Source organism: Glycomyces mayteni (assembly GCF_042428885.1).
Taxonomy (GTDB): Bacteria; Actinomycetota; Actinomycetes; order Mycobacteriales; family Micromonosporaceae; genus Glycomyces; species Glycomyces mayteni.
This window is the reverse complement of the sequence record NZ_JBHMBP010000001.1, coordinates 55267-110462: the sequence shown is the minus strand read 5'-3', so window position 1 is coordinate 110462 and position 55196 is coordinate 55267. Positions and strand designations below refer to the sequence as shown.

Genomic DNA, 55196 nt, shown 5'->3' with positions numbered 1-55196 from the left:
AGAATGGGGTGTGGCAGACACTGAGTAGTTTTTACCTTCGAGTCGCCCATTCCGGGCGAGTTCCCGCTCGCTGGTGAGGCCCGCACGTCGGGGCCGCAGAATGGGGAGTCAGTGAGCCCAATGAGGAGCCGCGCGGCAGCGCGGCAGGACCGGTCGGCAGGCGGACCGGGCCACAGTAGAGAAACCGTTAACGAGGCATTATGGTTGTATTCATAATCCGGCGCACCCTGATGATGATCCCGGTGCTGCTGGGGGCGACTATCCTGTGCTTTGCCCTGGTCGACTTGTCGAACGACCCGGTACAGGACAGGGTCTTCGAGATCGAGCAGTCCACAGGCGAGCCGGTACCCCAGACCACCATCGACGCGCTCGAAGCGTCCTGGTACTACGACCGCTCGGTTCCCGAGCGGTACTGGATCTGGCTCACCGGGCTCGGCGACACCAACGACGACATCGGCCTGCTCCAGGGCAAGTGGGGCCCCTCCATCGAGGGCTCGGCCATGGACATCGGCAATGAGATCTCCAGCAGGTTCTGGATCACGCTCCGGCTGGTCCTGTTCGCCACCATCGCGTCGGTCGGCATCGCCATTCTCGCGGGTGTCGTCAGCGCCGTCAAACAGTATTCGAGGACGGACTACACGCTGACGTTCCTCGGCTTCCTGTTCCTCGCCATGCCCATCTTCTGGCTCGGCTCCCTCTTCAAGGAGGGCGCCGTCCAGCTCAACAAGATCCTGGGCTCCACGGTCTTCCAGACCTACGGCTCGGGCACCACCGGCTACCAGGGCAACGGCTGGCAGGTCTTCGTCGACTCGCTGCCGTTCCTCATCGTGCCCACCCTGGTGCTCATGCTCGGCGGCTACGCGGCCATCTCCCGCTACCAGCGCGCCAGCATGCTCGAAGTGATGAACTCCGACTACGTGCGCCTCGCCCGGGCCAAGGGCGTCCGCAACGGCACCGTCATGCGGCGCCACGCCCTGCGGACCGCCCTCATCCCGGTCGCGACCTTCGCGCCCCTGGCCCTCTCCGGCGCCATGGGCGGCGCGATGGTCACCGAGTCCATCTTCGGGTGGAGGGGCCTGGGCGTGTACTCGCTCGACGCGATCAACGCGGGCGACACCTTCGCCGTCATGGCCTACGTGCTCATCTCCGGCGTCGTCGTCCTGATCGGCGTCCTGATCTCCGACATCCTGTACGGCGTGCTCGACCCGAGGATCCGCTATGAGTAACACCGCTTCCCCGCGCCTCGACGCCGAGGCCATCAGCACCAAGGAGCGCGGCCAGTGGGAGATGGTCGGCCGCCGCTTCTTCCGGCACCGCGCCGCCGTCATCAGCCTGGTGATCTTCCTGGTCATCGTGCTGTTCGCGTACATCGGCCCGTTCCTGTGGAAGTGGGACTACAAGATCCACTCGGAGATCCCCTCGTGGGCCGCCCCGAGCCTTGAGCACCCGTTCGGCACCGACAAGGCCGGCCGCGACATGCTCGGCGCGATGATGCAGGCGACCAAGCAGTCCCTGAACGTCGCCCTCGTCGTCGCGATCGGCTCCACGGTCATCGGCGCGCTCTACGGCGCCGTCGCCGGGTTCTACCGCGGCTGGATCGACTCGGTGCTCATGCGCTTCCTCGACATCATGTTCGTGATCCCGTTCCTGGTGATCACGGGCGCGCTCGCCGGGGCCATCGACACCTCCGTGCGCTGGTACCACATGGCCATCATCCTCGCCGTGTTCGGCTGGACCTCCATCGCGCGCGCCGTGCGCGCCGAGGTCCTGTCCCTGCGCGAGAAGGAGTTCATCGAGGCCGCGCGCTCGGCGGGCGGCTCCGACTGGCACATCATCACCAAGCACCTGATCCCGAACACGATGAGCGTCATCATCGTGTCCGTGACGCTCCAGATCGCCTTCGCCATCCTGTCCGAGACGACCCTGTCGTTCCTCGGCCTGGGCATCCAGAGCCCCGACACGTCGCTGGGCCTGCTCATCGACGCGGCGGGCGCGTCGGCGTTCAACGAGCACTGGTACCTGTTCTACATCCCGGGTGTCATGATCATCCTGATCGCGCTGACCATCAACTTCATCGGCGACGGCCTGCGCGACGCGATGGACCCGCGACAGACGATGGTGAGGCGATAAGCATGGCGAACATCTCGGTCTCCACCAGCGACAAGGGCCGCTCCACGGGCACCAAGGGCGACACCGTCCTGTCCGTGCAGGACCTCAAGGTCGGCTTCCCGACCGACGACGGCCTCGTCCAGGCCGTGCGCGGCGTCTCCTACGAGCTCCGCCGCGGCCAGAGCCTCGGCATCGTGGGCGAGTCGGGCTCGGGCAAGTCGGTGACCTCCATGGCGATCATGGGCCTGCTGCCCAAGACCGCCGAGATCACCGGCTCGGCCAAGCTCGAAGGCGAGGAGCTCCTCGGCCTCGGCGACGCCGAACTGTCCCGCATCCGCGGCAAGAAGATCTCCATGATCTTCCAGGACCCCCTCACGAGCCTCAACCCGGTCTACACGGTCGGCTTCCAGCTCGCCGAGGCGATCCGCACCCACTACTCGGACATCTCCAAGGCCGAGGCCCGGGTCCGCTGCATCGACCTGCTCGACTCGGTCGGCATCCCGAACCCGCAGCAGCGGGTCGACGCCTACCCGCACGAGCTGTCGGGCGGCATGCGCCAGCGCGTCGTCATCGCCATCGCGATGGCGAACAACCCGGACGTCATCATCGCCGACGAGCCGACCACGGCCCTCGACGTGACCGTCCAGGCGCAGGTCCTCGAAGCCCTGGAGAAGGCCCGCGAAGAGGTCAACGCCGCGCTGATCCTCATCACGCACGACCTGGGCGTCATCGCCGGGCACACCGACGAGGTCCTGGTGATGTACGCCGGGCGCCCCGTCGAGCACGGCTCGGTCGACGAGATCTTCTACCAGCCGCGCATGCCGTACACGCTGGGCCTCATCGGCTCGCTCCCGCGCATGGACGAGAGCCGCGACCAGCGCCTCACGCCCATCCACGGGACGCCGCCGTCGATGCTCAACCTGGCGCCGGGCTGCCCGTTCCGGGCCCGCTGCCCCATGCACCAGGACATCTGCGCGGAGGTCGAACCCGACCTGCTGCCCATCAACGGCTCGGGCCACGTGGCCGCCTGCCACTTCTCGGACCAGCTCGAAGGCAAGGCCCCCGACGACGTGTTCGCGCCCGTCGCCACGGACCTGTCCGTCGAGGCCGAGGTGGAGGCCATGGACGCCGAAGGCGCCGCGGCCGCCGACGAGGAGGACAAGTGAACGCCATGCTCGACACTCCGCAGACCGCGGCCAACCCGGTCATCGCCGGGAAGAACCTGGTCAAGGAGTTCCCCGTGCGCTCCAAGGGGATTCTGCGGCGCAAGGTGGGCGCGGTCCACGCCGTCTCCGGGGTGAACCTGGAGATCGGCGCGAACGAGACGCTCGCTCTGGTCGGCGAGTCCGGCTGCGGCAAGTCCACGACGGCGCGGCTGATGATGAACCTCATCGCGCCGACGTCGGGCGAGGTCCTCTACGAGGGCCGGGACCTGACGAAGCTGTCGCGCAACCAGATGCGCCCGGTCCGCCGGGACATCCAGCTGGTCTTCCAGGACCCGATGGCCTCGCTGGACCCGCGCATGACGGTCTTCGAGATCATCGCCGAGCCGCTGCGCGTGCACGGCGTGTTCAAGAACGGCGGCCGCGACCGGGTGAACAGCCTGATCGAGATCGTCGGCCTGAACCCCGAGCATCGCAACCGGTACCCGCACGAGTTCTCGGGCGGGCAGCGCCAGCGCATCGGCATCGCCCGCGCTCTGGCGCTCCAGCCGCGCGTGCTGATGCTGGACGAGCCGGTGTCGGCTCTGGACGTGTCGATTCAGGCGGGTGTCATCAACCTGCTTGAGGACCTCCAGGACGAGCTGGGCCTGTCTTACCTGTTCGTGTCGCACGACCTTTCGGTGGTGCGGCACATCGCGGACAAGGTCGCGGTCATGTACCTGGGCAAGATCGTGGAGGAGGGGACCACCGACCAGCTCTTCGCCGGTCCGGCCCACCCGTACACGCAGGCCCTCATGTCGGCGATCCCGCTTCCGGACCCGCGCAAGGAGCGGACCCGCGAGCGGATCGTCCTCCAGGGCGACGTCCCGAGCCCGTCGAACCCGCCTTCGGGCTGCCGGTTCCGCACGCGCTGCCCGCTGTTCAAGACGCTTCCTGAGAGCGATCAGCGCAAGTGCATCGAGGTGGAGCCGCTCCTGCGGTCCGACCACGACGGCTTGACCCGCGCGGCGTGCCACTACGCGAAGAAGAAGCAGCTCGTCTAGGCGAGGCTGTTCGGATCGGCCGTCCCACCTGCTGGTGGGGCGGCCTTTCTCGTTTGCGGGGGCCTGGGATCGGCTGGGAGACTTCGGGCATGAGTGATGCTGTTGAGACTGTCGAAGCGCTGCTTGACGAGTTGGGCGAGGCGTGGCCGACTCCCGAGGCGATCGGGGCGGCGCGGGAGGCGATGATCGCCCGCATTCCCGGGTGGACCCTGCCTGCGGCCTATGGCCTTGCGGTGGAGGCGGAAGCGGGGTCGGGGTCGGGGGCGGAGGCGGGTTCCTGCTTCGAGTTCTCCCGGGTGAACGCCGGTGTGCATCCGCTTCCGGCGGTGGTGATGGCTACCGTGCTCGGGCACCCGGGGGGTTCCGCCTCGTACCCGGTGGACCTGGAGCTGCTTGATCTCGCCATCCGGCTGCTGGCTCCGGCCGAGGTGTGCACGGCTTACGAGCACCCGAACTTGGCGGCTTGGCGGGAGGTCCGGGAGGCGATCGTCTCTGGGGCCGCGGGGCGCATGGTCTTCGTCGGCGACGGTGAAGCGGCCTCGGACGATCCTGCGGTGAACGCCTTGCGCGCCTTGATCTGAGAAAGCCGAAACGGCCGGGTGGTCTCCCACCCGGCCGTTTGTGTGCCTGCTGTTAGTGCAGGTAGTAGTCGTTCATGCAGCCGACGTGGGCGAAGCCCCAGGTGTCGTCGATGTCGACCGCCACCCAGATGTCGGAGAACTGCGCGCAGGTGGTGTGCTTGCCGCCCGTGGTGAGCGGGATGCACCAGGCTCCGTCGGCCCAGGTGTCGGCCGGGATCGTGCCGAGGACCGCGGAGTCCGCGTAGGGGATCTCCCGGACTTTGGTGTCGTCCATGAACTTGACGGCGCAGGAGACGCTTTCGGTTGCCGTGTCCGGTGCGATCCGGTCGGTCTCGGGCTGCTCGGCCATCGCGGGGGCCGCCCATCCTGCGCCGATCATGAGCGCCATCGCCGAAGCCGCAAGAACTCTTCGCATTTGTCCACCTTCTGGTGAGTAGTGCCAGGGTTGCCGATTCATGCTGGCAGCTCTGGCGACTCCGGAGTGGACTTAAGTCGCGAATGTCGGAAACCTGATAGTTCAGAGGGCCTTGGCGAGAGCGGTGAAATCGGCGGGGGACAGGTCGAACACCGGAGACTCGACATCGAGCTTCGAGTCCCGGAGGTGGAACCCGTCCGACTCCGCGCACGCGCTGACCTCGACACAGTTGTTGTCGTTGCCGCCACCACCGCTAAGGCTGCTCTTCCGCCAGGAGCGGCGAACTTCAACGCAGTTGTTGTCGTTGCCAGTGCCGCTGCGGGTGCTCTTACGCCAGCCAGTTACGCCAGTATGCATCGCGGTACTCCTTGTATCGGATCGAGCCGGGCCACATCCCGTGGCGCCAACCATCGTAAACCGCGATCCGAACCGCATCCTGGAAGACCCAGCTCGAATGAAGGAGTTCCGTGTACACGACTTCCGGACCTGCTTGCGGGAACTTTTTGGGGTCTCGGGCTTTGAAGAGGCTGAAGGTACTCACCGGGTTGAGGTGAGGGCGAGCGAGCACTCGGATGTCCCAGCCGGGAGTCTCGCAACAGGCGGTCAGAAGATCGAGTTGCTCGATCTGGAGCTTGCGTGGTGCCTTGCTCAAGAAGAAGAAGGCGGGTTCGCCTACGAGGTACTGGACCGTGGGCTCGTCCTTGCGGCCAACGAGGATCTCCTTCCGCTCCGCCCTGAATTCCAGGCCTGATTGCCTTCGCTCGGCGGTGTCGTTGATGTCTGCCTCGGCCACGATGTGCTCGTAGTAGCTGCGGGACTGGGTCAACGCTGGAAACATCGTTGGCGCCCACTCGAAGATCTCGCCCATGTACTGCTCGCAGAGCGAGAGGTACAGCGCATTGAATCGCCCGTCCGCCTCGATCAGCGGGTCTTTCCGCTTGAGCGGTGCGAGGACTCGCAGGTAAGCGGCGACATCTGGCGGGATTTCCAGCACACGGATGAGGTCGCTGAGGACGCTCGCCGGAACCCGCGACCGTTGGCGTTCGTAGTCCCGGATCGTGTCCTTGGACCTGTAGACGCCGTCGCCGACCGTCTGTTGGGTGAGCCCCCGCATCGTGCGGTACTTGAGCAGCATCATGCGCTTGAACCAATCGATCTGGCTCTCGCTTTGCTGTTCCTCACCCTGCCCGCTCTTGCTACGCCTGCCGGCCATCGATGCCTCCCACAAACCGCTGTACCTGGTGGACATCCACTATCCCATGAGCACTAACGAAAGCAATGGCAGCGATTCCGTGTAGTTCATTGCGGGAGAACAGAAGGGGGGAAAATCCACTATCGTTTTTCCACGCTTGCCAGGTTGTCAGGCGTGATCCGACACCGAAAACTCCCCTCACCGACTGTCCAGCGCCGTAAAGAGTCGGGAATCCGACAGTCCTTTCGGGTGACACGACAGCGGCCCGGACCGCAATCGGTCCGGCCCGTCTGTGTCGGAGTCGGTGTCGGTTGGGCTGTGTCGATGTCGGTCGGGTCTCGGTCAGTCCTGGTCGAGTTCGAATTCGAGACCGGTCATCTTGCGGGGCACCACATGTCCGCTCTGCTCCCAGCTCTCCGCGCCGCTCTGCTCGACCAGCGCGACCGGGCTCTGAAGCTGGTAAGTGGCCCCCTTCGGCGGGAACTCCGTGAGCTTCCCGATCAGTTGCGACGGGTCTTTGGTGGTGAGCACCAGCGGTTCTTGCTCGGGGTTGCCGGCCTCGTCGGTGTCCGTGATGGTGATGGTCAGGTTGACGTCCATCACGTGCCGGTACTGCGGCGGGAACCACGACAACGGGCTTAGGTCGGTCGGTTGCGGGCTCGTGGTCTCGATGGTGACCTTGCCCAGGCCGTTGGTGCCCGCCTCGGTCGAGGACAGCTTGAGCGAGGCCGCCGGGCCGGTCAGGTCGCCGGCGGTGGGGTCGGCGAAGGTGAGTTCGCCTTCCATCGGGCCGGTCTCGTAGGCGCCTTCGAGCCAATCCCCTCCGGCGTCCCCGTTCTCGAAGCTGGCGGAGCCGCCGATCGGCATCGACTCGTCTTCGCTGTACTGCTCCGGGGTGGCTTGGGCACTGCCCGCCGATCCGGAGATGACCGCGCTCGCGGCGAGGGCGACTGCGGCCAGCCTCGGCGCGAAGGTGTGTTTGAAGGTCTTGGTGGTCGTGGACTTCGTCATGCGTACTTCCCCCGATTTCGCATGGAAACACGGCCTCGACCGGGCGAAACGCACCGGCCGGGCCGTTGGACGCACCGACCCTAACCATTCGCACAGACGCACCGAGTGGAAACCGCCGATCTGGGAGGGGAGGCGGCCTGCGGGTCCGATCCGGTGCAGGTCTTTTGGCAGCGACAAAGAGGTGGAGGGGTGGTCGGGGCCGGGACTTGGGCCATGGGGTCTGATGGGGGACCTGGGCGGGGCCGGGGATGGGCTGAGGTCCGCGGCGGGTGGCGGGTGGCGGGTGGCGGGAGCGGGGCGAGGCCGGACATGGGCTGAGGCCCGGACTGGGCCTCGGGGCCCGCCGGGTCAGCCCGGTCTGGTTCTGAATCGCTCTCGGGCTCTGGCGATGGCGGCCTGCATCTTCTTCTGCGCGTACCAGAGTGCGAGGTCGGTCAGCTCTGTCTTATGGCGTGGCGACCATTCGCCCGAATCATGACCATTTGGAAGGTCCTTGCACGGGTCGGCTTCCCAATCCTCATCGGTACTGCCATTGAGGTGAACGATGCTTGCCTTGCCGGGCCCGGTCTTGGTGACTTCCCACTTGCCGGTGTGTATGCGGCCGTGGTGGAACCGGCAGAGGAGGATCAGGTTGTCTGCGTCCGTTTTGCCACCATCTGCCCAGTGGATGATGTGGTGGGCCTCGGTCCAGCTGACCGGGGCTCGGCAACCGGACCAGGCGCAGCCGCCCTGCTGCTCAAGTTCGAGCTTGTGGCGGAGGGCCGTGTTGGGGAGGCGCTTCTCCCGGCCCAGTTCGAGGGCCTCGCCGGTCTCGTAGTCGAAGACCGAGGGGAGGAGCCCCGCCTCGCAGGCGAGGTGCCGGGCCCTGGAGATCGAGACCGGGCGGCCGTCGAGGATCGGGAGCCGACCCGTCGCCGCCCCGGTCAGGGTCTCGATGTCGCAGATCAGGTTCAGGGTGGCGGTGTGCCCGTGCCGCCGAGGCGAGTCAGGGGAGGTCCCGTAGGCCGCCACCATCTGGTGCAGGGCCTCGGCGTTCCGGCCCGAGACCCGGGGGAGCAGGCCGTCATCGTCGGCCTGGTCCTGGCGGGGCGGGGGAACCGCAGTGCGGAGTGTGTTGCTCAGGAGCTTCCCCGTGTCACCGGTGAGGCGGCCTTCCAGGTCCCACATGCCATCAGGGCGCTCGTTGACTTCCAGCCAGGCAAGGGTCTGCTGGCTCAGCTCATCGAGCATGGACTCCTGGTCGAAGAGCTCCGCGCAGATCCGGTCGAAGTGCTCGGCCAGTTCGGAGCGGACCGCATGGGTGCAGTACTCCCGGATCAGCTCCTCGGGAGTGCGGCACATGGTGGAGGAGTAAGGGGACTCCACCGGGGAGGCGTAGGGGGCCCGGCAGTGAACAGCCAGGCCTTCCCGCTCGATGCGCCGCATGGCATATGCGATGGCGTCGAGACTTGCAGACCCAGAGGTGGCCGCCTCCGCCAAGTGCTTGAACTTGGGGGCGAGCCTGGCGATGGAGGCCATCTGCCCGGCGCTGGAGGAGTTGAAGGAGTAGGTCTCCATGATCCAGTCGCGGATGCCCGAGAACCCGTCCCTGGTCTTGTGGAGACCGGCCGAGGTGTAGGCGATGACCGCCCGGAGTGCCGCGGCCTCAAGAGCGCGGGCCTGAGAAGCAAGGGATTCGATATCGGAGTGGAGAAGGGAGGCTTCGCGGTCTCGGTCGATAACTGCTGCGGACATCGGGGCTTCCCCCTCTCGAACTCTCTAGGCTCGTATCCTCTTGTGGCTTCTGTTGCGGTAGTTCAATAGTGACAGGTTGTGGGGCTGGTGTCATCACCCATTCGAGTGAAAGTTAGTACTAAGTAGACTTAAAAGATCCGCCCCACCTCAACCCCCGCCCTCCCCAAAGCCCAAGTGCGACAAAGATTCCCGCCCACTCCTCTGTCGCCGCCGATTGAACCTTATGGACACTCAACCGCACACACGACCCACGAAACTTCAGGAAAATCCTGTCTTGTGTCGGGATGCTGACACTTCGCCGTCTCCGCAGGTAGGAGCGGTATACCCGTAAACCCAAGCCCCCGCTGCACCCCCCGAAACCGATAGCGTGGCAGCATACGGGCCCGAGTGGTGGAATCTGGTAGACACAGTCGGCTTAAAACCGGCCGTCGGGAGACTTGCGGGTTCAAGTCCCGTCTCGGGCACCGGGCACAGCCCTCATCTTGTCGGCCAACGGGATCGGACGGTATGGGACCGTCCGGTCCCGGAGTGTCGTTCCTCGCATTCGAGAGCAACCCACACCTTCCGCCCGAACGGGTGAGCCCACCCCTGTCCTACGGAACTGCTCACGCTCTGCAACCGCATGACCCCTGACCTGCTCAACTAACACTGTGAACGGCTCGTTTCACGCTCGGGGCCAAATGCATCGGCAGGTTGACTGCACAGGGCCGCCGTGCTATCCAGGGAGGCGAGCGCTGATACCATTCTGTCGAGCAAGCCGGTGGGGGCTAATGCCTTCCCTTCTGCTGCAACGACTTTGTCACTTCCCGGTATCGCGGAAGCCGATAGGCCAGTGTCGTGAGGATGGCGATGCCCGAAACACCTCGGTCCACAACTCATACTTTTCAACCCTCCGGGCCAGCGCCCCAAGGCTTCTCCGGCGAAGACGCCGGCGCCCCGGTGGAACTCAAACCCCGATTGATGCGCATCGCGCTGCTGCCCCTGGCGGCGGCGGCGTTCCTCGGCGCAGGCGCGGCGGTCGTGTTCGCGGCCACCGACGCCTCGGACCGTCCCTCGTGGATGGTCCCGGCGGTGCTCGGCTCGGCCCTCGTGCTGATCGCGGTGGTCGCGTACTTCGCGTCCTCCGCGGCCTCGAAGGCCGAGGCCGACCTCAGCCGCCAGGTCCAGACCGTGCGGCGCTCCACGGTGGAGACCCACTACAAGGTCTGGCAGATCCTGGACGACCTCCAGCGCGAGCTCCCGCAGGAGCAGCGCTGGTCGGTCCCCCTCCCCAACCCCGGCGCCAGCGCGGCCTCCACCGAGGAGGCCCTGCGCCTCCTCGCCTCCGAGGCCCGCCACCTGCGCGCCGCGGCCGAAGCCGTTGCGGCCCGCGGCGTCCGCCCCACACCGCCGCAACAGCAACATCAGCAGCCGCAGCTCCCGGCGAAGGTGCCGCAGCAGATGGTCACGTCGGGTCCGATCGACGCGGTCGACGTGCACTCGCGCGTGGGCATCTTCGTGAACCTGGCCCGCCGCCTGCAATCCCTGGTGCACAGGGAGATCGAGCAGCTGGACGAGCTGGAGAACCAGGTCGAGGACCCGGACCTGCTCAAGGGCCTGTTCTCGGTCGACCACCTGGCGACGCGGATTCGCCGCCACGCCGAGAACCTGGCGGTCCTCGGCGGGGCGACCTCGCACCGGCAGTGGTCGCGTCCGGTCAACGTCTACGAGGCGCTGCGGTCCGCGGTCGCCGAGGTGGAGCAGTACGCCCGCGTGAAGCTGGTGCGCCCCATCGAGGGCACGCTGAAGGGCCACGCGGTCGCGGACATCATCCACCTGGTCGCGGAGCTGGTGGAGAACGCGACGACGTTCTCGGCCCCGGGCACGCAAGTGCTCATCCGGGTCCAGCGGGTGCGGACGGGTCTGGCGGTCGAGGTCGAGGACCGCGGGCTGGGCATGGAGAACCACGAGCGGAACCGGTACAACACGATGCTGGCGACGCCGGACCGGGTGGACCTGGACGAGCTGCTCGCGGACGGCCGCATCGGCCTGTACGTGGTCTCGTCGCTGGCCCGCCGGCACACGCTGACGGTCCAGTTGCAGTCGAACATCTTCGGCGGCACGCAGGCGGTCCTGGTGGTCCCCGAGGAGCTCCTCGGCGACGACACGCCGCCGGCGCCGAAGGCGGCCCCCCGGGAGCTTCCGGCCGCGCCGCAGTCGATGCCGGTGCGCCAGCCCGGTTCGCAGACGCCGCCGCAGCTGCCGTCGGTGCAGCTGCGCCCCCTGCCGTCGGCGGGGGCGACGCCGCGGAGCATGCCGCAGCCGCGCGTGGACGCGGCTCCCGCGTACACGCCGGTGAGCGTCGCGGTGGACACGGGCGCCCTGCCCGTGACCGCGGAGATGCAGGCGGTCGAGGCGCCGTCGTTCGACACGCCTTCGTACGACACCCCGTCGTACGAGACGCCCTCGTACGACGCGCCTCCGAACGGGTACGGCCCCGACGGCCGCCCGGCGCTCCCCAAGCGCACCAAGCAGTCGCACCTGGCCCCGCAGCTGCGGGAGGACCCGGCGCTGGGCAGGCGGGGGTCCGAGGCGGGGCACGACCCCGGGCTCATGGCGGCGTTCCAGCAGGGCCAGCAGCGCGCGGACGGGAGTCCGCAGATCCCCAACGATTCCGTTTCTTCTCCGTACAGGAATGAGGAGTTCTAATGGCAGGCGACGAGGCAGGCGCCCACACGGATCTGAGCTGGCTGCTGGCGGGCCTCATCAGGAAGGTCCCGCACACGCGCAGCGCACTGCTGCTGTCCTCGGACGGCATCAAGAAGGCGTACCACGGCATGGGCACGGACCAGGCCGACCAGCTCTCGGCGATCGCGTCGGGGATGTTCTCGCTGGCGCGCAGCGCGGGGGCCCAGTTCGGGTCCGCGGGCGGGGTGCGGCAGGTGGTCGCGGAGCTGGACGACACGCTGCTGTTCGTGTCGACCGCGGGGCAGGGCGCGGTCCTGGCCGTGGCGGCCGGGCGGGAGGCGGACGCGGGGGTGCTCGGGTACGAGATGTCGATCCTCGTCAAGAGCGTGCGCCCGTACCTGGAGACACCCGTGCGGAGACCGAGCGGCGAAATGGTGAGCTGATGGGCGATTTCGAGCACCGGCCACTGCTCGACGAGGACGCGGGCCCGCTGGTCCGGCCGTACACCGTCAGCAACGGGCGCACCGCACCCACGGCGAAGCTGGACCTGCTGTCGCTGGTCCGCGCCACCGGCCAGCTGCGTCCCTCGCAGTTGGAGGCCGAGCACGCCGAGGCGCTGATCCTGTGCCGGGAGCCCATCTCGGTCGCGGAGGTCTCGGCCCACCTGCGGCTGCCCGCCATGGTCATCAAGGTCCTGCTGTCCGATCTCGTGGACTGCGGGGCCGTGACCGCCCACGCCCCCGACCCCGCCGTCGATCCCACTGACAGAACCGTATTGGAGGCACTCCTCAATGGCCTACAACGGCGACTCTGACCGAGCGCCCGCACAACAACCAGTCCTGCCCACCGCCATCAAGCTGCTCGTCGCCGGGGGCTTCGGGGTCGGCAAGACCACCTTCGTAGGAGCGGTCTCGGAGATCGAGCCGCTGAGCACCGAGGAGACCATCACCACGGCCTCGATCGGGACGGACGACCTCACGGGCGTCGGGGACAAGACGACCACCACGGTCGCCTTGGACTTCGGCCGGATCACGCTCGACCCGCAGCACATCCTGTACCTGTTCGGCACCCCCGGGCAGGACCGGTTCTGGTTCATGTGGAACGAGCTGTCGGACGGCGCGTTCGGCGCGGTCGTGCTCGCGGACACGCGCCGCCTGGAGGACTGCTTCCCGGCCCTCGACTTCTTCGAGCGGCGGGGGACGCGGTTCATCGTGGCGGTGAACGAGTTCGAGTCCGGGTTCCACTACGAGCCGGACGAAGTCAGGGCCGCTCTGGACCTCAAACCGAATATCCCGATCGTCTGCTGCGACGCACGCGATCCACGTTCCGCAACCTTGGTGCTGGTCACTCTGACGAAGCACCTGATGTCGGCCGCTGCTACCAGCGCCCGGTAAAGGAGCCTGCAATGTCCATGTCCGAGAACGAGTTCCGTCTCACGATCACGCCCGACGACCCCGGCGCAAAAGAACGGGTCGAACGCCTGCGCAAACTCGGGATCGGCGATCTGCCGGACCCCGAGTTCGATTCGCTCGCCAAGGAGCTCACCGAGCTCACGGGCGCGCCCTACGCGATGGTGAACTTCATCGACGAGGACCGCCAGTACTTCGCGGGGCTCGCGGCCCCGGAAGCGGACGCCGGGAACCAGGCGATCGCGGGCGCGGGGGAGGCGGTCGAGGTGGGCCGCGAGATGGACCGCGACCACGGGTACTGCCCGCACGTGGTGGTCCGCGGCAAGGCGCTCGTGCTCGGCGACGTGTGCGACTACCCGCGGTTCGCGGGGAACCCGGTGGTCGACAAGATCGGCATCCGCTCCTACCTGGGGGCGCCGCTCATCGACGACGACGGGAACACCCTGGGGACGGTGTGCGTGGTCGACACCGAGACGCACGACTGGGGCCGTCCGGGCCTGGACATCATCAAGGGCATGGCCGCCAAGGTGATGGACCGCATCCGGGAGCGCAACGAGGCCGAGCGCGACCCGTACGGGAGCGACAACCCCCTTCAGGGCTGACACGCGGAGAGGAGGCGGCCGAAGCCGCCTCCTCTTGCTGTTCGCCGTCCGGCCGATCCCTCCGGAGGGTGAACGCTAACTCACTTTGACCGCTCCGGCCGCGATGCGCTCGGACCACTGGCCCTTGGTCCGTCCCATGGCGGCCTCGGCCAATCGCAGCCGCTGCACGTCGGAAGTGCCTGCCGGGGCGTAGATGTGGTAGGCGTCCCGCAGGAACCGCTCGACGGGCCGCTCGGTGGTGAGGCCGATGCCCGCGTGGATCTCCATGGCCTCGCGCGCCGAGTCGAGTGCGGACTCGACGTTGACGAGCTTGGCGTTCATCAGCTCGATGTCGCAGGCCTGTCCCTGGTCGAGCAGGTGCGCGGCGTGGTAGGCGGTGATGCGGGCGGTCATGAGCCGCGAGGTGATCTGCCCGATCTTCTGCTTGATGTTGTCGAGTTCGGCGATGGGCTTGCCGTACAGCTCCCGTTCCGTCGCGTAGGAGACGGTCTCCTCCAGGATGGCCTGGTGGATGCCGAGCGCGACGGCGGTGAGGTTGGCGCGCCCGTAGAGGATCGACGAGGAGTAGGCGACGGCGAGGCCGTCCCCCTCGTCGCCGAGCCGGTTGGCGGCGGGGACGCGGCAGTTCTCGAAGAGCAGCTCCCCGAAGGAGAACCCGTGGAGGCCCATCGTGGACTGCTGCGGCGCGACCGCGAACCCGGGCCGGTCGGCCTCCACCAGGAAGGCCGTCAGCCCCTTGGGTCCCAGGCCGGTGCGCACGACCACGCCGTGGAGGTCGCCGACATGGCTGTTGCCGACGAACACCTTGTGGCCGTTGAGGATGTAGTCGTCGCCGTCGCGGACGGCCTTGGCGCGCATGCCGAGGACGTGGCCGCCGGAGGCGGTCTCGGTGACGGCGATGGTGGGGAGGCAGGACCCGTCGGCGACCCTGGGGAGCCAGGTCTTCTTCTGCACGTCGGATCCGAAGTGGAGGATCTTGGCGACTCCCAGCTGGGAGGCCTGCACCATCGCGCCCATGGCGCCGGAGACGCGGGCGAGCTCCTCGATGATGATGGTCTTCGCCAAGTGGCCCATGCCCATGCCGCCGTATTCGACGGGCACGGTGACGCCGAGCCATCCCTGCGCGGCGATGCGCCTGGACAGCTCGGTGTGGACGGTCTTCTTGGATTCCATTTCGGGGATGTGCGGGCGAACCTCGCTTTCGGCGAAGGCCCGCACCCGGGCTCTGAGGGTGTCATGCTCTTCGGTTGTGAAGTAACCGGTCGTCAACGGGTAACCCCCCTGTGGGCGTGTCGCTCGTCGATGTCCGCACGTTGGTGCGGTGGTCCCCACCAAGTGACAAGCTGTATATGCGAAATGTTCTCGCAGTGACTGTAGCAACGCGAGTCGCATGGGGCAAGGGTCAGCAATGTGGACGTAAGCCGGTTACGTGACGGTAACGAGTCGTTGGGGCGCAAGGAAACCAAATAATCCCAAATCCCGGGAGTGAGGGTGTGCGGACGGTGACCGTGTGCTACGTTGCCGGGCCTTCGCCGAGCCGTTATGCTGCGTTGACTCGCGGGCAATCGTCCCATGATTGGATCTGGGGCAACCGCCATGCCCATCGACCCCATCCCGTACGGAGAGCCATGTTCAACTTCAAACGCCGCGCCGTCGCGGCGGCAGGAGTGCTCGCCCTCGCGGCGACCACGCTCGCGGTCGGCGCCTGGTCCCTCGGGCCCGGCCACGGCAACGGCCACGGCCGCCAGGTCGACCTCCAGCTCCTGGCGATCAACGACTTCCACGGCAACATCGAGGCCGCCTCCAGCCTGACCTGGCCCGGCCACACCGACCCCGTCGGCGGCGCCGAGTACCTCGCCACCCACCTGGAAGAGGCCCGCGAAGGCGAGCGCTACTCCACCACCGTGGCCGCCGGCGACCTCATCGGCGCCAGCCCCTTCATGTCCGCCGTCTTCGACGACGAGCCCACCATCGAGTCCCTCAACGCCATGGGCGTCGAGGTCTCCTCCGTCGGCAACCACGAGTTCGACGCCGGGATCGACGAGCTCGACCGCATCATCGAGGGCGACGACGACTTCGAGGGCGCCGACTTCCCCTACCTCGGCGCGAACGTCGTCGACGAGACCACCGGCAAGCCCGTGCTCGACCCGTACTGGATCAAGAACTTCGGCGGCGGCGTCAAGGTCGGCTTCATCGGCATGACCCTCGAAGGCACCGGCGACATCGTCTCCAAGTCCGGCATCGAGGGCCTCGTCTTCAAGGACGAGACCGAGACCGCCAACAAGTACGCGCGCGAACTCAAGCGCAAGGGCGTCAACGCGATCGTGGTCCTCCTCCACGAGGGCGGCGTGCCCGTCGCCGAGGACACCGGCCACGACTGCGAGTCCGCCGACGGCACCGCCACCGGCATGTCCGGCCCGATCGTCGACATCGCCGAGACCATGACCCCGCTCGTCGACGTCATCGTCTCCGGCCACACCCACCAGGAGTACGTCTGCTCCGTGGACGACCCGAACGGCAACCCCCGCCTGGTCACCTCCGCGTCCAACTACGGCCGCGTGTTCACCGAGATCGACGCGACCTACGACAAGCGCACCAAGGACATCGTCCGGTCCACCGTCGTCGGCTCCAACACCGTCGTCACCCGCGACGTCGACGCCGACGAGGACCAGACCGCCATCCTCGACCACTACGGCCCCCTCGCCGCCGAGGCCGGCAACCGCGTCGTCGGCTACATCGCCGAGGACATCAAGCGCGGCGCCACCAGGGCCGAGGAGTTCCCGCTCGGCAGCCTCATCGCCGACGCGCAGCTGTGGAACACCGCCGGAGCCGACACCGGCGGCGCCGAGATCGCGTTCATGAACCCCGGCGGCGTCAGAGCCGACCTCCTCTACTCCCAGGGGACGCCGGGCGAGGCCACCTACGGCGAGGTGTTCACCGTGCAGCCGTTCGCGAACTACGTGGTGACCCTCGACCTGACGGGCGCGCAGATCCTCGAAGCGCTCCGCCAGCAGCTCCCCAGCGACGGCCGCTCCACGACCCTGGTCCTCCAGGTCTCCGAGGGCTTCACCTACACCTGGGACAAGACCGAGACCGGCACCGACCAGATCGTCGCCGACTCGCTCGCCCTCAACGGCGAGCCGATCGTCGCCGACCAGGTCTACCGCGTCACCGTCAACTCCTTCCTCGCCGACGGCGGCGACTCCTTCGCCGCGTTCGCCGAGGGCGAGAACCGCCTCTTCGGCGAGCTCGACGTCGACGCGTTCGAGGACTACATCGCCGAATACGGCACCCAGGCCGCGCCCCTGGAGGCCCCCGAGCTCGGCCGGATCACGGTCGTCTCGTAGTTCCTGAAGAGATTCACAGGTGGCGGGGGCGGTTCGCCCCCGCCGCTTGTCGTATTCCCCGCAAGTACCGGATAGTCTGGTACCACCCTGAACATTCGACGGAGGACCGCAGGTCATGGCAATCCAGAGCAGGAACTCATCCCTACGGAACATGGTGAAGACCCAGTACAACGAGCAGCACATGGGTGCCGCGTACGGGCCTTACGGACAGATGACCCAGGCGCCGCAGGTCCAGACCATGCGGATCGACGACGTCATCGTCCGCACCGTCGCCCTCGTCGCCGCGACCTTCGTTGCCGCGATCCTCACCTACTCGATGGTCGCCGACGCCATCGCCACGAACTCGTTCGGCGAAACCGTCATCACCGACTCCGGCGCGTTCAGCACCGCGATGACGCTCGGCACCGTCGGCGCGGTCGTCGGCCTCGGCGTCATGATCTTCTCGATGTTCAAGCCGATCACGAACCCGTTCGTCGCGTTCGTGTACGCGATCGGGCAAGGCCTCCTCCTCGGCGGCGTCTCCGCCTTCTTCGAGGCGCGCTGGCCCGGCATCGTGGTCAACGCGCTGCTCGCGACGATCCTCGTGTTCGGCGCGATGCTCGCGCTGTACAAGTTCCGCATCCTCAAGAACTCGCCGGTGTTCACCAAGGTCATGGTCGGCGCGGGCATCGGCATCTTCGCGCTGTCGATGGTCAACCTCGTCGCGGGCCTCTTCGGCCTCGACCTGGGCCTGTTCGCGAACGACGGCAACGCCAACGCCCTCCAGTGGATCATCGCGATCGGCATCACCCTGTGGGCCGCGTTCTCGTTCATCCTCGACTTCGACATGATCGAGTACTCGGCGAACAACGGCGCCCCGAAGAAGTACGCGTGGGCCGGGGCCTTCGGCCTCACCGCGGGCCTCATCTTCCTGTACTGGAACCTGCTGCGCCTCCTGTCCTACTTCCAGGGCGACTAGCGGCAGTGAGCTCTGACATCGAGCGGGCGATCGGGCGCGTCGTCGAAGGCACGCGCCACTGGTCGCCCGCTCGCTGGTCTTCCCGGGCCGACGCGATGCACGCCCTCGTGCAGGAGATCGCCGACATCGCCGCCGACGCGGAGGACCGGCCCCGCCGAGCCGTCCCGCGCCTCCCCAACGACATGCACCTGCCCGACCAGCTCCAGGTCGTCGGCATCGACCTCATCGAGCTCGAACCCCTTGCGCCGCAGCGGCAGGAAGCCGCCGAGCGGGCCGTCAGCGAAGCCCGCGCGGCCCTGTTCTAGTCGACCCAGCCGGTCATGACGTGCGCGGCGTCGTCCAGCGCGTCCACCAGGTTGTCCGACTCCCAGCGCAGCACGTTGCGCCGCGTGCGCGTCCCGCGGTCCTCGATCGCCCCCAGAGCCCGGTCCAGCCGCTCCGTGGCATCGCTCAGGTCCACGCCCCGCGGCGGCGCCGCGTTCCTCGCGAGCGCCGCCAGGCGCATGTAGGCGGCGTCGAGCGCGTCCGCGAACTCGTCCACGCAGTCCAGGCCCCGCGCCTCCTCGTCGCGGCCCAGCGTCGCGTTCACCGCGACCAGCGCCCGCGCCGCCCGCGACAGCGCCGCCTCCGCGCCGAGCACGTCCCCCGACAAGGGCCCCGGGCCGCCGATCGGCTCGGCCTTCGCCTGGTCCGCGGCCTGCGTGAGCGCGGCCCGGCGGGCCCGCACCTGGTCGATCGCGGCGTGCATCGTCTTGCGGTCGTAGTCGTCGGGGTGGGCCTGGCGGTCCAGGACCAGGCGCGCGTAGTCGCGGTAGGCGTCCACGAGGTCCCCGAGGAGGTCGCCCAGGCGCCGCGTCTGCCACGTCGGCACCAGCACGTAGAAGCCGATCGCCAGCGCCGCCCCCGCGAGCGTGCACGCGCCCCGGTCCACCGCGGCCCACAGCGGGTTCTCGCCGGTGAGGTCGATCTGGAACACCGTGAACCCGGAGACCGCGGCCGTGAACACGAGCATCGAGACCGGGCGCACCAGGTAGGCGAGGAGCGCGTAGGCGAGGATCGTGAGGCTGATCCACATCTGCCCCTGCGGGATGAGCAGGCCCAGGAGCGAGGCGAGGACGACGCCGCCGGTGGTCCCGGCCGCGCGGGTGACGCCGCGGGTGAGCGTCCCGGAGAAGTCCGCTTGGAGGACGAGCCAGGCGGTGAGGGGGATCCAGTAGCCGTGGCCGGTGGGCCACAGCAGGCCGATGGTCATGGCGAGGGCGATGACCCCGGCGCGGCGCAGCGCGTGGTGGACGACGGGGTCGCGGCGGTGGAGGCGGGCGCGGAGCTGCCCGGCGGCCTGGCGGACGGTGGAGGTCGCGTGGGCGAGCGCCGGGTCGGCGACGACGGAGTCGCCGCCGGAGGTGATGCGCTCGGCGAACCCGCCGGTCTCGTGGAGGGTGCGCAGGAGCCCGCCGATCTCGGTGGGCATGGTGCCGGTGGCGGTGGCCATGGGGTTCTGGGAGAGTCCGGCGAGGAGGTCGTCCCAGTCGAGGTCGGCGGGGCGGCGGGCGGTGATCCGGTCGGCGAAGTGGGTGAGGAGCCGGGCGGCCATCTCCAGGGCCTCGGAGTAGAACGCGACGGTGTCGCGGTCCTGGGCGTCGGCGCGGGCGCGCGCGGAGGCGGTGCGGCCGATCGCGGCGGAGACGGCGTAGATCTGGCGGCGGGCGTCGAGGATCGCGGCGGGCAGGACCCGGCGCCGGTCGAGTTCGCGGGCGGCCTCGTGGAGCGCTTCGGTGTCGAAGGGCGCGTCGGGGTCGGCGGCGAGGGTCTGGGCCTCGGCGGCGAGCGCGAGCCACGCCTCGGCGAGGGTGCGCCGGTCCTCGGCCCACCGGAAGTACGGGGGCAGGAGCGCCATGAGGGCCTGGAGGACGCCGCCGGCGAGGACCGCGGCGGCGGCGATGAGGGGCGTCGTCCCGACCGTGATGTGCTCGGCGAGGAAGAACATGATGCCGGAGACGGTGAACGTCACGCCCGCGACGTGGGTCACCGAGCCGGTGAACGTGAGGGTGAACGCGTAGGCCGCGGCGGCGGCGACCAGCAGGACCGGGTTGTGGATGGCGCCGAGGACGACGCCGAGCGATCCGGCGAACCCGACGAGCAGCGGCAGCGACGGCCCGGTGCGGGTTCCGGGGGTGAGGAGCGCGACCCCGCCGAGCCACGCCCCCATGATCGCGGCCTGCCCCCAGCCGGGGTGGTCGAGGAACGCGACGGCGGCCATGGCGACGGCGATCCCGCAGGCCGCGCGCACGGCGAGGACCGGCGCGGCCTCGCCTGGAGTCCACGACTTGAGGTCGTCGCCGACCCGGCGGACCGACTCGTCCACGCCCGGGTTGTTGAGCACGTCAAAAGGGTAGCCGCGCCTACGGGTGTGAGGACCGCTACCGGTTACGCTGGTGGCATGCGACAAACGGTGCTGGTGGTCGACTTCGGGGCCCAATACGCGCAGCTCATCGCTCGCCGCGTCCGGGAGGCCCACGTCTACTCGGAGATCGTCCCGTCCTCGATGCCCGCGGAGGAGATGCTCGCGAAGGAGCCCGCCGCGATCATCCTGTCGGGCGGTCCTTCGAGCGTGTACGCCGAGGGCGCCCCGCAGGTGGACCCGGCGCTGTTCGCGGCCGGGGTGCCGGTGCTGGGGATCTGCTACGGGTTCCAGGCGATGGCGAAGGCCCTGGGCGGGACGGTCGCGAAGACCGGGCTGTCGGAGTACGGCGGGACGGAGCTGGACGTGCTGTGCGCGTCGAAGCTCCTCGACGGGCTCCCCGAGCACCAGTCGGTGTGGATGAGCCACGGCGACTCGGTGACCGAGGCCCCCGCGGGCTTCGAGGTGGTGGCGCGCACGGGCGGCGCCCCGGTGGCGGCGTTCGAGAACCTCCAGTCCCGGCTGGCGGGCGTCCAGTACCACCCGGAGGTCGCGCACACCCCGCACGGCCAGGCCGTGATCCGGCACTTCCTGCACGACATCGCGGGCATCAAGCCGAACTGGACGAACTCGGCGATCATCGACGAGCAGGTCGCGGCGATCCGCGAGCAGGTCGGCGACAAGCGGGTCCTGTGCGCGCTCTCGGGCGGCGTGGACTCCTCGGTCGCGGCGGCGCTCGTGCACCGCGCGGTCGGGGACCAGCTCACGTGCGTGTTCGTGGACCACGGGCTGCTGCGCGCGGGCGAGGCCGAGCAGGTCGAGAAGGACTACGCGCAGCTCACCGGCATCGACGTGCGCACCGTGGACGTCTCGGAGCAGTTCCTCACCGCCCTCAAGGGCGTCACGGACCCCGAGGAGAAGCGCAAGATCATCGGCCGCGAGTTCATCCGCACGTTCGAGGCCGCGGCCCGCGGGCTCGCCGAGGAGCACGGCATCGACTTCCTCGTGCAGGGCACCCTGTACCCGGACGTCGTCGAGTCCGGCGGCGGCACCGGCACGGCGAACATCAAGAGCCACCACAACGTCGGGGGTCTCCCCGACGACCTCCAGTTCGCGCTGGTGGAGCCGCTGCGGACTCTCTTCAAGGACGAGGTCCGGGCGATCGGCCTGGAGCTGGGCCTGCCCGAGGCGATGATCTGGCGCCACCCGTTCCCGGGCCCCGGCCTGGGCATCCGCATCGTCGGGGAGGTCACGAAGGAGCGCCTGGACCTGCTCAAGGCCGCCGACGCGATCGCGCGCGCCGAGCTGACCGCCGCGGGCCTGGACCGGTCCGTGTGGCAGTTCCCGGTGGTGCTCCTCGCCGACGTCCGCTCCGTGGGCGTCCAGGGCGACGGCCGCACCTACGGGCACCCGATCGTGCTGCGCCCGGTCTCCTCCGAGGACGCGATGACCGCGGACTGGTCGCGCCTGCCCTACGAGCTGCTCGCGAAGATCTCCACCCGGATCACCAACGAGGTCGCCGACGTCAACCGCGTCGTGCTCGATGTCACCTCGAAGCCCCCGGGCACGATCGAATGGGAGTAGTCGCCACGTGAACACGCCGTACAGTTGAGGGATGCAATTCCGGATAGCTGCGTACGGGGAGGTACGTGACGAGAACGGCCGGGTCCTGCTGACGCGCCGGAAGCGCGCGGGCAGGGAAGCGGGCCCCTGGCACCTGCCCGGCGGGGTCATCGACCACGGCGAGCCGCCGAAGCGGGCCGCCGGGCGGCTCCTGGCCGAGCACACCGGCTACGACGTGACCGTGGGGCGGCCCCTGGAGGCCGTCGCGGTCGCGCGCCGCGGGGTCCACACGAACGCGATCCTCTACGCCGCCGACGTCAAGGGCGGTCCCGCGGCGGACTTCGCGGGGGAGACCGCGGAATGGGTCGAGCCGTCCCGCGCCGCCGCCGAGCCCCATTCGCCGTTCGTCTCGGCGGCCCTCGGGCTCGCCGACGACCGGCTGGCCGGGCGCGTCGACAAGGCTCCGCAGGAGACCCGGCCCGTGCCGCCTGCGAAGGCGAAGAAGGGCCGGCGCCGCCGCGGCCAGCGCTTCGGCGCGTACGGGGTCGTCGCCGACGGCGACGGCCGCATCCTGCTCGCCCGCATCGCCGAGGGCTACCCCGGCGGCGGGACCTGGCACCTGCCCGGCGGCGGCGTCGACTTCGGGGAGTCCCCGAAGGCCGCGGTCGCGCGGGAGATCTACGAGGAGACCGGGCAGGACGCCCAGGTCGGCGGGCTGCTCAACGTCACGTCGTTCCGGCACCGCCGCGCGATCGGCCCCGAGGGGTACCCGCTGGACTGGCACGGGGTGCGCGCGATCTACTCGGCGACGGTGCCCGATCCCTCCGCGGCCGTGGTCGTGGAGGCCGCGGGCGGTTCCACGAGCGAGTCGCGCTGGTGGGACGCCGAGGCCCTCGACGACCTGCCTTTGTCGGCGGCCGTCGAGGACGCCCTGCAAGTGGTGGACCTCAAGAACCTCGCCGCGCAGGCTTAGCGCCAGCGCGCGATGACCGTCTCCCCGGCGCGGACCGGGTCGCCGGGGACGACCGCGGCTTCGGCGGCTCCGGCGGGGAGGTACACGTCGGTGCGGGAGCCGAACCTGATGAGGCCGTAGCGCTCGCCCTTGGCGAGTGAGGCGCCGGGCTTGGTGCGGTTGACGATGCGGCGCAGGACCGCGCCGGTGCGCTGGGCGACGACGACGCGGCCGCGGCGGGTCGCCACGACGGTGTAGCAGGCGGCGTTGTGCTCGGCCTCGGGGGCGGAGACCTTCGCGTAGCCGCCGCGCTCGGTGAACACGTCGACCACTTCGCCCGCGACGGGGGAGCGGTTGATGTGCACGTCGGTGATCGACAGGTACGCCGCGATGCGCAGCCATTCGGCGCCCGCGCTGCCGGTGGCGGCGCCGAAGCGCTCGTCCACGACGGTCTCCACGGCCATGATGCGGCCGTCGGAGGCGGCGAGGACCGCTTCGGGCTCGTCGTCTTCGCCGCGCAGGTCGGCCTCGCGCACAGGGTCGCGGAAGAACGCGGCCACGGGGACGGCGGCGAGCGCGGGCAGGACCCACGCCTTCGAGGAGGGGCGGATCTTCTTCGCGGCCCAGGCGGTCCCGAGGAGGAGTCCGGCGGCGATGACGCCGTTGGAGTCGAGGTGGGTGTTCGGGGTGAGGGCGACCGAGGAGGCGCGCCAGGCGGGGGCGAGGTCCTCGGCGGGGGCGACGGCGCGCGGCTCGCCGTCGTGCTTGGACGCGGAGCCGATGCGGAGCTTGTGGATGCGCACGGGCGGGAGCGAGCGGACGATCAGGTCGGTGCCGATGCCGTAGTCGGCGACCAGTTCGGCGATCTCCTCGCGGGCGGGCGCGGTCAGGGTGGCGGCGAAGGACAGGACCCCGCCGGGGGCGACCTTCTCGCGCAGCAGGGCGATCCGGTCGATGAACGCCTCGGCCTCGACGGTCACTGCCTCGGCGAGCATGACCTCCTCGGCGGGCTCGGCGTCGCCGAGGTCCGCCACGGCGGTGACGTTCCCGGCGGTCCAGGAGCCCTCGGCCGCCAGCGACGCGCGGAGGTCCTCAATGGAGGACCGGTCGGCGACGACGGTGAGCTTGTCGGCGGGCATGAGCGCTTCGAGCGCGGCCGTCAGCACCGGGTTCCCCCAGGACGCGCCCACGACCAGCCCGGTCTTGGGTCCCCTCCGCCGGGCGAATTCGTCGGTGATGCCGCGAGCGGCGGCTTTCGAGATCGGCATGACTCCGACTATAGAGCGCGCCGCGGGGTGCTCCGGCCCCTGCTTGCGTGTTGCGGGAGTGCCGGGAGCGCCGCTTGCCCTGATTCGTCCTCGTACTTTCGGAGGATTCTCCACATCGTTCGGTGGAGTGGCCGCGCCCGTCCGCGCGGGGGCCTCGTTTCCCTTCGTGACGGGCGCCGCGGCCCCACACCTCACGTCCACTCCCAGGAGGACCGAATCACGATGAGACTCAAGACGTTCCGCACTCCGCTCGCCGCCGCGGCGACTCTGGCCGCCGTCCTCGCGGGCGGGCCCGTCTTCGCGCAGGAGGAGCCCGCGCCGATCACCGGCGACCCGGTCGCCGAGCCGGGCCTGGAGCTGCGCGGGAAGCTCGACGGCGACCGGTACGACGTGTGGGCCAACGTCCTCGGACTCACCCCGCACGGCGCCGAGGAGACCTACACGGTCTACTGCATCGACATCCGCACCCCGCTCGACACCGAGTCCCCCTACGAGGAGGGCCACTGGGAGGAGTCGGGGGTCGCGAACCTCGAAGCGGTGCGGTGGGTCCTGTTCAACGGGTACCCGAACGTCGGCGCGGAGGACCTCATCGAGGACGCCGGCGGCGAGGTCAACCCCGACTGGACCGACGAGGAGACCGTGAAGGTCGCCTACGCGGGCACGCAGGCCGCCGTCTGGCACTTCACCGACGACTGGGACCTCCTGGAGGACAACCCGGTCAAGGGCGGCAACAACGGCGAGGACGAAGCGGTCCTCGCGGTCTACGAGCACCTCACCGAGGAGCCCGGGCGCGTGCCCGACCCCTCCGAGTACATCGTGGACCTCGAAGGCGAAGAGGACGCGACGTACGTCGACGGGCGCTTCGGCCCGTACACGGTGCGGTCCAACGCCGGCCCCGTCGCGCTCGAAGCCGACGGCGGCCGCCTGGAGAAGGAGAACGGCGACATCGCGGACTCCCTGGACGACGGCGAGCAGTTCTGGATCGCCCTCGACGACAACAGCAGCGAGATCACCGTGACCGGCACGGCCGCATACGACCTGCCGGTGGGCCGGGTGTTCCTCGCGACCACCGAGGCGTCCCTGTCGGGCGACGCGGCCAACCGCGTCATCTCCGGCGAGTCGCAGAAGCTCATCCTCGCGCAGCCGCGCGAAGGCGAGGTCCCCGCCGAATGGCGCTTCGCCCTCGACGCCCCCACCGACCGGCCCAGCGAGTCCGGCGGCGCGCAGCTCCCCAAGACCGGCACCAGCCTCACCGTCGCGTTCGCGGCCGGACTGGCGCTGCTCATCGGCGGCCTCACGGTCACCGTGTTCGCCAAGCGCCGCAAGGCCGCGGCGCACTAGACACCAAGGACGCGGGCGGTCCCCCAGACCCGTCCGCTGCCGCAGGAGCGATCCGGACCACTCCGACCCGGTCCGGCCGGGCGCGCTCCCCGGCTCTTCTTCCGCCCGGCGCATGATGAGGCCGGAACCGGGGCAAGCGATCCGCCCCGGTTCCGGCCGCTCGCGCGTGCAGAGCGAGTCTGACTCGCGCGCGCCACACCGGCCCCGCTGGTCGCCCCCCGTCACCGTCCTGATCGCACAGGGTGAGTCGATACCGAATCGTTATAGTGGCGCTCCTCTCCGAGGTCGCGCCGCTTTCGTTGCCTCGCAACAGGTCCCCAGCTCAGCGATCCCCGGCCCCCTGATGCAACCGGCGGGCGGCCGCTAACGTGTCGGAAGGAACATTCCAACGCGTCAATCCCTCGGAAAAGCAAAGGGACTTCTACGAATGATGAGCAAAGCCCTGAAAGGGACGCTCGCCGCTGCGGCGGGCGTCATGCTCGGCCTCAGCGGTGTCGCCGCAGCCCAAGCGCAAGACGAGGAACCCACCCCGTCGGGTGCGTCCGGGACCATCGTGTTCGAGTCCGACGGCATCCGCCTGCACGGGAACCAGAACCCGCAGGCCGTCGTCATGGGCATCGACCTCGGTGACGGCGAAGCCCGCACCGTCTACTGCATCCAGATCGAAGTCGGTCTCGAAAGCGACCTGATCCACGCCGAGCGCCCCTGGGACTCGATCGCGCTCGACGACCCGGCCGCCCTGCCGTACGTCCTCGGCGTCCTCCTGGAGGGCTACAACGGCGGCAACGCCGCCGACCTCCTGACCGCCGCCGGCGTCGACGGCGAGACCATCGACCCGTTCACCCAGGACGAGGTCGCCTACGCCGGCACCCAGGCCGCCATCTGGGAGCTGACCGACGGCTTCGCGATCAACGAGTCCGACCCCACCGAGGGTGAGGCCGGCGTCGACACCGCGGTCCTCGCGGTCCACGACTACCTCCTGGAGATCGCCGAGCCCGTCGACGAGCCCGACTTCGAGCCCTACTTCGACGTCGACGACTCCGAGGCCGTCACCGACGGCGCCAAGGTCGGCCCGTTCACCGTCTCCACCAACTTCGACGAGCTGACCTTCAGCCAGCCTGAAGGCGCCACCATCGTCGACGAGAACGGCGACGAGGTCACCACCTTCGTCGACGGCCAGACCTTCTACGTCCAGTTCGACGAGGCGGCCACCGCCTCCGTCACGCTCGTGACCGACTCGATCACCTGGACCACCCCGGCCGGGCGCACCTTCGTGCCCGTCGACGCCGAAGGCGCCGACGTCGTCGGCCAGCGCCTCATCCTCGCCGAGGAGCACTCCTCCGAGTACGCGGCCGAGCTGGAGTTCAACCTCGACGTCGTCGAGTCGCCCTCCGAGTCGCCGAAGCCGCAGCTTCCGGTCACCGGCACCAGCCTGACCTACATCGCCTCCATCGGCGGTGCGGTCCTGGTCGCCGGCGTCGTCGCGATGGTGCTCATGCGCCGCCGCGCCGCCCGCGCCGACTGGGGCTCGGACGCCTAAACACCAGGCGAACACCGTACGAATCGCCACACGCCCGCTGGTCGCACCGGCGGGCGTGTGGCATACTTGCGGCGTGACTCAGAGCGCGCGATTTTACTTTTACTACGGCACGGACCACCCGAGCCGTAGGTCGCGCTGAACTCAGACCTACAGCCCCGGGCGGACCGCCCGGGGCTTTTTTCACGCTCGGGGCGGACCTCCCGGACCTAGATCCGAATCCACGCAAGGAGACCCTGATGACCGCCCAGACCGAAGTGACGACGGACGAGCTCGACAGCCTGCGCACCGAGATCAACGCGCTCGACGACGAGCTCATCCGCATCTGGCACCGCCGCGCCGCCGTCTCGAAGCGCATCGGCGAGATCCGCATGGCCAACGGCGGCACCCGCCTCGTCCTCGACCGCGAACGCGCCATCCTGGAGAAGTACCGCACCGCCCTCGGCGAGGACGGCGTCCAGATCGCGATGCTGGTCCTGCGCGCCGGGCGCGGACCGCTCTAAAGGGTGACGCCGCGCCGGAAGAGTGTCGTACCCGGCGCGGCATAATTGACCGCGATGAACGACCTCCTGACCGGCCTCAACGAACCGCAACGCCAAGCCGTCGAGCACGCCGGATCGCCGCTGCTCATCGTGGCGGGCGCGGGCTCGGGCAAGACCCGCGTCCTCACCCACCGCATCGCCTACCTCCTGGGGGAGCGGGGCGCCCACCCGGGCGAGATCCTCGCGATCACCTTCACGAACAAGGCCGCCGCAGAGATGCGCGAACGCGTCGACGACCTCATCGGGCCCCGCTCGCGGGCCATGTGGGTCCTCACGTTCCACTCCGCGTGCCTGCGCATCCTGCGCCGCGAGGCCCACCGGCTCGGCTGGAAGCAGTCCTTCACGATCTACGACACCGACGACGCCCGGCGGCTGCTCACCCAGATCGTCAAGGACCTCGGCCTCGACTCCAAGAAGCACTCGCCGCGCTGGCTCGCCGCCGAGATCTCCCGGCTCAAGAACGAGCTGATCGGCCCCGACCAGGCCGCGTCCAGCGCCGACGACGCGCGCGCGAAGCTCGTCGCCGACGTGTACTCGCAGTACGACGAGCGGCTGCGCCTCGCGCAGGCCGTCGACTTCGACGACATCATCGGGTCCACGGTGCACCTGTTCCGGGCGTTCCCGGAGGTCGCCAAGCTCTACCGGATGCGCTTCCGGCACGTCATGGTCGACGAGTACCAGGACACCAACCACGCCCAGTACACGCTCGTGCGCGAACTGGTCGGCACCGGAGACGACCGGGCCGAGCTGTGCGTGGTCGGCGACGCCGACCAGTCGATCTACGCGTTCCGCGGGGCCACGATCCGCAACATCATCGAGTTCGAGCGGGACTTCCCCGACGCGAAGACGATCCTGCTGGAGCAGAACTACCGGTCCACGCAGACGATCCTCGACGCCGCCAACGGGGTCATCCGCAACAACACCGAGCGCGGCCGCGAGAAGCGCCTGTGGAGCGACGAGGGCCCCGGAGGGCGCATCCTCGGGCACACCGGCGACAACGAGCACGACGAGGCCGCGTGGGTCGCCGGGCGCATCGACGAGCTCGTGGACGCGAAGGACACGAGCTTCGGCGACACCGCGATCTTCTACCGCACCAACGCCCAGTCCCGCGCGTTCGAGGAGGTGTTCGTGCGCCGCGGCATCCCGTACAAGGTCGTCGGCGGCGTCCGCTTCTACGAGCGCAAAGAGGTCCGCGACATGCTCGCGTACCTGAAGCTCACGGCGAACCCGGACGACACGGTCTCGGCGATGCGCGTGGTGAACACGCCCAAGCGCGGCGTCGGGGACCGGGCGGTCGCCGAGGTCGAGGCGCTCGCGGCGCGGCTGAAGGTGTCGTTCCCCGAGGCGCTGCACCGGGCCGACGAGGCCCCCGGGATCTCCGGCCGGGCCCGGCCCGGGATCAGGAAGTTCTGCGAGATCATCGACGCCGCAACGGAACTGGCGAAGACCGCGCCGCCCGAGGAGGTCCTCGACAAGCTCATCGCCGACACCGGGTACCTCGACGGGCTGGAGCAGTCCAAGGACCCGCAGGACGAGGGCCGCATCGAGAACCTCCAGGAGCTCGTGGCCGTCGCGCACGAGTTCACCGAGCAGGTCGTGCGCGGCACGACCGACGACGACGAGCAGGACCTCAACGCCGACGTGCCCTCGTTCCTGGAGCACGTGGCGCTCGTGTCGGACGCCGACTCGATCCCCGACCCCGAGGCCCAGGAGGGCGGGGTCGTCACGCTCATGACGCTCCACACCGCGAAGGGCCTGGAGTTCGACACGGTGTTCCTCACCGGGCTCGACGACGGCCTGTTCCCGCACGAGCGGTCCATGAGCAAACCCGGCGACATGGAGGAGGAGCGGCGCCTCGCGTACGTGGGGCTCACCCGCGCCCGCAAGCACCTGCACCTGACGCGGGCCGGGACCCGGAACGTGTTCGGGCAGCCGCAGTACTACGCGGCCAGCCGGTTCCTCGCCGAGATCCCCGGGGACCTCATCGAGTGGTCCGAGTCGGCGCCGCCGCCGCGGGTCGTCAAGACCAAGGCGCCCTCGTTCGGGCAGCCGATCGTCATGCGGAACTCCGGCGACGTGCCGGTCCTCGACGTGGGCGACCGGGTCACGCACGACAAGTACGGGCTCGGGCGGGTCGTGGAGCTCAAGGGCTCGGGCCCGCGGGCCCAGGCGCGCATCGACTTCGGCGACGGCGAACCCAAGTGGGTCATCCTGCGCCTGGCACCGGTGTCCAAGCTCTAACGCAGGTCCAGGCCCACGCCGGAGAGGTAGTTCAGCGGCTCCACCGGCTCCCCGTTCACGTGCACCTCGAAGTGGCAGTGGGAGCCGAAGGAGCGGCCGGTGTTCCCGGCCTCGGAGATCTGGTCGCCGCCGTCGACCCACTGGCCCTCGGCGACGACGATCTTCGAGTTGTGCGCGTAGTAGGTCTCGACGCCGTTGCCGTGGTCGATGATCACGAGGTTCCCGAAGCCGGTCTCCCAGCCCGCGTGCTTCACGGTGCCCGGGTAGGCGGCGTAGACCGGGTCGCCGGTCGCGGCGTCGAAGTCGACGCCGTTGTGGTTGCGGCCCCAGCGCTGGCCGAACAAGGACGTGATCGTGATGTGGTCGAGCATCGGCCGCCACTTCACCTGCGCGTCCTGCGCGGTCACCGGCGAGACGCGCTCGGCGGTGTCCGCAGCGGCGACCGCCTCGCCCGGGGCGGCCCCCGCGGGGACGGACCCGGCGTCGGAGGCGCCTGCGGGGAGGGCGTCCTCGGGGACGCTCGCCTCGGCCGCGAGCGCGGCGATGTCGCTGACGGCCCTGGACGGCTCGGGCTCCTCGCCCGAGGGCATCCCGGCGGCGGTCGCCATCGCGACGATGGAGGCGCCGGCCACGGCCGAGCCGACGACGGCGGTGTAGCGGCGCTGGGTCCCCGCCAGCAGCGGGGAGAGTTCTGCGGCCCACGAGGCGCGGTGCTGGCCCCTCGTGCGGTGCGGCCGGGCGGCGTGGCGCCGAATCGCTTGGGCGCCTGCCGGTCCGGTGTCGGACAACGAATCCTCCGGGTCCGAAGTGACTCATCGGACGGGACGGCGGGCCGCAGCGGGTGCGGGCTCCGGGGGGCCGTCCGTGAGCTTGGCAACCGGGACACGGTAGCGCCGACGGCGCCGGGCGGGGGAGATTCGTCACCGCCCGGCGTGTCGCGACAATCAGGACATCGCGGACCGGTAGAGGTCAGCTTTCAAGCCGCTCCTCGGACTCGGTGAAGATCCGCACGATCTCGGGGCGGACCTCGGCGCGCTCGGTGAGCGGGCGGGCCCACGCGACGCGCACGTCCACTTCGCCGTCTCCGACCGCGGCCTTGAAGTCCGCGCCGTCGCCGTCGAAGCCGGTCATCCGGGCCGCGTGCGCCTCGGGCCGACCGCCCGCGCCGCGGCAGATGACGAGGGTGTCGGCGGCGTGGTCGTGGTTCATGTGGTGGCAGATCGCCGCGATCACCTTGGGCTCGAAGGGGTTGCGGCCCAGGTTCGCGCTCAGTTCGGTGAGCACCGCGCCGTTGTGGTCGTAGGCGAGGAGGATCTCCTCGACGAGGCGGGCCTTCGCGTCCTCGGGCAGGTCGATCGCGTCCAGGCGCGAGCGGTACTCGTCCTTGAACGCCTTCGGGCTGCCGATCCCGGTGAACTCGTAGAACGAGGCGCCCTCGCCGTCGAAGCCGTAGTTGCGGCGCGCTGCCTTCCCGAACGCCTGGCCGCCCGAGAGGTCCCCGAGGTAGCGCGTGTAGGCGTGGGCGACGTACCCGGCGGGCTCCGTGGCGGCCTCGGTGATGCGGTCCACATAGGCGCGCGTGGAGGGGAGCGGCTCGGCGCCGGAGCGCCACTTGGGGCCCATGAGGTACTTCAGGTCCGCCTCGATCGAGTGACGGCGCGCCAGCTCCGCGAAGACGAACGGCCCGGCGACCGGGTCGCCGGCGAGGCGGTCGCCCGCGGCCTCGATGGCCTCGTAGACGAAGAACTGCTGCGCGTGCCAGCGGGTGTAGTCGTCCACGGCGAGGGAGCCGTCGAAGAGCCGGTCGAACAGGCCCGGTTCGCGCTCGGTGTCGGCGGAGGGGTCGAGGCCCTGGTGGCGGGACCACGACGCCTCGCGGATGCGGGCCGAGAACGACATCGCGGCAGCGGTGTCAGCAGACATGGGCGTATTCCTTGTCGAGTCGTGGCCGTCTTCGGGAGTAAGGCAAGCCTAACCTATTCGCAAGGGCCGTGTCATGCGCTGCGAACGGCCGACCCGTGAGCGAACGCCCCCGGGTCATCGGCGACAATGGGCGCGGACCCTACTCGCACGTAGGGCTGAACCAGAAAGAGCGCGAGAATCACGGTCGCAAGCCTTCCCTAGTGCGATCCGACTGTGGCACCATGGGCTCAACTGGTCCCCTTGACTGAACGTACCCACCACTCACGGGAGGCCCTGTGAAACCGGCCAGATTTTTGAAGAAGCTCAGCGCGGCGGCCGCTGCCGGCCTGATCGCCGCCTGCGTGATCGCCGGACCCGCGTCCGCCGGGGGCAACTCCGGTGAGATCACCAAGGCCGCCGCTGTGACCGAGTCGTCGTACACGGTCCAGAACTCCGGCGAGATCACCCCGTAGCCGGGTACCGCATGTCGATCGAGTCCGCCCATGGCGAATGAGCAGTTCAGCAGCATCCTGCTCAAGTCCGCGCCATGGGCGCTCACGATCCTCGTCCTGGGCGCCGACGCGGGGATGCTCGTCGCCTTCGGACCGCCCGAGAGCGCCCCGCTCCTCCAGGCAAGCGCCTTCACCGTCGCGTTCCTAGTCGCACAGAACCTGCTCGTGCAGCAGGACCTGCGCGGCCACCGCATCTCCTTCAACCTCGCGGACATCCCGCTGGTCCTGGCGCTGTTCTACCTGCCGCCGTTCTGGATCGTGCTCATCCGGATCGTCTCCTCGGGCCTGTTCTACGGCGGGCGGTTCCTCCGCTCCCCGGTCGGCCCCCTCAAGTCCCTGTTCAACATGGGCATCTCCGCGTTCGGCGCGGGCACCGCCGCGGCCATCGTCCAGGCCGTCGGCATCGGCTCGGCGCACGAGCCCATGACGTGGCTCGTCATCGTCGGCGCGATCGTCATCACCGGGTTCATCACCACGGCCCTGATCTCCTCGCTCATGTTCCTGCTCAACGGGTGGCGGAGCATGGTCCGGGCCTGGTCGGGCTTCGCGCTCACCCTCGCCGGGCCGCTCATGGCCTCCTGCGTGGGCCTGGTGTTCCTCATCCTCATCGAGGCCACCCCGTGGGCGTGGATCCCGCTCGGGGCGCTCCTGCTCGTCATCGTGGCCCTCTCCCGCAGCTACATGAAGCTGCGGCGCCAACGGCACATCCTCAACGAGCTCAACAACTTCACCAGCCTCGTCGCGGGCTCGGTCAGGTCCAACCGGCTCATCGACGCGACCCTGGGGCGGCTGCGGGAGTTCCTGTCCGCCGAGTCGGCGACCGTGTGGGTCCCCGCCGACGGCCGCTACCCGGAGATCCGGCTCACCTCGTCGGTGGACGACGTGGGCCTCACCGACCTCGACCCGGTCCCCGACGAGCTCCAGCGGGCCGTGATCGACACCAGCGAGCCGACCCTCATCGGCCCCAGGCACGGCACGCCCGAGCAGCGCGAGGCCCTCGCGGCCGCGGGCCTGCGCAACGCGCTGCTGGTGCCGCTGCGCTCGGGCGACGAGGTGTACGGGTGCCTGTCGGTCTCCGACCGGATCGGCGGCGAGATGTCGCACTTCCTGCCGGTGGACCTGCAACTGCTGGAGACCGTCGCCGCGCACGTGAGCATCGCCGTCGACAACTCGCGCCTGATCGACCAGCTCCGCTACGACGCCTACCACGACCCGCTCACGGGCCTGCCGAGCCGCCGCCGGTCCCTCGAAGCGCTCCAGGAGGCCCTCTCGATCACCGTGCCCGGCGAGGTCGTCGCCGTGTTCATGTTCGACATGGACTCCCTGCACGAGATCAACGACGCGCTCGGCCACGAGGCCGGGGACACCGCGCTGCGCGAGTTCGCGCGGCGGCTCAAGGAGCACTCGCCCGCGGCCTCGTTCATCGGCCGCATCGACTCCGACGAGTTCATCCTCCAGACCCGCCTCGCCTCCACCGACGCGGCCGTGGAGACCGCCCGGCGCCTGCGCGAGGAGGTCCAGGGCCCGTTCGAGGTCGGCGGCGTCGCCGTCAGCCTCTCGGCGGCCGTGGGCGTGGTCACGCACCCGGACTTCGCCGCTGACGCCGACGAGCTCCTCAAGCGCGTGGACGGGGCCACCAGGCAGGCCAAGGACACCGCCGACGGCGTCCAGCTCTACCACGCGGGGCTCGAATCGGAGTCCCTGCGGCGCATCGGCCTCGCCGCCGACCTCCGCAAGGCACTCGACCGGGCCCGCCTCGAAGTCCACTTCCAGCCGAAGGTCCGGCTCGACCGGGACCCGGGCGCGGACGGGGCCGTCGTCGGCGCCGAGGCGCTCGTGCGCTGGGCCCACCCGACGTACGGGGCCGTCGCGCCTGAGGAGTTCATCCCGATCGCGGCCTCCACCGGCCAGCTCGGGCGGCTCACCGACACCGTCCTGGACGAGGCCCTGCGCCGCTCCGCGGAGTGGGCCGGCGAGGACGGGCCGCTGCCGATGTCGGTCAACCTGTCGCCGCGCACCCTCTCGGACAACGAGTTCCCCGACCGGGTCGCCGCGCTCCTGGAGCGCCACGGCGTCCCCGGGGACCGGCTCACGTTCGAGATCACCGAGGACGACGTGGTCTCCGGCGAGCCGCGGCTCACGCCCGCGCTGGAGCGCCTCCACGAGATGGGCGTGCGGCTCTCGGTGGACGACTTCGGCGCCGGGTACTCCTCGCTCGCGTACCTGCGGCGGCTGCCGGTGCAGGAGATCAAGATCGACCTGCGGTTCGTGCAGGGCATGGCGACCGACGACGACGACCGCGCCATCGTCGAGGCCGTCCTGGGCCTGGCGCGGCACTTCGACATCGACGTGGTCGCCGAGGGCATCGAGACCCACCAGACCGTCGAGCAGCTCCGGGGCCTCCACTGCGAGGCCGGGCAGGGGTACTACTTCTCGCGCCCGCTCCCGCCGGACCGCTTCGCGGCCTGGCTCGACGGGCAGGGCTGGAACCGCGGCCAGGCCCGGCTGCGGGTGGTCTGACCCGGGCCTGTGGCCCGCGCCGCAGGGCGGGCCCCGCTTCGGCGGACCGGGCCCGGTCATGTACTCTTGTCAAGGCCGCGAGGGAAGCCTCGCGAACGCCCCCTTAGCTCAGTCGGCAGAGCGTCTCCATGGTAAGGAGAAGGTCTACGGTTCGATTCCGTAAGGGGGCTCGGAAGCACCTCGAAGCGAAAGCGGACTGGTGTTGTACTGCTCACCCAGAGCCAATCTGGCGGCAGTGAGCACACGGCGGTGTAGCTCAGTGGTAGAGCAAACGACTCATAATCGTTGTGTCGGCAGTTCGATCCTGCCCATCGCTACTTTTGGCAATCGGCGACCACTGCGTTACGCTGGTCGCCGTTTTGTTTTGCAGGGAGAACCCGCCGACCGGCGGGTTCCGCTAGAGGAAGGCACTCATCGTGGCCAAGGCTACCGACGTCCGCCCCAAGATCACCTTGGCGTGCACGGAGTGCAAGGAGCGCAACTACATCACGAAGAAGAACCGGCGGAACGACCCCGACCGGCTCGAACTGAAGAAGTACTGCCCGCGCTGCAAGACCTCGCAGGTCCACAAAGAGACCCGCTAGTCTTCCCCGCCCCGGTACATGCTCAACGCTTCGTATGTGGGACGGTCCTTGCCGACCACCGAACCGGTGGTGCTCACCGCTGAGTCGGTGACCCGCTTCGCCGAGGCCGTCGGCCTCCCCGACACCGGTTCGATACCCCCTACCTACTTGATCTCGCTGACGCTGCCCGCGGCGGACCGCCTCATCGACGACCCGGACTTCGGGCTCGACTGGGGACGGGTCCTCCACCGCGAGCAGCGTTTCGCGTACCACCGGGACCTCCGGGCCGGGGACGCGGTGACGTGCACCGTCACCGTCGAGTCCATCAAGACCGTCGCCGGGAGCGACCTCCTCTCACTCCGCACCGCCGTGGACGACGCCGAGGGCCTCGCCGCCGAGGTGTGGACCACGCTGTTCGTCGCGGGAGACCCCCAGTGAACCTGTCGGACCTCGCGGTCGGCGAGACCGTGTTCACCGCCTCCTACCCCGTCGGCCGCGGGCACCTCGCCGCGTACGCCGACGCCTCCGGGGACCACAACCCGATCCACCTGGACGAGGCGGCCGCGAAGGCCGCCGGGCTCCCGGACGTCATCGCCCACGGCATGTACACGATGGGCCTGGTCTCGCGCGCGATCCTCGAATGGGCCGCCGCGAACGGGATCGACGCCCGCCTCACCGAGTTCACCGCCCGCTTCGCCAAGCCCGTCGTCGTCCCCGCCGAGGGGACGGCCGTCGAGGTCGAGGGCAAGGTCCGCAAGGCCGACGGCGGGACCGTCGAGCTCGCGATCACGGCCGTGAGCGCCGGCGAGCGGGTGCTGGCACCCGCCCGCGCGACGCTGATCCAGCGGTGACGGAAGTTATCCACACCCCTGTGGATAACTCCGAGTAGTCGTAGAACCCCTTGCCGCTCTTGCGGCCGATCGCGCCCGAGGCGACCATGCGGCGCAGCAGCGCCGGCGGGAAGAACTGCGGGTCCGCGGTGTCCTCGTAGATGTTCTCCGTGGCGTGCGCGATCACGTCGATCCCCGTGAGATCGGCGGTCGCCAGCGGGCCCATCGGGTGGCCGAATCCGAGCTTGCAAGCCGTGTCGAGGTCCTCGGCGGAGATCACGCCGTCCTCCACGAGCCGCGCCGCCTCGTTGATGAGCGCGCAGATCAGGCGGGTGGTCGCGAAGCCCGCGACGTCCCGGTTCACGACCACGCAGGTCTTCCCGGCGGCCTCCGCGAACGCGCGGGCGGTCGCCAGGGCCTCGTCGCTGGTGTGCAGGCCGCGCACCAGCTCGCACAGGCGCATCATCGGGACCGGCGAGAAGAAGTGGGTGCCGACCACGCGCTCCGGATGCGTGGCCGCGGCGGCGATCTCCGTGATCGGGATCGCCGAGGTGTTCGTGGCGAGCACCGTCTCGGGCGAGACGATCGCCGAGAGCTGCCGGAAGACCTCCTGCTTGACCGGGAGGCGCTCGAAGACCGCTTCGACGGCGATCCCCGCGCCCGCGGCGGCCTTGATGTCCGTGGCGACCGTGATCCGCGCCAGGGCCGCCTCGGCGGCCTCCGCGGTGGTCTTCTCCTTGGCGACGAAGCGGTCGAGGGAGGAGCGGATCGCCGCCAGCGCCCGGTCGAGCGCCCCCTCGTCCGTGTCGATCAGCGTGACGTCGGAACCGCCGAGGCTTGTGACCTGTGCGATCCCCGAACCCATGAGTCCCGAACCGATTACCGCGACTTGTGTCATGGGGGGAGGCTATATGGTCGGGGGTATGGCGGTCAATCTCACCAGGATCTACACCAAGACGGGCGACGACGGCACGACCGGTCTCGCCGACTTCTCCCGCGTCCCCAAGACGCACCTCCGGCTCGCCGCGTACGGCGACGTGGACGAGGCGAACGCCGTGATCGGCACGGCGCTCGCCCTCCAGGCCGGGGAGATCGGGGAGCGCGAGCGGGAGATCCTCCTCGCGGTCCAGAACGACATGTTCGACGTCGGGGCGGACCTGTCCACGCCGGTGGCGGCGGACCCGAAGTACCCGCCGCTGCGCATCGACGAGTCGTACGTGGTCCGGCTGGAGGGCTGGATCGACGAGTGCAACGCGGACCTTGAGCACCTCCGGTCGTTCATCCTGCGCGGGGGGACGCCGGGGGCGGCGCTGCTGCACCAGGCGTGCACGGTGGCGCGGCGGGCCGAGCGGTCGGTGTGGGCGCTGCTGGAGTCCGAGCCGGACACGACGCACGCGGTGCCCGTGACGTATCTGAACCGGCTCTCGGACCTGCTGTTCGTGCTGGCGCGCAAGGCGAACCCGGGCGGGGACGTGCTGTGGGCGCCGCGGGGGTCGCAGGGGTAGTCCATCGGTTTCACGGGGCCGTCCACGGGTGTGGGCGGCCCCTCGCGTTATACAGGTCGACAGAGTTCTCCCGCGAGTTGTAGTATGAGTGCTATCAACGATCGGAAACATACAACGGAGCGATCCATGGGACACCCCCGAACGCACGACGGACCCGCCATCGCGGTGTCCGACCTGCGCATGCGCTACGGCGACAAGGACGTGCTCACCGGTCTCGACCTGGAGATCGAGTCGGGAGGGGTCACCGCCCTCCTCGGCCCCAACGGCGCCGGCAAGACCACCACCATCGAGATCCTCGAAGGCTTCCGCGGCCGCTCGGCCGGGGACGTGAGCGTCCTCGGCGTGGACCCGGCCCACGGCGACGAGCGGTGGCGGGCGCGGCTCGGCGTCGTCCTCCAGGAGTGGCGCGACAACGGCAAGTGGAAGGTGCGCGACATCGTCACGCACTTCGCCGAGTACTACAAGCCGTACACCGAGCCGTGGGGCGCCGACGAGCTGCTCGACATGGTCGGGCTCGCCGCCCAGTCCGGGCAGCGCGTGCGGACCCTCTCCGGCGGGCAGCGGCGCCGCCTCGACGTGGCGCTCGGGATCATCGGCCGCCCGGCCCTGCTGTTCCTCGACGAGCCGACCACGGGCTTCGACCCGCACGCGCGCAGAGAGTTCCACGAGCTCATCCACCGGCTCACCGACCTCGACGGGACCACGATCCTGCTCACCACCCACGACCTGGACGAGGCAGAGAAGCTCGCCGAGCGCATCCTCATCCTCGCGGGCGGTCGCATCATCGCCGACGGCTCGCCCGACCAGCTCGCCCGCGCCGCCTCCACCACCGCCGAGGTGAAGTGGATCCAGGACGGCCAGCTCCAGATCCACGCCACCGAGGACGCCACGGACTTCGTGCGCAAGCTCCTCGCCACCGACGACGGCAAGGTCACCGAACTGGAGATCCACCGCGCGAGCCTGGAGGACGCCTACCTCGAACTCGTCGCGCGGTTCGAGTCCGGCGAAGCGGCCACGGCCGTCGACGCCTTCAAGGAGGTCACCCGATGAGCACCAACACCCTCCACGAGTACCGCACCGGCTGGAAGCGGGCCCTCATCGAGACCAAGATCTCGCTGACGTCCCCGGGGGACCTGCTCGGGTTCGTCATGCCCACGGCCATCGCCATCGTCGTGCTCCTGTTCATGCAGAAGGCCGACTTCGAGGGCGCCCCGGTCTCCTTGGGCTCCATGAACATGCCGAGCCTCATCGGCATGAACGTCGTGTTCGGCGGCATCATGGGCATGGTCGGCGCGCTCGCGATGGACCGCACCAACGGGACGCTCCTGCGCGCGAAGTCCATGCCCGGGGGCATGACCGGCTACCTGGTCGGGCACCTCGCGTCCACCGCGATGTTCATCGGCGTCACCGCCGTCGCGCTGCTCGCCGTGGGCCTGCCGCTCTTCGACGGCCTGGAGTTCGGCAGCCCCGACCGGTGGATGGTGTTCCTGCTGGTGCTCGTCATGGGCATCGTGGCGACCCTCCCCATCGGGGCCGTGCTCGGCGCGATCCTCGACAACCCGCGCAACATGGGCCTCGTCATGTTCCCCATCATGGGCATGGTCGCGATCTCGGGGATCTTCTACCCGATCACCGCGCTGCCGACGTGGCTCCAGGGCATCGGGCAGGCCTTCCCGATGTACTGGATGGGCCTGGGGATGCGGCACGCGCTGCTCCCTGACTCCATGGCGGCCGTGGAGATCGGCGGCGAATGGCGGACCGTTACCATGTTCGCCGTGCTCGCGCTCTGGGCCGTGGTCTCGATGGCCTTGGCGCCCAGGCTCCTGCGGCGGATGTCGCGGCGCGAGTCGGGTTCGGCCGTGGCGGCCCGCCGCGCCGACATGCAGAGGGACTGGTGATCGAGCCGTGGCCGGGGACGAGGTCTACAACCGGATCGCGATGCTGCGCGCCGAGCGGGGCGTCTCGCGCCGCCAGCTCGCGGAGGCCCTCGGCGTCCACTACCAGACCGTCGGCTACCTCGAACGCGGCGAGTACAGCCCCAGCCTGTACCTGGCGCTGAAGCTCTCCGAGTACTTCGAGGTGCCCGTAGAAGTGGTCTTCTCCACCAAGCCCTTCCCGCGCCTCGGCGCTTAGGGCTCCCCGCCCCGCGCTCCGGAACACCCCGGCCCCAGGCCGTCCGGAGCGCGGGGCCTTCTGTTCACTTCCGGGCCACTCCGGTGCCACCGGGGTCTGCGAGCGTGAGTGGCGACCGCCGACACCCCGCCCGCATTGGAGGCCACCGTGCCGATCGACCGTAGGAAACTGCTCGCCGCCGGAGCCGGGGGCGCCGTGCTCCTCGGCACGCCCGGGATCTCGTACGCCGCGTCCCGGCCCCTGCTCACGCACGGCGTGCAGTCCGGCGACGTCACCGAGCGCGGCGCGGTCCTGTGGACCCGCGCCGACCGGGGCTCGCGCATGCGCGTGGAGCTCGCGACGCGCCCGGACTTCAAGCACGCCAGGGAGCTCCGCGGGCCCGCGCTGACCTCGGACACCGACTACACCGGGAAGCTGCGCCTCAGCGGCCTCAAGCCCGGCCAGACGTACTACTACAAGGTCCGCGCCGAGGGCGAGCGGAGGTCCGACGCCCTCGAAGGCTCGTTCACGACCGCCTCGGACGAGTGCCGCGACATCACCTTCCAGTGGTCGGGCGACCTCGCCGGGCAGGGCTGGGGCATCAACCCCGAGTTCGGCGGGTACCGGATCTTCCAGGCCATGGCCGACTCGGAGCCGGACTTCTTCCTGTGCTCGGGCGACTTCGTCTACTCGGACGGGCCGCTCGTGGAGAGCGTTGCGCTCCCCGACGGGACCACCTGGCGCAACACGGTCGTCGAGGAGAAGTCGAAGGTCGCCGAGACCCTCGCCGAGTACCGCGGCCAGTTCAAGTACAACCTGCTCGACGAGAACCTGCGCGCGTACCTCGCGCGGGTGCCGATGGTGAACCAGTGGGACGACCACGAGGTCACCAACAACTGGTACCCCGGCGAGATCCTCGACCTGCCGCAGTACACCGAGAAGAACGTGGACGTCCTCGCCGCGCGGGCGCGGCAGGCGTTCGCCGAGTACACCCCCGGCGGCTTCGACGCCGAGGGCCGCATCTACCGGAGGATCTCGTACGGGCCGCTCCTGGACCTGTTCGTGCTCGACATGCGGACCTACAAGAGCCCCAACCCCGACGCCGACGGCGCGAGCGGGCAGATCCTCGGCGAGCGCCAGCTCGCGTGGCTCAAGCGTGAACTGCGCCGCTCCAAGGCCACGTGGAAGGCGATCGCGGCGGACCTGCCGATCGGGCTCCTCGTCGGCGACGGCGCGGGCGCGTGGGAGGGCATTGCCGAAGGCACCGGCGGGGCCCCGACGGGCCGGGAGACCGAGATCGCCGACCTGCTCTCGTACTGCAAGCGCGAGGAGGTCGCGAACATGGTGTGGCTGACCGCCGACGTCCACTACACCGCGGCACACCACTACTCGCCCGACCGCGCGGCGTTCCAGGACTTCGACCCGTTCTGGGAGTTCGTCTCCGGGCCCCTGAACGCGGGCGCGTTCGGCCCCAATCAGCTCGACCCGACCTTCGGCCCCGAAGCGGTGTTCGTCAAGGCCCCGCCCGCCGCCAACACCTCGCCCGCCGTCGGCTACCAGTTCTTCGGCGAAGTCCGCATCGACGCCGACACCGAGGTCCTCACCGTGTCCCTCAAGGACCTGGACGGCGACGTCCTCTTCACCCAGGCGGTCGAGCCCGTCTAGAACGGCCGATGCCCGCCTCCTGGTGGAGGCGGGCATCGGGTGGTTCAGTCCCGGTCCGAGTAGAAAGCCGCCCCCGGGGGAGCGGCTTCGAGCCAGGAGAGGAAGCCGGTGACGGCCGAGGTCGTCATGGCGAGCTCGACGTCTCCGGCGGCGTTCTTGCAGCGGAGGATCGCCACCTCGGGGGGGAAGATCTGCGCTTCCGGGCCCGCGGGGACGCGGCGGTCGGCGATCTGGAGGTCTTGGCGCGAGAGCGCGTAGCGCGGCCCGAACGCGAGGGAGAACATCCGGTACCAGCGGAGCGTGCCGCTCTCGTAGACGCCGAAGCCGGGGGCCCAGCCGCGGCCCTCCATGTGCCGCGACAGGCGGGCGGCCATGGCGACCGAGCCGGAGCGGGAGAGGATCGAGCGCCGGACGTAGGTCAGCACGAGGAACACCGCGACGGCCGCCGCCAGCGCGGCGACGATCAGCAGTGCCTTCAGCATGGTCAGGCCGAGGCGGGGGCGACCGCTTCGGCGGTCTCGGCGAGGATGGTGACGCCGTCGGTGGTGACCGACAGGAAGCCGCCTTCGATCTTCCAGGCGAGCTCGCCGCCGCCGACCGGCTGCACCCGTACGGTGCTGTCGATGCGGAGTTCGCCGAGCAGCGGCTGGTGGCGGGGCAGGATGCCCAGTTCGCCTTCGGTGGTGCGGGCGTAGACGGCCTCGGCCGCTCCCGACCACACCTTCGAGTCGACTGCCACGACTTCGACGTTCAGTTGCCCTGCCACAACGCTCCTTCAGTCAGACTCCGGGATGGTTACGGGAAGTCTAAACGGCTGGACCTGCGGGCGTCCATGCGGCCAAGGGCGGTGACGGAGGTGATGAGGCGCACTCACCAGGAGAACGACGAAGGCCCCCGGCGTCGCCGAGGGCCCCGAAGTTCGACCGGAAGCGTTACACGCGCGCGCGGCGGGCGAGGCGCTCCGGGTCCATGATGATGACGCTCTTGCCGTCCAGGCGCAGCCAGCCGCGGCCCGCGAAGTCGGCGAGGGCCTTGTTCACGGTCTCGCGGGAGGCGCCGACCAGCTGGGCCAGCTCCTCCTGGGTGAGGTCGTGGGTGACGCGCAGGACGCCGCCGTCGCGGGTGCCGAAGCGGCTCGCCATGTGCAGCAGGGCCTTGGCGACGCGGCCGGGGACGTCGGTGAAGATGAGGTCCGCCATCGAGTCGTTCGTGCGGCGCAGCCGGCGCGCTATCACCCGAAGGAGCTGCTCGGCGATCTCGGGCCGGTTCGCGAGCCACGGCCGCAGGGCGGTCTTGGACAGGCGGGCCATGCGGGTGTCGGTGAGAGCGGTGGCGGTGGCGGTGCGGGGTCCCGGGTCGAAGAGCGCGAGCTCGCCGACCATGTCGGACGGGCCCATCACTGCGATCAGGTTCTGGCGGCCGTCGGCGGAGCGGCGCCCGAGCTTCACCTTGCCGGACATGACGATGTACAGACTGTCGCCCGGCTCGTTCTCGGTGAAGACGGTCTGGCCCTTGTTGATGTCGACGTACTCCATCTCTTTGATGAGCGACTCGACAGCTTCGGGGTCGACCCCCTTGAACAGGGCGGCCCTCGCCAATACGTCTTCCATGTCCGTTCGCACCTTTCTTCAACGCACCGCTAGTGCAAGTACTGAGTCTATGCCTCTTGTCCGCATTGCGGGAGCGAGACCCCCGTAAATCCACATGCGCACCGTCGCCGCCGGAATCGACATTCGTATCCGAATGAATGGCTTCCGTCCGTTCCGAGCGTCACCGCGTGAGACTCGCCGCGCCGTCTCAGCTGGGGTTTCGTTCCGGGGAGCGGAAAGCGTCGACGGCGACCGCTACAGCCTACCCGCATTGTGACGTCAGGCCCAACATCCGGCAATGGAGAGAATCCCCAAGATCGCACATCTCACGTGCACGAACCGGTCCCCACGGACCCGCTCGCGGTCAGTCCGGCGTCGAGCACGGCCGCCGACTCGTCCATGGTGAGCGCGTACCCGGTCTCCGGGTCGTCCACCGCCGCGGCGAAGACGACGCCGACGACCTCCCCGTCCGGGTTGAGGAGCGGGCCGCCGGAGTTGCCGCCGATGATCGTGGCGTAGAGCTGGTAGACCTCGCGGGTGACGGTGCCGTCGTCGTAGATGTCGGGGCCCGTGACCACGCGCGCCTCGCGGACGCGGGCCGCGGTCGCGGTGTACGGGCCGCCGCCGGGGTAGCCCAGGACGATCGCGTCCGCGCCGGACTCGGCGGTGTCGTCGTTGACCGGGAGCGGGTCGGCGTCGAGGTCGGGGACGTGGAGGATCGCGAGGTCCTTGTCCGGCTCGAAGACGATGACCTCCGCTTCGAGGAGGTCCCCGTCGGACTCGACGCGGACGTCGTCGGTCCCGGCGACCACGTGCGCGTTCGTGACGACGAGGCCGTCGGCGTACACGAAGCTGGAGCCCTCGATCTGGCGGTCGCAGGAGGGGGCCGAGCCGTGGACCTTCAGGACCGACTCCTCGGCGTTGCGGACCACCGAGGACGCCGCGAGCTCGGGGTCCGGGGCGGGCACGTCGCGGACCTGCGTCGGGTCGATGCCGTAGAAGATGTTCGGCATCCCCGTGGTGTTCAGGGACTCCCGGAGCCGGTCGTAGACGCCGCGGACCGCCTCGGGCATGTTGTCGTCGATGCCGCCGACGATCGAGGAGTTGCGGACCGCGCCCGCGATGGCCGGGAGCGGCAGGCTCGCGAGCGGCGCGGCGGCCATCCACGTCACCAGGAGGACCGCGGCGATCGAGATGACCGGGCCCAGGTAGCGGTCGACGCGCCTGGAGCCGTTGGACTTCAGCTTCTTGCGGAGCCGGTAGCCGATCGCGGTCATCAGGGCCTGCCCGCCGAGGGCGAGCGCGAAGACGACGACGAGCGCGACGACGAGCTTGGCAAGCGGCTCCTGGTAGAAGTCCGCGGCCCACGGGGCGATCTGGATGCCCAGGAGCGCGCCGCCGAGGAAGCCGAGGAACGTCGCGGCCGAGAGGATGAAGCCCTGCCGGTAGCCGTTGATCGCGAACAGGAGCGCCAGGAGCACGATGACGACGTCGACCAGGAGGCCCGAACCGCTCGGACTCATCGCCACCCCGCAATCGCTTGAGCGCTAGCGCCCTTCGAGTTCCATCGTGCGGCTCCGGTCCCAGGGCCGGGACCAGCCGCCCAGGTCCAGTAGCCACGACAGTACCCCGGCGGTGAACCCCCAAATCAGCGGCACGCCCGCGACCTGGAACCCCGGGCCGCTGCGGCCCGACGGGTACCCGACGGTGCCGCGCGAGCCGGGATCGGCGAGGACGTGCAGCGGGACCTGGTGCGCGGCGGCCACTTCGGAGGCGGCTTGCGGGGCGACGGTGTGCGGGCGGCGCCACAGCGCCAGGACCGGCGTGACCGCGAAGCCGGACACCGGGATCCACAGCGGCGGCAGCGTCGCGCCCACGAGCACTGAGGCGGGGTCCACGGCGAGCTCCTCGGCCGCCTCGCGCAGCGCCGTGGCCGCGCTGTCGGCGTCCCCGGGGTCGGCGGCCCCGCCGGGGAACGCGACCTCCCCGGGGTGGTGGCGCAGGGTCGCGGCCCGCTGCTGGAGCAGGACCGACGGGCCGGTCGCGGTGTCGGACAGGAGGACCAGGACCGAAGCGGTCCGGGCGTCCTCTTCGGCGTAGGGGCGCAGGTGGCCTTCGATGACGCGTTCGGCGGTGGGCCCCTGGGCTTCGGCGGCCGCTTTCAGGAGCGGGCGCCACCAGCCGGGTTCGTGGACGTCGCCGAGGTCGCTCACGCCAGCTCCAGGCCGAACGCCGCGCCCGCGGCCTCGGCGAGGCTCTCGGCGGTCACGCCCGGTTGGACGATGAGGTCGGCGACCGTGCCGTCGGCGTTCACGAGCGCGATGCCCGGGAGCGCGGGCACGCCGAGGCCGATGCGGACCGCCTCGTCGGGGTCGGCGACGGACGGGAAGGTCATGCCGAAGTCGTCGGCGAACCAGCGCCCGGCGTCGTCGGTGTCCGCGGTGTCCACGCCGAGGACGCCCACCTGGTCGCCGTTGGCCTGGAAGAACGCCTCGATCTCGGGGGCCTCCGCCTGGCACGGGACGCACCAGCTCGCCCACAGGACCACCACGAGGGGCTTCCCGTCGGCGCCGACCGCGGTCGGCGCGCCGTCCCCGAGGCAGTCGAGTTCGAGCGCCCCGACGCCTTCCACCGGAGTGGTCCCGGGGTCGCAGGGAACGGACCAGGTCGGCTCGTCGGCGCTCCGCGGGGTCTCGGCGTTCGTCGGGTTCCCGGTGCAGGCGGCGAGGAGCAGCAGCGGCAGCGCCGCGAGGAGCCGCTTCACGCGCCCACCGCGTCTTCGCTGTGCCGCTTTCGGCCGCCTTCGGCGGCTGCCGCCAGCTTGATGAGCCGGTCCACGTCGTCGCCCCTGAGGAGCTTCGCGGCCTCGGCCGGGTCCGTGGGGCCCTCGCCGAACGACGGGCACTGCGCGGCGAGCGTGCACGCCCCGCACGCGGGCTTGCGGGCGATGCAGACGCGGCGGCCGTGGAAGATGATGCGGTGGGAGAACATGGTCCACTCGCGGGGCTCGACGAGCTTCTGGAGCTGGAACTCCAGCTTCACCGGGTCCTTCCCGTCCACGAGCTTGAGCCGGTTCGTTATCCGGATCATGTGGGTGTCGACCGTGATGCCCGGGACGCCGAAGGCGTTGCCGCGGATGACGTTCGCGGTCTTACGGCCGATCCCCGGGAGCTTCACCAGGTCGTCCATGCCCTCGGGGAGGGTCCCGCCGTGGTGCTCCACCAGGGCCTTGCCGAGGCCGATGATCGAGCGGGTCTTGTTGCGGTAGAAGCCGGTCGGGCGGATCAGCTCCTCGACGTCCTCGGGGTTCGCGTCGGCGTAGTCCGCGGCGTCGCGGTAGCGCGCGAACAGCGCCGGGGTCGTGAGGTTGACGCGGACGTCGGTGCACTGGGCCGACAGGATCGTCGCGACCGCGAGCTCCAGCGGGTTCGAGTAGTCGAGCTCGCAGTGGGCGTCGGGGTGGGCCGCGGCCAGGAGGCGGTCGATGACGCGGGCCCGGCGCTTCCTGGCCAGCTCGGTTTCTTTGCCCTTTTTGGCGGCGGCGGCGGTCACCCGGCAATGGTACGCGGGCGCACCGGCAACCGCCTGCGGCCTCGCAGCAGCAGCGCGGCCCCGCCGATGAGCCCGCCGCCCGCCGCCGTGGCGACCGCGCTCCACAGCGCGGGCACCGGCTCGGACTCCGCTTCGGGGGCGACGTCGGCGGCCACCGCCGCGCCCGCGTCCACGATCCCGGCCCCGAGGTCCGCGTCCCCAGGCGTCGCGGTGGAGGTGAGCGCCCGCCGGACCTGGTCGGCGGACCAGTCCGGGTGGGCCGAGCGCACGAGCGCCGCCGCGCCGGAGACGATCGCCGACGCGAACGAGGTGCCGGTGACCGTCTTGTGCCCGCCGGTCGCGTCGGCGGCGCTCAGCTCCGCGCCGGGCGCGGCGAGGTCGGTGGCGTCGCCGGTGACCGCGGTGCGCCAGCGCTGGCCGCGCTGGTCGGTGCCGGTGACGGCGAGGACCTCGTCCAGGCGGGCGGGGAACCACACCTCTTCTTCCCCGGTGTCGTCCTGTCCGCGGTTCCCGGTGCACGCCACCACGACCACGTCGTGGCGTTCGGCGTAGGCGACGGCCTCGGCGAACGGCGCGGAGTCGTAGTGGCCGCCGAGGGACAGGTTGACGACGTCGGCGCCGTTGTCGACGGCCCACTTCACGGCCGCGCCGACCATCGCGGAGTCGTGGTACTTGTTCTCGTCGTCCAGGACCCGCACCGGGAGGATCGTCGCGCCGGGGGCCATGCCGGGGTGGCCGTCGCCGCCGCGCCCGGCGATGAGGCTGGCGACGGCGGTGCCGTGGCCGACCGGGTCGGCCTGGCCGAAGGCCCTCTCGTAGACCGGGCTCTCCTCCGATCCGAAGGCGAGGAGCCGGGGCTCGGCGCCGGGGTCGAGGTCGACGTAGCTGCGGCCCGGGAGGACCGCGCCCGCGAGGTCGGGGTGGTCGGCGTCGACGCCGGAGTCGACGACGGCCACGACGACGCCTTCGCCGGTCGATGTCGCCCATGCCGCGGGCGCTCCGGCCGCGGCGACCTGCCAGGGGACCGGCGCGGCGCCCCCGACGGGTGCGGACAGCAAGAGCGCCAACAGCGTCGAGCAGACGCAGGCCATCACGTATCGAGCAGCGCGGTTCCCCATCAGAGCGGGATCGTTACACAGCGACAGGCCCACAGCGTGGGAATGACACGCGTTCGTCTTTATGATTTCGTTATTTTTGGCCTACTGAACGAAGCTTGACAACGCCCTCGCGTTACGGTGACCATCGCGAGGGGACGCCGCGTTCGCTCGACACCGCCCCATCCAAGACCGGTAGGGGGGAAGGGCTGAGTGGGATCGATGTGGGAACCCAGTAACGAGATCGAGCACCGACTCCGAGAAGCACTGCGAGCCGAGGACCAGGACGGATACTTCCGGATCCTGGCGCAGATCGAACTTGTCCTCCCACTGTCCTATGAGGGAGTGAACGGCACGGGCGCCGACACGTGGGCCACGTGGACCACGGACGATCGCACCCATATCCTCGCGTTCACGTCGGAGTCGGCGCTTCAGGTCTGCTTGCGCGACAACGCGGGATCGTCGCGGAGGGTGACGTTCCAGTCGCTCGCCGAGGCGTGGCCCGACGAGGAGTGGTGGCTCGCGGTCAACCCGGGCCTCCCGATCGAGGGCTACCTGCCCGCGTGGTTCGTCTCCCAAGTCGCCCAGGGCATGACGACCGTCCCGGCCGACCCCGAGCCGCCGGCCCCGGCCGCGCCGGAGCCGTACCGTGAGGACCGCTTCGCGGGCGCGACCCGCCGGGACCCGTTCGGGGAGGGGCAGTCCGACCCGTTCGCGAACCCGATCGCGGCCGCCCCGCAGGCGCCGCCGCCGCAGCGCGAGAGCTTCATGCCCCCGCCGCCGCCGATCCCCGACGTGCCGCCCGCGCCGCGCCGCTCCTCGGACCTGCTGAACGGGTCCGCCGGGCAGCAGAGCTCGACGGTCGGCGGGACGACCTCGGCCGGACTGCCGCTGCGCCAGCCGCCGCGCGAGGACGCCGAGCCGGAGGGCTTCAGCGGCCAGTTCCAGTCGCAGCAGTCGCTCCAGTCGCCCTCGCAGTCGTACCAGCCCCCGCCGCCGCAGGACTTCACGCCGCAGCAGCAGTCGTTCGGGTCGCAGCCGCAGGGCTTCGGCTCGCAGCCCCAGGGCTACACGTCCCAGCCGCAGAGCTTCGGCTCGCAGCCGCAGGGGTTCGGCTCCCAGCCGCAGCAGTTCGGCTCGCAGCCCCAGGGCTTCGGGTCGCAGCCGCGCGACGGGGCCTTCCCGGCTGAGCCGCACTGGCCGTCCCCGCAGGACCAGTGGCCCGACGCCCCCGACTGGCTGCGCGACCAGCAGTCCGAGTCGTCGCAGGCGGCGCTCCCGACGCGCGAGCCCGCGCCGGTCGCGTACCCGGAGACCTACTCCTCCGGCGACGCGTTCGGCACGCCCGCCGCGCCCGACGAGGAGCAGCGCACGGCCGAGTCGTTCGCGTCGATGTCGAGCGCCTTCGGCCGCAGGCCCGCCGCGCCCGAGCCCGCCCCGCGGGCGAAGGCCGCGCCGCAGCCCGTGGAGCTCACCGGCGAGGACGCCGAGCCGCTGCTCGCCGAGGCCGCGTCCTCCGGCGACACCGCCGGGTTCCTCCAGACCCTGCTGTGCGCCAGCGTGGTCCTGCCGATCGCCGACCCCGAGGCCGCGCACCTGCGCGTCGGGGACCCGGCGTTCCGGTGGTCCAGCGACATCGTCGACGGCAACATCGGGATCACGGTGTACACCACCGAGGCCCGCATGGCCGAGCGCGTCGGCGGCGAGACCGCGCACACGATGGTCCCGTTCGGGTGGCTCATCCAGCACTGGCCGGGCCAGGACTACGCGCTGTACGTCAACCCCGGCACCGAGGTCGGGGCGAACATGTCCGGCCCCGAGATCGAGCCGCTCCTGAAGTGGGCCGAGGCGAAGGACCTCCTGGTCTTCGCCCGCGAGATGGAGAAGCGCCACGCCGCCGCCGCGCGCGCGGCCTCGCCCGCGCACCGCGTGCAGCCCGTGCTGTGGCAGAAGACCATCCCGCACCACCAGGTGCCGTTCTACCTGGAGCGCGGGTACGACCGCGTCGGCGGGTTCGTCCACCCGGCCGAGGCCGTGGACCACCTGCGCACGCCCGCGCAGCTGTACCTCGCGCTCGGGCTCATCCGCTCCAGCGAGGACTTCAGCCCCACCGACGACTCGGTGCACGTGCTCCGCTGGACCGGGTACCGCACCGACCTGTACCCGGCGGCCATCGGCGGCAACGACTTCCCGACCGCGGAGTCCCGCGGCGGCACGGTCGTGGAGCCCGGCCCGTTCCGCGGCGACGGGTTCGCGCCCTCGGAGTCCCCCGAGGACCGCATCCCCGAGCACAAGGTCGACTCGGTGCGGCTCCCGCACGGCGCGAAGATCCTCCGGATCGACTCGCGCGGTGAGGTCACCGAGATCGCGCAGTACGACTCGGACACCCGCGAGTGGGCGCCCGTGGACGGCGCGTTCGGCGGCCCGGCCGCCATCGAGGCGCCCTCCGTCCCGGCCCTGCCGTCCGCCCCCGAGCCGTCGGGCCCGCCGCCCGCCGGGCCGATGGGCGAGGCGTTCGGCTACGGAGGCGGCGCGTCCGGCGGCTACGACAGCGCGCTCGGCGACGCCTGGGGCGACGCCGACGGCCACTACGACCTGGTGCGGCCCGCCCCCGAGGACCGGGCCGCGGCCACCCTGGACCACCGCACCGGAGAATGGAAGGACGCCTGATGCGCGACGGCTACATCGCCCGCTGGAAGGGCGCCGAGTACGACTCCAGCCCCGACGGCGCCCACGTGCGGCTCTACTCGCCGACCGGCGGCGACGGGTTCGTGCAGGTCGCCGAGGGCCGGTACCGCCGCGGCGTGCCGATCGGCGAGCTGGAGGACTTCTTCTACGTGCGCACGGTCTGCACCTGGCGCGGGGAGCCGTTCCTGCTGCTGGGCGCCTCCGGCGAGTGGTACCGCCTGGAGTACTCCGGCGGCCGCTCCGACGTGGCCCGCTCGCTGGGCCTGGAGCCCTACGACAACGGCGTGTACCAGATCTGGGCGCCCGCCGAAGAGGTCACCGGCATCAGCGAGCAGTACCTCTAGACCCGCTTGCGAAGGCCCCGGTCCGATCGGACCGGGGCCTTCGGCGTGCATAGCCCTGGACGCAGCGCATTCACGTGTGTAAATCTGTTGAGAGACCGCTTTCAAACGGGACCGCGTGTGCTGTATGCTTCACAAGACTGTATGAAAGCGCTTGCCTTATCGTCTGGAGCAGATCCCTATGGCAGAGAGAATCACCGTCGGCATCGCCCTCAACGGGGTGACCGGACGCATGGGCTACCGGCAGCACCTCGTGCGGTCGCTCCTGGCGATCCGCGAGCAGGGCGGCGTCCCCCGCGCCGGCGGCGGCGTGATCTGGCCCGAGCTCACGCTCGTCGGGCGCAGCGAGGACAAGCTCAAGGCGGTCGCCGAGCGCCACGGCCTCGACAAGTACACGACCAGCCTCGACGAGGCCCTGAACGACGAGTCGATCGGCGTCTACTTCGACGCGCTCACCACGCGGCACCGCCTCGCCGCCGTCAACTCCGCGATCAAGGCCGGCAAGCACGTCTACACCGAGAAGCCGATCGCCACCAGCCTGGAGGACGCGCTCGCGCTGGCCCGCACCGCCCGCGACGCCGGCGTCAAGAACGGCGCGGTCGCCGACAAGCTCTACCTGCCCGGCCTGCGCAAGCTCAAGCGCCTGGTCGACTCCCGCTTCTTCGGGCGGGTCCTGTCCGTGCGCGGCGAGTTCGGCTACTGGGTCTTCGAGGGCGACTGGCAGGAGGCCCAGCGCCCGTCCTGGAACTACCGCGCCGAAGACGGCGGCGGCATGGTCCTCGACATGTTCCCGCACTGGTCCTACCTGCTGGAGGGCACGTTCGGGTCCCCGATCAAGTCGGTGATCGCGAACGTGACGACCCACATCCCCGAGCGCTTCGACGAGCAGGGCGAGCCGTACGCGGCGACCGCCGACGACGCCGCGTACGCGATCTTCGAGCTCGAAGACGGTACCGTCGTCCAGATGAACTCGTCCTGGGCCACCCGCGTCGACCGCGAGGAGCTCGTGGAGTTCCATGTGGACGGCACCGAGGGCTCCGCGATCGCCGGGCTCCGCAAGGCCCGTGCGCAGCACCGCGCGCACACCCCGAAGCCGGTGTGGAACCCCGACATCGACCAGCCGATCCCGTTCCGGCAGCAGTGGCACGAGGTGCCCGACAACGAGGTGTTCGACAACGGCTTCAAGCTCCAGTGGGAGGAGTTCCTCCGCCACGTGGTGGACGACGAGCCGTGGCACCACGACTTCCTGGCCGCCGCCCGCGGCGTCCAGCTCGCCGAGGCGGGCTACCGCTCCGCGCGCGAGGGCCGCCGCATCGACCTTGAGGAGCTGGTCCTGTGACCCGCGAGTTCACCTCCCGCGTCATCTACTCCGCGGCCCACGTCGTCGCGGACCCCTTGGCCGACAACGGGCCCGGCCGACCGGCCACAGTGGACTGGGACGCCACGATCGGGTTCCGCCGCCACCTGTGGGACCTCGGCCTCGGCGTCGCCGACGCCATGGACACCGCCCAGCGCGGCATGGGCCTCGACTGGGAGGCCACCAAGCAGCTCATCAAGCGCTCCGCGGAGGCCGCCGGGCCCGACGACCTCCTCGCGTGCGGCGTCGGCACCGACCAGCTCGGCGCGGCGCCGTCCACCCTGGACGAGATCCGGGCGACGTACCTGGAGCAGCTCGGGGTCGTCGAGGACGCGGGCGCGGGCACGATCCTCATGTGCTCCAGGGCGCTCGCCGCTTCAGCGAAGGGCCCCGACGAGTACAAGGCCCTGTACGCCGAGCTCCTCGGCGAGGTCAGCGGCAAGGCGATCCTCCACTGGCTCGGCCCGATGTTCGACCCGGCGCTCGAAGGCTACTGGGGCACGTCGGACCTCGACGAGGCCGCGGACGTGTTCGTCGAGATCATCACCGAGAACGCGGCCAAAGTGGACGGCATCAAGATGAGCCTCCTCGACGCCGACGCGGAGATCGCGCTGCGCCGCAGGCTCCCCGAGGGCGTCCGCTGCTACACCGGCGACGACTTCAACTACCCGCGGCTCATCGCCGGGGACGAGTTCGGGCACTCCGACGCGCTCCTGGGGATCTTCGACCCGCTCGCGCCGCTCGCCTCGCGGGCGGTCAAGCAGCTGGACGACGGCGACGTCGCCGGGTTCCACGCGATCCTCGACCCGACGGTGCCCCTGGCGCGCAAGGTCTTCGAGGCCCCGACGTTCAACTACAAGACCGGCGTGGTGTTCCTCGCGTGGCTCTCGGGCTACCAGGACCACTTCAAGATGGTCGGCGGCCTCGAATCGGCCCGCTCCATCGAGCACTTCGGACAGATCGTGGACCTCGCCCTGGAAGTGCGGCTGTTCCCGGACGAGCAGCTCGCGATCGACCGGTTCAACGCCCTGCTCACGACCGCGGGCCAGCCGAAGCGGACCCTCGCATGAGCGCCGCGGACCGCTTCTCCTTCAATCATGCGACCGCGAAGTTCTGGGACCAGCGCGAGGCCGTCGAGGCCTGCGCGCGGACCGGGGCCGGGATCGGCCTGTGGCGCGAGCCGGTGCAGGAGATGGGCCTCGCGGCCACCGCGAAACTCGTGAAGGACGCGGGAGTCGAGGTGACGAGCCTCTGTCGAGGGGGCTTCTTCACGGACCCGACTCCGGCCGCGATCGCCGACAACAAGCAGGCGATCGACGAAGCGGCCGAGGTAGGGGCCCCGACGCTCGTCCTCGTCTCGGGCGGCATCCCCGACGGCGGCACGATCGACACCGCGCGCGAAGGCGTCAAGGACGCCCTCGACCAGCTGGCCCCCTACGCGCTCGCGCAGGGCGTCACGCTCGCGATCGAACCGCTCCACCCGATGTTCGCCAGCGACCGCTGCGTCGTCGCGACTCTCGCCGAAGCCCTCGACCTCGCCGCGCCCTTCGCCCCCGAAGCGGTCGGCGTCGTGGTCGACACCTACCACCTCTGGTGGGACCCGCAAGTGTGGCAGGGCATCGCCCGCGCCGGCCGCGAAGGCCGCATCGCGTCCTTCCAGTTCGCCGACTGGATCACCCCCCTCCCCGCGGGCGTCCTCACCGGCCGAGGCCAACTCGGCGACGGCTGCATCGACTTCAAGCGCTACCTCGCCGAAGTCGACGCCACCGGCTTCACCGGCCCCATCGAAGTGGAACTCTTCAACGACACCCTCTGGTCCCGCCCCGGACCCGAGGTCTTCCAAGAGACGAAAGCGGCCTTCGAGCGCGTCACGGCGTGACCGAATGCGTTGGTGCGCCCGGGGTTTCGCCTCGGGCGCACCGACGTGTCCGCGGACTTGACGACGGGACGTGACTCCGGTGTACCCGACCGGTCGCAGAAAGCGACTACAATGCGGGGGCATAACCGAACAAGCCGTCTGAAAGGCTCCCCGTGCCCCGGAATTCCACCCGAACCCCTCCCGTCGCGCGCCGTCCTCGACCGGCGGCGCGATGATCGTCGATTCCGAACGTCTCACCAACGCGTCGAAGGCCCTTTTCACCACCTCGGACCTGCTGTACGACGCCGTCAAAAAGGTCGCCGACGAGAGCGAAGCACTCGAACCCGGCGACTTCACCGGGATCGCCGAGCTCGTCGAGGCCGCCCGCAGGTGGATGGACGATCTCGTCGCCGCCCACCGATGCGACATCGAGGACTTCGCGATGTTCCTTGCCGTCCATGCCGAAACGATGGTCGAGGCCGACGACTACACCGCCTCCCAGTTCGAGCAGTACGCATCCGAATTCACCGAGGCGCGCGGCGACGCCCCGGCCCCGGTCAGGCCCGGCCCGGCATCCGAAGACCGTCTGGTGGTCGACGGCGAGAGCGTGGCGGTCTGATGGGCATCACCTACAGCGGGCTGCGCGAAGCCGACTTCGACCGGCTGGCGACCGTCGCCGAGACCTGGAAGACGATGGCCGACACCCTCGAATCCGAGGCCGGGACCGTCGAAGACCTCAAACGCGCTGACAGTGCGGACCTCGGCTCGGAGAACTGGGACGGCGACACCGCCGAACTCGGGCGCGACAAGATCCGTGAGCTCGTCGTCGCGTTCGACGACCGCTCAGCGGAGGCGAGGCGGGTCTGGACCGCGATCACCGATGCGGTCGAGGAGTTCAACGCCTGCCGGAGCGAACTCCAGGGATGGATCGACGAAGCGCCCTCCCGAGGTGTGGTGATCGCCGACGACGGCACCGTCACGACGCCCCACACCGCTTCGACGCAACAGCAGCAACAGGTGCTCATCGTCCGG

The 55196-nt window shown here is 70.1% G+C and carries 56 protein-coding genes and 3 tRNA genes (2 of these 59 only partly in view); 40 read left to right on the top strand and 19 right to left on the bottom strand.

What is annotated here, in order from left to right:
- The 6 genes from ACFFXY_RS00570 to ACFFXY_RS00545 form a co-directional block, all read left to right on the top strand.
- Positions 1–28, top strand: partial view of an ABC transporter family substrate-binding protein gene (locus ACFFXY_RS00570; protein WP_382344847.1) — the final stretch only. It extends 1709 nt beyond the left edge of the window; 28 of the gene's 1737 nt are visible here — the last part of the coding sequence; its start codon lies off the left edge, out of view; its stop codon occupies positions 26–28.
- Between the two features lie 172 nt (positions 29–200).
- Positions 201–1226: an ABC transporter permease gene (locus ACFFXY_RS00565; protein WP_382344845.1), complete on the top strand. Its 1026-nt coding sequence runs from the start codon at positions 201–203 to the stop codon at positions 1224–1226.
- The gene (locus ACFFXY_RS00560) at positions 1219–2130 is read left to right on the top strand and encodes an ABC transporter permease (RefSeq protein ID WP_382344844.1); all 912 of its coding nucleotides are present in this window, start codon (positions 1219–1221) and stop codon (positions 2128–2130) included. Before ACFFXY_RS00565 ends, ACFFXY_RS00560 begins: the two co-directional genes overlap by 8 nt.
- A 2-nt stretch (positions 2131–2132) precedes the next feature.
- A complete protein-coding gene (locus tag ACFFXY_RS00555) occupies positions 2133–3275 on the top strand; it encodes an ABC transporter ATP-binding protein (protein ID WP_382344843.1) in 1143 nt (380 codons plus the stop codon).
- Positions 3276–3280: 5 nt separating this feature from the next.
- Positions 3281–4315 (top strand): ABC transporter ATP-binding protein, encoded by a 1035-nt coding sequence (locus ACFFXY_RS00550; RefSeq protein ID WP_382347309.1) that lies wholly within the window; start codon positions 3281–3283, stop codon positions 4313–4315.
- An 89-nt stretch (positions 4316–4404) separates the two neighbouring features.
- On the top strand, positions 4405–4896 hold the full coding sequence (locus tag ACFFXY_RS00545; RefSeq protein WP_382344842.1) for a hypothetical protein: 492 nt from the start codon (positions 4405–4407) through the stop codon (positions 4894–4896).
- A gap of 52 nt (positions 4897–4948) precedes the next feature.
- Here ACFFXY_RS00545 and ACFFXY_RS00540 read toward each other — a convergent pair whose 3' ends face one another.
- The 5 genes from ACFFXY_RS00540 to ACFFXY_RS00520 form a co-directional block, all read right to left on the bottom strand.
- The gene (locus tag ACFFXY_RS00540) at positions 4949–5311 is read right to left on the bottom strand and encodes a hypothetical protein (RefSeq protein ID WP_382344841.1); all 363 of its coding nucleotides are present in this window, start codon (positions 5309–5311) and stop codon (positions 4949–4951) included.
- A 102-nt stretch (positions 5312–5413) separates the two neighbouring features.
- The gene (locus ACFFXY_RS00535; protein ID WP_382344840.1) at positions 5414–5668 is read right to left on the bottom strand and encodes a DUF397 domain-containing protein; all 255 of its coding nucleotides are present in this window, start codon (positions 5666–5668) and stop codon (positions 5414–5416) included.
- Positions 5640–6560, bottom strand: a complete 921-nt coding sequence (locus tag ACFFXY_RS00530; RefSeq protein WP_382344839.1) for a Scr1 family TA system antitoxin-like transcriptional regulator — start codon at positions 6558–6560, stop codon at positions 5640–5642. The genes ACFFXY_RS00535 and ACFFXY_RS00530 overlap by 29 nt, the downstream gene beginning before the upstream one ends.
- Positions 6561–6845: 285 nt before the next feature.
- On the bottom strand, positions 6846–7514 hold the full coding sequence (locus tag ACFFXY_RS00525) for a hypothetical protein (RefSeq protein ID WP_382344838.1): 669 nt from the start codon (positions 7512–7514) through the stop codon (positions 6846–6848).
- A 348-nt stretch (positions 7515–7862) separates the two neighbouring features.
- Entirely contained in the window at positions 7863–9248 is a 1386-nt protein-coding gene (locus tag ACFFXY_RS00520; protein ID WP_382344837.1) for an HNH endonuclease signature motif containing protein, read from the bottom strand.
- Between the two features lie 381 nt (positions 9249–9629).
- On the opposite strand from ACFFXY_RS00520, the gene ACFFXY_RS00515 reads away from it, so the two are divergent.
- The 6 genes from ACFFXY_RS00515 (at position 9630) to ACFFXY_RS00490 (ending at position 13926) form a co-directional block, all read left to right on the top strand.
- Positions 9630–9712, top strand: a tRNA-Leu gene (locus ACFFXY_RS00515).
- Between the two features lie 496 nt (positions 9713–10208).
- Positions 10209–11936, top strand: coding sequence for a sensor histidine kinase (locus tag ACFFXY_RS00510; RefSeq protein ID WP_382344836.1), 1728 nt, complete (start codon positions 10209–10211; stop codon positions 11934–11936).
- The gene (locus ACFFXY_RS00505) at positions 11936–12358 is read left to right on the top strand and encodes a roadblock/LC7 domain-containing protein (protein ID WP_382344834.1); all 423 of its coding nucleotides are present in this window, start codon (positions 11936–11938) and stop codon (positions 12356–12358) included. The genes ACFFXY_RS00510 and ACFFXY_RS00505 overlap by 1 nt, the downstream gene beginning before the upstream one ends.
- On the top strand, positions 12358–12729 hold the full coding sequence (locus ACFFXY_RS00500) for a DUF742 domain-containing protein (RefSeq protein WP_382344833.1): 372 nt from the start codon (positions 12358–12360) through the stop codon (positions 12727–12729). The genes ACFFXY_RS00505 and ACFFXY_RS00500 overlap by 1 nt, the downstream gene beginning before the upstream one ends.
- Positions 12707–13309: a GTP-binding protein gene (locus tag ACFFXY_RS00495; protein WP_382344832.1), complete on the top strand. Its 603-nt coding sequence runs from the start codon at positions 12707–12709 to the stop codon at positions 13307–13309. Before ACFFXY_RS00500 ends, ACFFXY_RS00495 begins: the two co-directional genes overlap by 23 nt.
- 11 nt (positions 13310–13320) lie before the next feature.
- Positions 13321–13926: a GAF domain-containing protein gene (locus tag ACFFXY_RS00490; protein ID WP_382344830.1), complete on the top strand. Its 606-nt coding sequence runs from the start codon at positions 13321–13323 to the stop codon at positions 13924–13926.
- A gap of 75 nt (positions 13927–14001) precedes the next feature.
- Here ACFFXY_RS00490 and ACFFXY_RS00485 read toward each other — a convergent pair whose 3' ends face one another.
- On the bottom strand, positions 14002–15195 hold the full coding sequence (locus ACFFXY_RS00485; RefSeq protein WP_382344829.1) for an acyl-CoA dehydrogenase family protein: 1194 nt from the start codon (positions 15193–15195) through the stop codon (positions 14002–14004).
- A 359-nt stretch (positions 15196–15554) separates the two neighbouring features.
- Here ACFFXY_RS00485 and ACFFXY_RS00480 point away from each other — a divergent pair, with 359 nt between their 5' ends.
- The 3 genes from ACFFXY_RS00480 to ACFFXY_RS00470 all read left to right on the top strand — a co-directional run bounded on the left by ACFFXY_RS00480 (position 15555) and on the right by ACFFXY_RS00470 (position 18536).
- Positions 15555–17273 carry a bifunctional metallophosphatase/5'-nucleotidase gene (locus ACFFXY_RS00480; protein WP_382344828.1) on the top strand — a complete coding sequence of 573 codons (1719 nt, stop codon included), beginning with the start codon at positions 15555–15557 and terminating at the stop codon, positions 17271–17273.
- A gap of 151 nt (positions 17274–17424) precedes the next feature.
- Positions 17425–18231 (top strand): Bax inhibitor-1/YccA family protein, encoded by an 807-nt coding sequence (locus ACFFXY_RS00475; protein WP_382344827.1) that lies wholly within the window; start codon positions 17425–17427, stop codon positions 18229–18231.
- Between the two features lie 5 nt (positions 18232–18236).
- The gene (locus ACFFXY_RS00470; RefSeq protein ID WP_382344826.1) at positions 18237–18536 is read left to right on the top strand and encodes a hypothetical protein; all 300 of its coding nucleotides are present in this window, start codon (positions 18237–18239) and stop codon (positions 18534–18536) included.
- Here ACFFXY_RS00470 and ACFFXY_RS00465 read toward each other — a convergent pair.
- Positions 18533–20614: an FUSC family protein gene (locus ACFFXY_RS00465; RefSeq protein ID WP_382344825.1), complete on the bottom strand. Its 2082-nt coding sequence runs from the start codon at positions 20612–20614 to the stop codon at positions 18533–18535. The genes ACFFXY_RS00470 and ACFFXY_RS00465 overlap by 4 nt on opposite strands.
- 57 nt (positions 20615–20671) lie before the next feature.
- Between ACFFXY_RS00465 and guaA the strand changes: the two genes are divergently transcribed.
- Both guaA and ACFFXY_RS00455 read left to right on the top strand, forming a co-directional pair.
- The gene (gene guaA, locus ACFFXY_RS00460) at positions 20672–22216 is read left to right on the top strand and encodes a glutamine-hydrolyzing GMP synthase (protein WP_382344824.1); all 1545 of its coding nucleotides are present in this window, start codon (positions 20672–20674) and stop codon (positions 22214–22216) included.
- A 31-nt stretch (positions 22217–22247) separates the two neighbouring features.
- Positions 22248–23168 carry an NUDIX hydrolase gene (locus ACFFXY_RS00455; RefSeq protein ID WP_382344823.1) on the top strand — a complete coding sequence of 307 codons (921 nt, stop codon included), beginning with the start codon at positions 22248–22250 and terminating at the stop codon, positions 23166–23168.
- Here ACFFXY_RS00455 and ACFFXY_RS00450 read toward each other — a convergent pair.
- Positions 23165–24415 (bottom strand): phosphatidylserine decarboxylase, encoded by a 1251-nt coding sequence (locus tag ACFFXY_RS00450; RefSeq protein ID WP_382344822.1) that lies wholly within the window; start codon positions 24413–24415, stop codon positions 23165–23167. The genes ACFFXY_RS00455 and ACFFXY_RS00450 overlap by 4 nt on opposite strands.
- A 222-nt stretch (positions 24416–24637) precedes the next feature.
- On the opposite strand from ACFFXY_RS00450, the gene ACFFXY_RS00445 reads away from it, so the two are divergent.
- From ACFFXY_RS00445 to pcrA, 4 genes are all read left to right on the top strand, one after another.
- Complete coding sequence (locus tag ACFFXY_RS00445) at positions 24638–25756, top strand: Cys-Gln thioester bond-forming surface protein (RefSeq protein WP_382344821.1); 1119 nt, start codon at positions 24638–24640, stop codon at positions 25754–25756.
- A gap of 427 nt (positions 25757–26183) precedes the next feature.
- Positions 26184–27296, top strand: a complete 1113-nt coding sequence (locus tag ACFFXY_RS00440; RefSeq protein WP_382344820.1) for a Cys-Gln thioester bond-forming surface protein — start codon at positions 26184–26186, stop codon at positions 27294–27296.
- A 236-nt stretch (positions 27297–27532) separates the two neighbouring features.
- Complete coding sequence (locus ACFFXY_RS00435) at positions 27533–27796, top strand: chorismate mutase (RefSeq protein WP_382344819.1); 264 nt, start codon at positions 27533–27535, stop codon at positions 27794–27796.
- A gap of 54 nt (positions 27797–27850) precedes the next feature.
- Entirely contained in the window at positions 27851–30076 is a 2226-nt protein-coding gene (gene pcrA / locus ACFFXY_RS00430) for a DNA helicase PcrA (RefSeq protein ID WP_382344818.1), read from the top strand.
- Here pcrA and ACFFXY_RS00425 read toward each other — a convergent pair.
- Both ACFFXY_RS00425 and ACFFXY_RS00420 read right to left on the bottom strand, forming a co-directional pair.
- Complete coding sequence (locus ACFFXY_RS00425; RefSeq protein ID WP_382344817.1) at positions 30073–30864, bottom strand: M23 family metallopeptidase; 792 nt, start codon at positions 30862–30864, stop codon at positions 30073–30075. The two genes, pcrA and ACFFXY_RS00425, sit on opposite strands and share 4 nt — an antisense overlap.
- Positions 30865–31045: 181 nt before the next feature.
- A complete protein-coding gene (locus ACFFXY_RS00420) occupies positions 31046–31999 on the bottom strand; it encodes a biliverdin-producing heme oxygenase (protein ID WP_382344816.1) in 954 nt (317 codons plus the stop codon).
- Positions 32000–32274: 275 nt separating this feature from the next.
- Between ACFFXY_RS00420 and ACFFXY_RS00415 the strand changes: the two genes are divergently transcribed.
- The 7 genes from ACFFXY_RS00415 to ACFFXY_RS00385 all read left to right on the top strand — a co-directional run bounded on the left by ACFFXY_RS00415 (position 32275) and on the right by ACFFXY_RS00385 (position 36424).
- The gene (locus tag ACFFXY_RS00415; RefSeq protein WP_359952365.1) at positions 32275–32451 is read left to right on the top strand and encodes a hypothetical protein; all 177 of its coding nucleotides are present in this window, start codon (positions 32275–32277) and stop codon (positions 32449–32451) included.
- A gap of 30 nt (positions 32452–32481) precedes the next feature.
- On the top strand, positions 32482–35010 hold the full coding sequence (locus ACFFXY_RS00410) for a putative bifunctional diguanylate cyclase/phosphodiesterase (RefSeq protein WP_382344815.1): 2529 nt from the start codon (positions 32482–32484) through the stop codon (positions 35008–35010).
- Positions 35011–35107: 97 nt separating this feature from the next.
- Positions 35108–35180, top strand: a tRNA-Thr gene (locus ACFFXY_RS00405).
- A gap of 75 nt (positions 35181–35255) precedes the next feature.
- Positions 35256–35327 (top strand) — tRNA-Met (locus tag ACFFXY_RS00400).
- Positions 35328–35426: 99 nt separating this feature from the next.
- Positions 35427–35594, top strand: a complete 168-nt coding sequence (gene rpmG / locus ACFFXY_RS00395) for a 50S ribosomal protein L33 (protein ID WP_181245701.1) — start codon at positions 35427–35429, stop codon at positions 35592–35594.
- Positions 35595–35642: 48 nt separating this feature from the next.
- Positions 35643–36011: an FAS1-like dehydratase domain-containing protein gene (locus tag ACFFXY_RS00390; RefSeq protein ID WP_382344814.1), complete on the top strand. Its 369-nt coding sequence runs from the start codon at positions 35643–35645 to the stop codon at positions 36009–36011.
- Complete coding sequence (locus tag ACFFXY_RS00385; RefSeq protein WP_382344813.1) at positions 36008–36424, top strand: MaoC/PaaZ C-terminal domain-containing protein; 417 nt, start codon at positions 36008–36010, stop codon at positions 36422–36424. Before ACFFXY_RS00390 ends, ACFFXY_RS00385 begins: the two co-directional genes overlap by 4 nt.
- Here ACFFXY_RS00385 and ACFFXY_RS00380 read toward each other — a convergent pair.
- The gene (locus ACFFXY_RS00380; protein ID WP_382344811.1) at positions 36360–37301 is read right to left on the bottom strand and encodes a 3-hydroxyacyl-CoA dehydrogenase family protein; all 942 of its coding nucleotides are present in this window, start codon (positions 37299–37301) and stop codon (positions 36360–36362) included. The genes ACFFXY_RS00385 and ACFFXY_RS00380 overlap by 65 nt on opposite strands.
- Before the next feature lie 25 nt (positions 37302–37326).
- Here ACFFXY_RS00380 and ACFFXY_RS00375 point away from each other — a divergent pair, with 25 nt between their 5' ends.
- The 5 genes from ACFFXY_RS00375 to ACFFXY_RS00355 all read left to right on the top strand — a co-directional run bounded on the left by ACFFXY_RS00375 (position 37327) and on the right by ACFFXY_RS00355 (position 41685).
- Positions 37327–37908: a cob(I)yrinic acid a,c-diamide adenosyltransferase gene (locus ACFFXY_RS00375; protein WP_382344810.1), complete on the top strand. Its 582-nt coding sequence runs from the start codon at positions 37327–37329 to the stop codon at positions 37906–37908.
- Between the two features lie 126 nt (positions 37909–38034).
- A complete protein-coding gene (locus ACFFXY_RS00370; protein ID WP_382344809.1) occupies positions 38035–38958 on the top strand; it encodes an ABC transporter ATP-binding protein in 924 nt (307 codons plus the stop codon).
- Positions 38955–39806: an ABC transporter permease gene (locus ACFFXY_RS00365; protein WP_382344808.1), complete on the top strand. Its 852-nt coding sequence runs from the start codon at positions 38955–38957 to the stop codon at positions 39804–39806. The genes ACFFXY_RS00370 and ACFFXY_RS00365 overlap by 4 nt, the downstream gene beginning before the upstream one ends.
- Before the next feature lie 40 nt (positions 39807–39846).
- Positions 39847–40041: a helix-turn-helix domain-containing protein gene (locus ACFFXY_RS00360; RefSeq protein WP_106363454.1), complete on the top strand. Its 195-nt coding sequence runs from the start codon at positions 39847–39849 to the stop codon at positions 40039–40041.
- 108 nt (positions 40042–40149) lie between these two features.
- Positions 40150–41685: an alkaline phosphatase D family protein gene (locus ACFFXY_RS00355; protein WP_382344807.1), complete on the top strand. Its 1536-nt coding sequence runs from the start codon at positions 40150–40152 to the stop codon at positions 41683–41685.
- Positions 41686–41729: 44 nt separating this feature from the next.
- Here the strand turns inward: ACFFXY_RS00355 and ACFFXY_RS00350 are convergent, their stop codons facing one another.
- The 8 genes from ACFFXY_RS00350 to ACFFXY_RS00315 form a co-directional block, all read right to left on the bottom strand.
- On the bottom strand, positions 41730–42167 hold the full coding sequence (locus ACFFXY_RS00350) for a DUF2550 domain-containing protein (protein ID WP_382344806.1): 438 nt from the start codon (positions 42165–42167) through the stop codon (positions 41730–41732).
- Positions 42168–42169: 2 nt separating this feature from the next.
- Positions 42170–42451 (bottom strand): F0F1 ATP synthase subunit epsilon, encoded by a 282-nt coding sequence (locus tag ACFFXY_RS00345; protein ID WP_359952343.1) that lies wholly within the window; start codon positions 42449–42451, stop codon positions 42170–42172.
- 166 nt (positions 42452–42617) lie between these two features.
- Complete coding sequence (locus ACFFXY_RS00340; RefSeq protein WP_091052475.1) at positions 42618–43295, bottom strand: Crp/Fnr family transcriptional regulator; 678 nt, start codon at positions 43293–43295, stop codon at positions 42618–42620.
- A 305-nt stretch (positions 43296–43600) separates the two neighbouring features.
- Entirely contained in the window at positions 43601–44797 is a 1197-nt protein-coding gene (locus tag ACFFXY_RS00335) for a MarP family serine protease (protein WP_382344805.1), read from the bottom strand.
- A 24-nt stretch (positions 44798–44821) separates the two neighbouring features.
- On the bottom strand, positions 44822–45487 hold the full coding sequence (locus tag ACFFXY_RS00330; RefSeq protein ID WP_382344804.1) for an NUDIX hydrolase: 666 nt from the start codon (positions 45485–45487) through the stop codon (positions 44822–44824).
- Entirely contained in the window at positions 45484–46038 is a 555-nt protein-coding gene (locus ACFFXY_RS00325; RefSeq protein WP_382344803.1) for a TlpA family protein disulfide reductase, read from the bottom strand. Before ACFFXY_RS00325 ends, ACFFXY_RS00330 begins: the two co-directional genes overlap by 4 nt.
- Positions 46035–46826, bottom strand: a complete 792-nt coding sequence (nth, locus tag ACFFXY_RS00320; protein ID WP_382344802.1) for an endonuclease III — start codon at positions 46824–46826, stop codon at positions 46035–46037. The genes ACFFXY_RS00325 and nth overlap by 4 nt, the downstream gene beginning before the upstream one ends.
- Positions 46823–47893: a S8 family peptidase gene (locus ACFFXY_RS00315; protein ID WP_382344801.1), complete on the bottom strand. Its 1071-nt coding sequence runs from the start codon at positions 47891–47893 to the stop codon at positions 46823–46825. The genes nth and ACFFXY_RS00315 overlap by 4 nt, the downstream gene beginning before the upstream one ends.
- A gap of 249 nt (positions 47894–48142) precedes the next feature.
- Between ACFFXY_RS00315 and ACFFXY_RS00310 the strand changes: the two genes are divergently transcribed.
- The 7 genes from ACFFXY_RS00310 to ACFFXY_RS00280 form a co-directional block, all read left to right on the top strand.
- A complete protein-coding gene (locus ACFFXY_RS00310; protein ID WP_387983804.1) occupies positions 48143–50590 on the top strand; it encodes an SseB family protein in 2448 nt (815 codons plus the stop codon).
- A complete protein-coding gene (locus ACFFXY_RS00305) occupies positions 50587–50952 on the top strand; it encodes a UCP033725 family protein (protein WP_359952607.1) in 366 nt (121 codons plus the stop codon). The genes ACFFXY_RS00310 and ACFFXY_RS00305 overlap by 4 nt, the downstream gene beginning before the upstream one ends.
- 178 nt (positions 50953–51130) lie before the next feature.
- Positions 51131–52288, top strand: a complete 1158-nt coding sequence (locus ACFFXY_RS00300; protein ID WP_382344799.1) for a Gfo/Idh/MocA family protein — start codon at positions 51131–51133, stop codon at positions 52286–52288.
- Complete coding sequence (locus ACFFXY_RS00295) at positions 52285–53376, top strand: dihydrodipicolinate synthase family protein (protein ID WP_382344798.1); 1092 nt, start codon at positions 52285–52287, stop codon at positions 53374–53376. Before ACFFXY_RS00300 ends, ACFFXY_RS00295 begins: the two co-directional genes overlap by 4 nt.
- Positions 53373–54185: a sugar phosphate isomerase/epimerase family protein gene (locus tag ACFFXY_RS00290; RefSeq protein ID WP_382344797.1), complete on the top strand. Its 813-nt coding sequence runs from the start codon at positions 53373–53375 to the stop codon at positions 54183–54185. The genes ACFFXY_RS00295 and ACFFXY_RS00290 overlap by 4 nt, the downstream gene beginning before the upstream one ends.
- A gap of 211 nt (positions 54186–54396) precedes the next feature.
- Positions 54397–54783 carry a hypothetical protein gene (locus ACFFXY_RS00285; protein WP_382344796.1) on the top strand — a complete coding sequence of 129 codons (387 nt, stop codon included), beginning with the start codon at positions 54397–54399 and terminating at the stop codon, positions 54781–54783.
- Positions 54783–55196, top strand: partial view of an alpha/beta hydrolase gene (locus ACFFXY_RS00280; RefSeq protein WP_382344795.1) — the 5' end (the start) only. It continues 1299 nt past the right edge of the window; the window shows 414 of its 1713 coding nt (coding positions 1–414); it begins with the start codon at positions 54783–54785; its stop codon lies beyond the right edge, outside the window. Before ACFFXY_RS00285 ends, ACFFXY_RS00280 begins: the two co-directional genes overlap by 1 nt.

Coding starts and splice junctions, on each gene's coding strand:
- ACFFXY_RS00370 (WP_382344809.1), top strand. CDS start 38,035: ATGGGACACCCCCGAACGCACGACGGACCCGCCATCGCGGTGTCCGAC.
- ACFFXY_RS00475 (WP_382344827.1), top strand. CDS start 17,425: ATGGTGAAGACCCAGTACAACGAGCAGCACATGGGTGCCGCGTACGGG.
- ACFFXY_RS00505 (WP_382344834.1), top strand. CDS start 11,936: ATGGCAGGCGACGAGGCAGGCGCCCACACGGATCTGAGCTGGCTGCTG.
- ACFFXY_RS00410 (WP_382344815.1), top strand. CDS start 32,482: ATGGCGAATGAGCAGTTCAGCAGCATCCTGCTCAAGTCCGCGCCATGG.
- ACFFXY_RS00500 (WP_382344833.1), top strand. CDS start 12,358: ATGGGCGATTTCGAGCACCGGCCACTGCTCGACGAGGACGCGGGCCCG.
- ACFFXY_RS00440 (WP_382344820.1), top strand. CDS start 26,184: ATGATGAGCAAAGCCCTGAAAGGGACGCTCGCCGCTGCGGCGGGCGTC.
- pcrA (WP_382344818.1), top strand. CDS start 27,851: ATGAACGACCTCCTGACCGGCCTCAACGAACCGCAACGCCAAGCCGTC.
- ACFFXY_RS00535 (WP_382344840.1), bottom strand. CDS start 5,668: ATGCATACTGGCGTAACTGGCTGGCGTAAGAGCACCCGCAGCGGCACT.
- ACFFXY_RS00495 (WP_382344832.1), top strand. CDS start 12,707: ATGGCCTACAACGGCGACTCTGACCGAGCGCCCGCACAACAACCAGTC.
- ACFFXY_RS00435 (WP_382344819.1), top strand. CDS start 27,533: ATGACCGCCCAGACCGAAGTGACGACGGACGAGCTCGACAGCCTGCGC.
- ACFFXY_RS00375 (WP_382344810.1), top strand. CDS start 37,327: ATGGCGGTCAATCTCACCAGGATCTACACCAAGACGGGCGACGACGGC.
- ACFFXY_RS00365 (WP_382344808.1), top strand. CDS start 38,955: ATGAGCACCAACACCCTCCACGAGTACCGCACCGGCTGGAAGCGGGCC.
- ACFFXY_RS00335 (WP_382344805.1), bottom strand. CDS start 44,797: ATGAGTCCGAGCGGTTCGGGCCTCCTGGTCGACGTCGTCATCGTGCTC.
- ACFFXY_RS00340 (WP_091052475.1), bottom strand. CDS start 43,295: ATGGAAGACGTATTGGCGAGGGCCGCCCTGTTCAAGGGGGTCGACCCC.
- ACFFXY_RS00490 (WP_382344830.1), top strand. CDS start 13,321: ATGTCCATGTCCGAGAACGAGTTCCGTCTCACGATCACGCCCGACGAC.
- ACFFXY_RS00520 (WP_382344837.1), bottom strand. CDS start 9,248: ATGTCCGCAGCAGTTATCGACCGAGACCGCGAAGCCTCCCTTCTCCAC.
- ACFFXY_RS00565 (WP_382344845.1), top strand. CDS start 201: ATGGTTGTATTCATAATCCGGCGCACCCTGATGATGATCCCGGTGCTG.
- ACFFXY_RS00530 (WP_382344839.1), bottom strand. CDS start 6,560: ATGTCCACCAGGTACAGCGGTTTGTGGGAGGCATCGATGGCCGGCAGG.
- ACFFXY_RS00525 (WP_382344838.1), bottom strand. CDS start 7,514: ATGACGAAGTCCACGACCACCAAGACCTTCAAACACACCTTCGCGCCG.
- ACFFXY_RS00360 (WP_106363454.1), top strand. CDS start 39,847: ATGCTGCGCGCCGAGCGGGGCGTCTCGCGCCGCCAGCTCGCGGAGGCC.
- ACFFXY_RS00350 (WP_382344806.1), bottom strand. CDS start 42,167: ATGCTGAAGGCACTGCTGATCGTCGCCGCGCTGGCGGCGGCCGTCGCG.
- ACFFXY_RS00540 (WP_382344841.1), bottom strand. CDS start 5,311: ATGCGAAGAGTTCTTGCGGCTTCGGCGATGGCGCTCATGATCGGCGCA.
- ACFFXY_RS00450 (WP_382344822.1), bottom strand. CDS start 24,415: ATGCCGATCTCGAAAGCCGCCGCTCGCGGCATCACCGACGAATTCGCC.
- ACFFXY_RS00445 (WP_382344821.1), top strand. CDS start 24,638: ATGAGACTCAAGACGTTCCGCACTCCGCTCGCCGCCGCGGCGACTCTG.
- ACFFXY_RS00550 (WP_382347309.1), top strand. CDS start 3,281: ATGCTCGACACTCCGCAGACCGCGGCCAACCCGGTCATCGCCGGGAAG.
- ACFFXY_RS00555 (WP_382344843.1), top strand. CDS start 2,133: ATGGCGAACATCTCGGTCTCCACCAGCGACAAGGGCCGCTCCACGGGC.
- ACFFXY_RS00380 (WP_382344811.1), bottom strand. CDS start 37,301: ATGACACAAGTCGCGGTAATCGGTTCGGGACTCATGGGTTCGGGGATC.
- ACFFXY_RS00545 (WP_382344842.1), top strand. CDS start 4,405: ATGAGTGATGCTGTTGAGACTGTCGAAGCGCTGCTTGACGAGTTGGGC.
- ACFFXY_RS00455 (WP_382344823.1), top strand. CDS start 22,248: ATGCAATTCCGGATAGCTGCGTACGGGGAGGTACGTGACGAGAACGGC.
- ACFFXY_RS00480 (WP_382344828.1), top strand. CDS start 15,555: ATGTTCAACTTCAAACGCCGCGCCGTCGCGGCGGCAGGAGTGCTCGCC.
- guaA (WP_382344824.1), top strand. CDS start 20,672: ATGCGACAAACGGTGCTGGTGGTCGACTTCGGGGCCCAATACGCGCAG.
- ACFFXY_RS00300 (WP_382344799.1), top strand. CDS start 51,131: ATGGCAGAGAGAATCACCGTCGGCATCGCCCTCAACGGGGTGACCGGA.
- ACFFXY_RS00510 (WP_382344836.1), top strand. CDS start 10,209: ATGCGCATCGCGCTGCTGCCCCTGGCGGCGGCGGCGTTCCTCGGCGCA.
- ACFFXY_RS00310 (WP_387983804.1), top strand. CDS start 48,143: ATGTGGGAACCCAGTAACGAGATCGAGCACCGACTCCGAGAAGCACTG.
- ACFFXY_RS00285 (WP_382344796.1), top strand. CDS start 54,397: ATGATCGTCGATTCCGAACGTCTCACCAACGCGTCGAAGGCCCTTTTC.
- ACFFXY_RS00560 (WP_382344844.1), top strand. CDS start 1,219: ATGAGTAACACCGCTTCCCCGCGCCTCGACGCCGAGGCCATCAGCACC.
- ACFFXY_RS00420 (WP_382344816.1), bottom strand. CDS start 31,999: ATGTCTGCTGACACCGCTGCCGCGATGTCGTTCTCGGCCCGCATCCGC.
- ACFFXY_RS00290 (WP_382344797.1), top strand. CDS start 53,373: ATGAGCGCCGCGGACCGCTTCTCCTTCAATCATGCGACCGCGAAGTTC.